This is a genomic window from Pontibacillus marinus BH030004 = DSM 16465 (assembly GCF_000425225.1).
GTDB lineage: Bacteria > Bacillota > Bacilli > Bacillales > BH030062 > Pontibacillus > Pontibacillus marinus.
In genome coordinates this window covers 45707-103377 of sequence record NZ_AULJ01000013.1, presented here as the reverse complement: position 1 = coordinate 103377, position 57671 = coordinate 45707, and the positions used below count along the sequence as shown (strand labels likewise).

General features: G+C 37.5%; 50 protein-coding genes (1 of these 50 cut by a window edge). 16 read left to right on the top strand and 34 right to left on the bottom strand.

Annotated elements, in window-relative coordinates:
- The 3 genes from H514_RS0103595 to H514_RS0103585 form a co-directional block, all read left to right on the top strand.
- Positions 1-807 carry the 3' portion of a heavy metal translocating P-type ATPase gene (locus H514_RS0103595; RefSeq protein WP_027445714.1) on the top strand. The gene continues 1215 nt to the left of window position 1, outside the view, so the window shows 807 of its 2022 coding nt (coding positions 1216-2022); the start codon falls outside the window, past its left edge; its stop codon occupies positions 805-807.
- 147 nt (positions 808-954) lie between these two features.
- Positions 955-1692, top strand: coding sequence for an urease accessory protein UreH domain-containing protein (locus H514_RS0103590; protein ID WP_027445713.1), 738 nt, complete (start codon positions 955-957; stop codon positions 1690-1692).
- Between the two features lie 193 nt (positions 1693-1885).
- The gene (locus tag H514_RS0103585; RefSeq protein WP_027445712.1) at positions 1886-2212 is read left to right on the top strand and encodes a four-helix bundle copper-binding protein; all 327 of its coding nucleotides are present in this window, start codon (positions 1886-1888) and stop codon (positions 2210-2212) included.
- Positions 2213-2266: 54 nt separating this feature from the next.
- On the opposite strand, the gene H514_RS23875 is transcribed toward H514_RS0103585, so the two are convergent.
- Both H514_RS23875 and H514_RS0103575 read right to left on the bottom strand, forming a co-directional pair.
- A complete protein-coding gene (locus H514_RS23875; protein WP_051255017.1) occupies positions 2267-3730 on the bottom strand; it encodes an S-layer homology domain-containing protein in 1464 nt (487 codons plus the stop codon).
- Positions 3731-3914: 184 nt separating this feature from the next.
- A complete protein-coding gene (locus H514_RS0103575; RefSeq protein ID WP_027445711.1) occupies positions 3915-5015 on the bottom strand; it encodes a prephenate dehydrogenase in 1101 nt (366 codons plus the stop codon).
- Between the two features lie 232 nt (positions 5016-5247).
- On the opposite strand from H514_RS0103575, the gene H514_RS0103570 reads away from it, so the two are divergent.
- The 5 genes from H514_RS0103570 to H514_RS0103550 all read left to right on the top strand — a co-directional run bounded on the left by H514_RS0103570 (position 5248) and on the right by H514_RS0103550 (position 11170).
- On the top strand, positions 5248-6339 hold the full coding sequence (locus H514_RS0103570) for a bifunctional 3-deoxy-7-phosphoheptulonate synthase/chorismate mutase (protein ID WP_027445710.1): 1092 nt from the start codon (positions 5248-5250) through the stop codon (positions 6337-6339).
- A 91-nt stretch (positions 6340-6430) separates the two neighbouring features.
- Positions 6431-7279, top strand: coding sequence for a prephenate dehydratase (pheA, locus tag H514_RS0103565; RefSeq protein WP_036841626.1), 849 nt, complete (start codon positions 6431-6433; stop codon positions 7277-7279).
- Positions 7280-7592: 313 nt separating this feature from the next.
- Positions 7593-8834: an NAD-dependent epimerase/dehydratase family protein gene (locus H514_RS0103560; protein ID WP_027445708.1), complete on the top strand. Its 1242-nt coding sequence runs from the start codon at positions 7593-7595 to the stop codon at positions 8832-8834.
- Positions 8835-8983: 149 nt separating this feature from the next.
- On the top strand, positions 8984-10072 hold the full coding sequence (locus H514_RS23870) for an LAGLIDADG family homing endonuclease (RefSeq protein WP_051255016.1): 1089 nt from the start codon (positions 8984-8986) through the stop codon (positions 10070-10072).
- A 351-nt stretch (positions 10073-10423) separates the two neighbouring features.
- Complete coding sequence (locus H514_RS0103550) at positions 10424-11170, top strand: DUF4362 domain-containing protein (RefSeq protein ID WP_027445707.1); 747 nt, start codon at positions 10424-10426, stop codon at positions 11168-11170.
- Positions 11171-11627: 457 nt separating this feature from the next.
- Here the strand turns inward: H514_RS0103550 and H514_RS22435 are convergent, their stop codons facing one another.
- Positions 11628-12755, bottom strand: a complete 1128-nt coding sequence (locus H514_RS22435) for a glycosyltransferase family 4 protein (RefSeq protein ID WP_036841630.1) — start codon at positions 12753-12755, stop codon at positions 11628-11630.
- Between the two features lie 375 nt (positions 12756-13130).
- Positions 13131-14258: an NAD(P)/FAD-dependent oxidoreductase gene (locus H514_RS0103535; RefSeq protein WP_027445706.1), complete on the bottom strand. Its 1128-nt coding sequence runs from the start codon at positions 14256-14258 to the stop codon at positions 13131-13133.
- Between the two features lie 276 nt (positions 14259-14534).
- Here H514_RS0103535 and H514_RS0103530 point away from each other — a divergent pair, with 276 nt between their 5' ends.
- Complete coding sequence (locus H514_RS0103530) at positions 14535-14915, top strand: PadR family transcriptional regulator (RefSeq protein ID WP_027445705.1); 381 nt, start codon at positions 14535-14537, stop codon at positions 14913-14915.
- On the opposite strand, the gene H514_RS0103525 is transcribed toward H514_RS0103530, so the two are convergent.
- Complete coding sequence (locus H514_RS0103525; RefSeq protein WP_036841631.1) at positions 14916-15764, bottom strand: GNAT family N-acetyltransferase; 849 nt, start codon at positions 15762-15764, stop codon at positions 14916-14918. It lies immediately after the preceding gene.
- Between the two features lie 123 nt (positions 15765-15887).
- Here H514_RS0103525 and H514_RS0103520 point away from each other — a divergent pair, with 123 nt between their 5' ends.
- Complete coding sequence (locus tag H514_RS0103520; protein ID WP_027445703.1) at positions 15888-17843, top strand: AMP-binding protein; 1956 nt, start codon at positions 15888-15890, stop codon at positions 17841-17843.
- 151 nt (positions 17844-17994) lie between these two features.
- On the opposite strand, the gene H514_RS0103515 is transcribed toward H514_RS0103520, so the two are convergent.
- The 11 genes from H514_RS0103515 to H514_RS0103465 all read right to left on the bottom strand — a co-directional run bounded on the left by H514_RS0103515 (position 17995) and on the right by H514_RS0103465 (position 29027).
- Positions 17995-18282: a hypothetical protein gene (locus H514_RS0103515; RefSeq protein WP_154657311.1), complete on the bottom strand. Its 288-nt coding sequence runs from the start codon at positions 18280-18282 to the stop codon at positions 17995-17997.
- A gap of 24 nt (positions 18283-18306) precedes the next feature.
- Entirely contained in the window at positions 18307-19761 is a 1455-nt protein-coding gene (locus H514_RS0103510) for a UDP-N-acetylmuramoyl-L-alanyl-D-glutamate--2,6-diaminopimelate ligase (RefSeq protein WP_027445701.1), read from the bottom strand.
- 26 nt (positions 19762-19787) lie between these two features.
- Positions 19788-20564: a class I SAM-dependent methyltransferase gene (locus H514_RS0103505; protein WP_027445700.1), complete on the bottom strand. Its 777-nt coding sequence runs from the start codon at positions 20562-20564 to the stop codon at positions 19788-19790.
- An 88-nt stretch (positions 20565-20652) separates the two neighbouring features.
- Positions 20653-22194, bottom strand: a complete 1542-nt coding sequence (locus H514_RS0103500; RefSeq protein ID WP_027445699.1) for an acyl-CoA carboxylase subunit beta — start codon at positions 22192-22194, stop codon at positions 20653-20655.
- 21 nt (positions 22195-22215) lie between these two features.
- Positions 22216-22998 (bottom strand): enoyl-CoA hydratase, encoded by a 783-nt coding sequence (locus H514_RS0103495; protein ID WP_027445698.1) that lies wholly within the window; start codon positions 22996-22998, stop codon positions 22216-22218.
- Positions 22995-23906, bottom strand: a complete 912-nt coding sequence (locus H514_RS0103490) for a hydroxymethylglutaryl-CoA lyase (protein WP_027445697.1) — start codon at positions 23904-23906, stop codon at positions 22995-22997. The genes H514_RS0103495 and H514_RS0103490 overlap by 4 nt, the downstream gene beginning before the upstream one ends.
- 16 nt (positions 23907-23922) lie before the next feature.
- A complete protein-coding gene (locus H514_RS0103485) occupies positions 23923-24135 on the bottom strand; it encodes an acetyl-CoA carboxylase biotin carboxyl carrier protein subunit (RefSeq protein ID WP_027445696.1) in 213 nt (70 codons plus the stop codon).
- Positions 24132-25481, bottom strand: coding sequence for an acetyl-CoA carboxylase biotin carboxylase subunit (locus tag H514_RS0103480; RefSeq protein ID WP_027445695.1), 1350 nt, complete (start codon positions 25479-25481; stop codon positions 24132-24134). Before H514_RS0103480 ends, H514_RS0103485 begins: the two co-directional genes overlap by 4 nt.
- A 12-nt stretch (positions 25482-25493) precedes the next feature.
- Positions 25494-27131, bottom strand: a complete 1638-nt coding sequence (locus H514_RS0103475) for an AMP-binding protein (RefSeq protein ID WP_027445694.1) — start codon at positions 27129-27131, stop codon at positions 25494-25496.
- Between the two features lie 55 nt (positions 27132-27186).
- Positions 27187-28329, bottom strand: coding sequence for an acyl-CoA dehydrogenase (locus tag H514_RS0103470; protein WP_027445693.1), 1143 nt, complete (start codon positions 28327-28329; stop codon positions 27187-27189).
- 68 nt (positions 28330-28397) lie between these two features.
- Positions 28398-29027, bottom strand: coding sequence for a TetR/AcrR family transcriptional regulator (locus tag H514_RS0103465; protein ID WP_027445692.1), 630 nt, complete (start codon positions 29025-29027; stop codon positions 28398-28400).
- 276 nt (positions 29028-29303) lie between these two features.
- Here H514_RS0103465 and H514_RS0103460 point away from each other — a divergent pair, with 276 nt between their 5' ends.
- A complete protein-coding gene (locus H514_RS0103460) occupies positions 29304-30257 on the top strand; it encodes a nucleoside hydrolase (protein ID WP_027445691.1) in 954 nt (317 codons plus the stop codon).
- Between the two features lie 113 nt (positions 30258-30370).
- Here the strand turns inward: H514_RS0103460 and parC are convergent, their stop codons facing one another.
- From parC to H514_RS0103430, 6 genes are all read right to left on the bottom strand, one after another.
- Positions 30371-32833, bottom strand: coding sequence for a DNA topoisomerase IV subunit A (parC, locus tag H514_RS0103455; RefSeq protein WP_027445690.1), 2463 nt, complete (start codon positions 32831-32833; stop codon positions 30371-30373).
- Positions 32834-32848: 15 nt separating this feature from the next.
- A complete protein-coding gene (gene parE / locus H514_RS0103450) occupies positions 32849-34801 on the bottom strand; it encodes a DNA topoisomerase IV subunit B (protein ID WP_027445689.1) in 1953 nt (650 codons plus the stop codon).
- A gap of 276 nt (positions 34802-35077) precedes the next feature.
- Positions 35078-35497 (bottom strand): CoA-binding protein, encoded by a 420-nt coding sequence (locus H514_RS0103445; RefSeq protein WP_027445688.1) that lies wholly within the window; start codon positions 35495-35497, stop codon positions 35078-35080.
- A gap of 13 nt (positions 35498-35510) precedes the next feature.
- On the bottom strand, positions 35511-37061 hold the full coding sequence (locus tag H514_RS0103440; RefSeq protein ID WP_027445687.1) for an ABC transporter permease/substrate-binding protein: 1551 nt from the start codon (positions 37059-37061) through the stop codon (positions 35511-35513).
- A complete protein-coding gene (locus H514_RS0103435) occupies positions 37058-38125 on the bottom strand; it encodes an ABC transporter ATP-binding protein (RefSeq protein ID WP_027445686.1) in 1068 nt (355 codons plus the stop codon). Before H514_RS0103435 ends, H514_RS0103440 begins: the two co-directional genes overlap by 4 nt.
- A gap of 117 nt (positions 38126-38242) precedes the next feature.
- A complete protein-coding gene (locus tag H514_RS0103430) occupies positions 38243-39985 on the bottom strand; it encodes a glycosyl hydrolase family 18 protein (RefSeq protein ID WP_027445685.1) in 1743 nt (580 codons plus the stop codon).
- A 144-nt stretch (positions 39986-40129) separates the two neighbouring features.
- On the opposite strand from H514_RS0103430, the gene plsY reads away from it, so the two are divergent.
- Positions 40130-40711: a glycerol-3-phosphate 1-O-acyltransferase PlsY gene (gene plsY / locus H514_RS0103425; RefSeq protein WP_027445684.1), complete on the top strand. Its 582-nt coding sequence runs from the start codon at positions 40130-40132 to the stop codon at positions 40709-40711.
- 229 nt (positions 40712-40940) lie between these two features.
- On the opposite strand, the gene H514_RS0103420 is transcribed toward plsY, so the two are convergent.
- Positions 40941-41141, bottom strand: coding sequence for a hypothetical protein (locus H514_RS0103420; RefSeq protein ID WP_027445683.1), 201 nt, complete (start codon positions 41139-41141; stop codon positions 40941-40943).
- Positions 41142-41410: 269 nt separating this feature from the next.
- Here H514_RS0103420 and folE2 point away from each other — a divergent pair, with 269 nt between their 5' ends.
- Positions 41411-42337, top strand: a complete 927-nt coding sequence (gene folE2, locus H514_RS0103415) for a GTP cyclohydrolase FolE2 (RefSeq protein ID WP_027445682.1) — start codon at positions 41411-41413, stop codon at positions 42335-42337.
- An 18-nt stretch (positions 42338-42355) separates the two neighbouring features.
- Positions 42356-42598, top strand: a complete 243-nt coding sequence (gene yidD / locus H514_RS0103410; protein WP_027445681.1) for a membrane protein insertion efficiency factor YidD — start codon at positions 42356-42358, stop codon at positions 42596-42598.
- Between the two features lie 11 nt (positions 42599-42609).
- Here yidD and H514_RS0103405 read toward each other — a convergent pair whose 3' ends face one another.
- The 3 genes from H514_RS0103405 to H514_RS0103395 are packed head-to-tail and all read right to left on the bottom strand — an operon-like array spanning position 42610 to position 46010.
- On the bottom strand, positions 42610-43773 hold the full coding sequence (locus H514_RS0103405; protein WP_027445680.1) for an ABC transporter permease: 1164 nt from the start codon (positions 43771-43773) through the stop codon (positions 42610-42612).
- Complete coding sequence (locus H514_RS0103400) at positions 43770-45059, bottom strand: ABC transporter permease (protein ID WP_027445679.1); 1290 nt, start codon at positions 45057-45059, stop codon at positions 43770-43772. Before H514_RS0103400 ends, H514_RS0103405 begins: the two co-directional genes overlap by 4 nt.
- A gap of 12 nt (positions 45060-45071) precedes the next feature.
- Entirely contained in the window at positions 45072-46010 is a 939-nt protein-coding gene (locus tag H514_RS0103395) for an ABC transporter ATP-binding protein (RefSeq protein ID WP_027445678.1), read from the bottom strand.
- A gap of 150 nt (positions 46011-46160) precedes the next feature.
- Between H514_RS0103395 and H514_RS0103390 the strand changes: the two genes are divergently transcribed.
- Positions 46161-46460 carry a HesB/YadR/YfhF family protein gene (locus tag H514_RS0103390; protein WP_027445677.1) on the top strand — a complete coding sequence of 100 codons (300 nt, stop codon included), beginning with the start codon at positions 46161-46163 and terminating at the stop codon, positions 46458-46460.
- Positions 46461-46714: 254 nt separating this feature from the next.
- On the opposite strand, the gene H514_RS0103385 is transcribed toward H514_RS0103390, so the two are convergent.
- The 7 genes from H514_RS0103385 to citZ form a co-directional block, all read right to left on the bottom strand.
- Positions 46715-47797 carry an MraY family glycosyltransferase gene (locus H514_RS0103385; protein WP_027445676.1) on the bottom strand — a complete coding sequence of 361 codons (1083 nt, stop codon included), beginning with the start codon at positions 47795-47797 and terminating at the stop codon, positions 46715-46717.
- A 923-nt stretch (positions 47798-48720) separates the two neighbouring features.
- Positions 48721-50472, bottom strand: coding sequence for a two-component system histidine kinase PnpS (pnpS, locus tag H514_RS0103380; RefSeq protein WP_027445675.1), 1752 nt, complete (start codon positions 50470-50472; stop codon positions 48721-48723).
- Entirely contained in the window at positions 50459-51175 is a 717-nt protein-coding gene (locus H514_RS0103375) for a response regulator transcription factor (RefSeq protein WP_027445674.1), read from the bottom strand. Before H514_RS0103375 ends, pnpS begins: the two co-directional genes overlap by 14 nt.
- 275 nt (positions 51176-51450) lie before the next feature.
- On the bottom strand, positions 51451-51927 hold the full coding sequence (locus H514_RS0103370) for a MaoC/PaaZ C-terminal domain-containing protein (RefSeq protein WP_027445673.1): 477 nt from the start codon (positions 51925-51927) through the stop codon (positions 51451-51453).
- Positions 51928-52019: 92 nt separating this feature from the next.
- Complete coding sequence (gene mdh / locus H514_RS0103365; RefSeq protein ID WP_027445672.1) at positions 52020-52958, bottom strand: malate dehydrogenase; 939 nt, start codon at positions 52956-52958, stop codon at positions 52020-52022.
- A 30-nt stretch (positions 52959-52988) separates the two neighbouring features.
- Entirely contained in the window at positions 52989-54278 is a 1290-nt protein-coding gene (gene icd, locus H514_RS0103360; RefSeq protein WP_267879767.1) for an NADP-dependent isocitrate dehydrogenase, read from the bottom strand.
- 147 nt (positions 54279-54425) lie between these two features.
- Entirely contained in the window at positions 54426-55541 is a 1116-nt protein-coding gene (gene citZ, locus H514_RS0103355; RefSeq protein WP_027445670.1) for a citrate synthase, read from the bottom strand.
- Between the two features lie 321 nt (positions 55542-55862).
- Between citZ and ytvI the strand changes: the two genes are divergently transcribed.
- A complete protein-coding gene (ytvI, locus tag H514_RS0103350; protein ID WP_027445669.1) occupies positions 55863-56990 on the top strand; it encodes a sporulation integral membrane protein YtvI in 1128 nt (375 codons plus the stop codon).
- A 51-nt stretch (positions 56991-57041) separates the two neighbouring features.
- On the opposite strand, the gene H514_RS0103345 is transcribed toward ytvI, so the two are convergent.
- Positions 57042-57434 carry an FxsA family protein gene (locus H514_RS0103345; protein WP_027445668.1) on the bottom strand — a complete coding sequence of 131 codons (393 nt, stop codon included), beginning with the start codon at positions 57432-57434 and terminating at the stop codon, positions 57042-57044.
- Positions 57435-57671: the final 237 nt, after the last annotated feature.

Below are 57671 nucleotides of genomic sequence, written 5' to 3'. Positions count from 1 at the left end.
GAACATCCTTTAGCCCAAGGGATTATTAAAAAAGCTGAAGAAAACAACCTATCTTTAGAAGATAATGATGAGTTCGAATCTATGACAGGTAAAGGGCTTCGTGGAACAGTGAACGGTAAAGAAGTAAAAGTCGTTAGCCCTGGATTTATGAACGAGCAAAATTATTCATTTAATCAAGAGACATACGACAGTCTATCTGAAGAAGGTAAAACAGTTGTATTCGTATTAGTAGAACAAGAACTAATTGGTATGATTGCATTAGCTGATATGGTCCGAGAAGATGCTAAAGAAGCTATTTCTTCATTAAAAGAACAAGGCATCCATTCCATCATGCTAACAGGTGATAGTGAAAAAGTAGCAAACTGGGTTGCAAAACAATTAGGCATTGATGAGGTATATGCTGAAGTTCTTCCAGATGAAAAAGCGGATCAAGTAAAGAAAATTAAAGAAAAAGGTTGGAACGTAGCTATGACTGGTGATGGAGTAAATGATGCTCCAGCACTCGCTACAGCTGATCTAGGGATTGCAATAGGAACCGGAACAGACGTAGCTATGGAATCAGCTGATATTGTATTAGTGAAGAGTAACCCAAAAGATGTAGTACAGATTATGAGATTATCGAAGAAAACGTATAACAAAATGATCCAAAACCTTTGGTGGGCTGCTGGCTATAATATCATTGCAATTCCTTTAGCAGCAGGAATATTAGCACCAATCGGTATTATTTTAAGTCCAGCAGTTGGAGCTATTCTTATGAGTTTAAGTACGGTAGTCGTTGCTATTAATGCAAAGCTTTTAAAAGCGTAGATCATTTGTTTATCGATAATAACAGAACCTCGTATCTTCTTTTAAGATAGGGAGATACGAGGTTTTTTTGATGACTGCACAAAATCTTCATTATTTTCATGTATAGTAAACTTATATAATTATGAAAATGAAGGGTTAAAGTAAACGATGTATGAATTTTTCAGCAGCATAAGCGGTTATCTGAGTGAACCTTTAATTGAACTTGCATATGGATCAGAAGGAGTTCCATTATTATCTGCGTTGTTATTAGGCTTAGTAGGAGCATTGGCGCCTTGTCAGTTGACAGGAAACTTAGGAGCTATTATGTTTTATGGCAACCAATCTTTACAAAAGAAAACTGCTTGGAAAGAAGTATTTTTCTTCATTTTAGGGAAAATTCTAGTTTTCTCTGGTCTTGGATTCGTTGTTTGGATCTTAGGTCAAGAATTCCAAGGAACGTTAACGACTTATTTTTTCCCTTGGATGAGAAAATTTGTTGGTCCCATTCTAATTCTCATAGGGTTATTTATGCTCGGGATATTTAAGATGAGATGGACATTGTCATTAGGAAAGGTACCTGATCATTTAAAGCAAGGAAAATTAGGTGCCTTATTTATGGGCATTAGCTTTTCACTCGGATTTTGTCCTACTATGTTTATTTTATTTTTTGTTTCACTAATGCCTATCGTACTCTCAACTTCTTATGGAGCGGTATTGCCTAGTATTTTTGCAATTGGAACATCACTTCCTTTAATCCTAGCAGTTTTCTTCATTTGGTATTTCGGAATTGAAGGTAGATTTATGAAAAAAGAAGGTAGAAAGATAGGAAAGTATGTTCAGCAAACAGCAGGGATTATCATGATTGTGTTAGGGATATTAGATACGATTACGTATTGGACTTACTAACTACACAATACAAAAAAACCTAAAATTACTATAAGAAGTAGAAAAAGTTCACTGTTATTCAGTGGACTTTTTTAGAATTATTCGATTTTTCAACCATTCTTTTCTGATTTTTGTAGAAATTGCATAAAATCTGCACATTCTATGGCAACACCTTATATGTAAGTAATATTAACAATTTAAGGAGTGAATTTTAATGTCACACGAAAAGTATCAAGAAGCCATCCAAGCATTACATGAGTGTATGGAAGCATGTAACCATTGTTATGATTCATGTCTTCAGGAAGAAGATTTAAACCCTATGAAAGAATGCATTCGTCTAGACCGCGAATGTGCAGACATTTGTTCTTACTTGGAACAAGCTCTTGTTCGAGGCACACCGTTCGCTTCTGAATTAGCTCAGGTTTGTGCAACGATTTGTGAAAAGTGCGCTGAAGAATGTAAAAAGCACGATCACAAGCATTGCCAAGACTGTGCGGATGCTTGCTACAAATGTGCAGATGCATGCAAAAAGATCGCTTAATATATTAGGAAAATAAAAAGGTCACGGGAATCCGTGACCTTTTTAATGTGCATTTTAATTTTCAGCTCTCCAATATTCATAGGCATGGACAGCATTACCATGATAAGAGCTTGAATCACCAAATTGTTCTCGTACTTTATCAAGTTCCTCTTCCATAACTTGTTTCCCTTCTTCATGGAAGGTAATTTGAGGTGCATTCTTATTTTCTTTCACTTCAACAGATACCGTAAGTTCTTTGTTTAGTTCTTCAGCATATTCCAATTCTTGTTTAGCTACATCAATGATACCATTTGAGCCCTCTGCTGCATCTCTAAACGCCATCACAGTTGTGTGATCTAATGTATCGATAAACCATTTACTAAAGGATACATCAGGTTGTCCAGGTGTTTGATGTTTATCAAGCCAAAATGCTAGATCAGCACTTGTTTCAAGATCAGAGTTCTTTTTAACTTCATTGACAAACAACTCAATATTGGACTTCCAAGTAGCTAATACATTTTCGCTATCTCCATCCCAATTTTTCAGTACATAAGGTTCGATATCAAGGTGGATGCCATCAAATTGCTGCCTCGGTGGAACAACTTTGTTATAACTTGTGACATAGTCCGTGAACATTTTCAGTCGTTCTTCACCTTTCTGAAGTGCCCAGTTTGGGTGGCCACCCATAGCATGAACTTCAATTCCTGCTTCGTGCGCTTTTTCTACAAACTTATTGTAGACGGAGTAATCTTGTGTACGATCTAAGCGAGTGTACAATAGATTAATGTTATTTTCCTTGGCAAACTGGAGAATCTTATCCGACTCATTTATCGCATTTTCTGCATGCCATATGTACGTTCCTCGAATATTTTCATTGTCAACTTCCTCAAAGTTTGGATCAACTTGTGCATTGGATAAATAACTCTTAAACTTATCATCCATAGCACGAGCTAAAAAGATAGAGAACTGAGCACGTGTTGTTGGCTCATTTGGGCGAAAAGTGCCATCAGGAAATCCGACAGAGATACGGTTTGAAGCAACTTCACTTACATATTTACGATGATCATTAACATCATTAAATTCCTTAGAAATCGGTTCATTTTCAAGGTTATAAGCTCTTGTAAGAGTTGCTGCCATCTCAATTCTGCTAATATCTCGATCTGCTTCAAAGTTGCCTTCATCCGTCCCTTGAAAAATACCTGCTTCTACTACTGCTGCAACATAATCATAGTGGGGATGATCCTTAGGTATATCTTTCAAACCAGGGTCTGGGAGATTTTCTGTAGATAGCCCTAACTCTCTTGTTAACATAATCGCTGCTTCCATACGACTCACATTGTCTCCAGGTTTAAAGGAACCATCAGGATAGCCTTGAATAATATTATGATTGGCTAAGTAATGGATTTCCTCATATCCAGTAATATCTTTTGATACATCAGGATAATTCGTTTCACCATGAACTTCCGTAGCATTCCAACTAGATGCCATAAGGAGACCTGTTAGAAAGCTGGTGCTTAGCGTCTTTGTAATTCTGTTCAACCAAATTCCTCCTCACAAAAATATAGCCATGTCTCTGTACAAATTATATAGTCTTAATTTGCTCGGCTAGTTAGAAGTTTCGAAATCAATTTTGATTATGGTGGGGTTGAAAGAGAATACATTTTTTTGAAAATAAAGAAGACTAGTATAAATTAATTTTTATAATAGCCGTATATGCTTGTTATTAAGAAGCAGAATAACATTCAAAACCATTTTTCTCTAATAATACTTTTCCAACTTCAAGTTCTTGGTCATTTCTGAATGATAAACACAACACACCAAACATATCTTCTCTTGTTTCAATAATTCGAATGTTTGTTAAGTTAATATCATCTTTAGCAAGGATAGCTGTTACAGTCGCGATAGCTCCTGGATGGTCTACAACATCTATATAGAGATCATAAAAGGCGGGGAGGGCTCCTTTCTTTTTCTCAGGAAGACCATCCCGATACCTCTTCGCATCATCGAAAAAACTAAATATTTTTTCTTTGGATGAATCGTTAATAATCTCTCTAATGGAAGACATTTCGTTGATCCACTCATCCATCACTTCAATTAAAACTTCGCGATTATGTAGCGTAATATCACGCCACATAGTTGGGTTAGAGGAAGCAATTCTTGTTATATCTCTGAACCCCCCAGCAGCTAATCTTTTCACATCAATATCTTTGCGCTCTCGCTTCTGTAAGAGCTGAACTAAACTTGATGCAATAATGTGTGGAAAATGACTAATGACTCCAACAATTTCATCATGTTCATGAGGAGACATTTCTATAAAATTAGCATTAGTACCATTTAACCAAAACCTTAAATTTTTAACATCTTCATCTGAAACTTGTTCACCTTTTGTAAGGATATAGAAAGCATTCTCAAATAAGTGAGCCTTAGATGCCGAAACTCCACTTTTGTGAGATCCAGCCATAGGATGCCCCCCTATAAAAACGACACCTTTATGAAAGAAACGATGGGCATTCTCCATAATATTTTCCTTTGTACTACCTACATCTGTAATAATAGCTCCTTCTTTCAAGTCACAGGTAAGCAGTAGATTTAAGATATTTTCTGTTTGTAAAACAGGTGTTGCGACAATGATTAAATCTGCGTCCACAACCGCTTTGTGTATATCTAATTCATATTCATCTACTACCAATAAAGACTGTGCCAACTTGAGTTGTTCCTCATTGATATCACAACCAACAATCTTTGCTTGATGTTCTTTTTTGATAGCTAGAGATATTGATCCACCAATTAATCCAAGCCCAATTACAACAACCTTTTGACTCATTTTAGAAAAACTCCTTTAACATCCTTGTTACATAAAATTACCGCTGATATACTAAAAAATTAAAAAATAGTGCAAAAAATTCTGATAACATCTTGATTTTATACTTTCATGCTTTTATGCTTTTATGTAATAAATATAAATATATCATGTGTATTTATCATTTTATAGTCATTTTTTCACTATGTTTTTTTAAATTTGAAATGAAAAAGCACAAAACCAAGGAGGATTTCCCATGTCTAGAAATGAACTGCCAGATTTACGCGAAGAAGTAGATGAAATCAACTTGCAAATCTTATCTTTACTTAATAAGCGAGCTGAGATCGTTCAAGAAATCGGCGAGCAAAAGAAAAAAGGTGTCGGCGTTAACCGCTATGACCCTGTTCGAGAACGTGAATCTCTAGATTTATTAATGAAGCATCATGAAGGTCCTTTTGAAGCATCAACCATTCAACACATTTTCAAAGAAATTTTCAAGGCTAGCTTAGAACTACAAGAAGATGATAACCGCAAGGCTCTACTTGTTTCACGAAAAGCACAACCTGACAATACACTTGTTGATGTAAATGGCGTAAAAGTCGGAGATGGGGAACAACGTTTTATCATGGGTCCTTGTGCAGTTGAGAGTTATGAGCAGGTAAAAGAGGTAGCATTATCCTTGAAAGATCAAGGACTTACGATGTTACGTGGAGGAGCATTTAAGCCTCGTTCCTCTCCGTATGACTTCCAGGGCTTAGGTGAAGAAGGATTAAAAATCTTAAAAGATGTTGCGGACGAAACGGGTATGTCTGTGGTAAGTGAAATCCTCACACCTCAGGACGTAGAGAAAGCTTTAGATTACGTAGATGTAATTCAAATAGGTGCCCGTAACATGCAAAACTTCGAATTACTCAAAGCTGTTGGAAGAGTTAACAAACCAGTGTTATTGAAACGTGGCCTCTCTGCGACAATCGATGAATTTATCAATGCAGCTGAATACATCATGTCTCAAGGTAATGATCAAATCATGTTATGTGAGCGTGGTATCCGAACTTACGAAAAAGCAACAAGAAATACGTTAGACATTTCTGCTGTCCCAATTCTGAAGAAAGAAACGCACTTACCAGTAATTGTTGATGTTACACACTCTACAGGCAGAAAAGATTTACTTGTCCCAACTGCGAAAGCTGCATTAGCAATTGGAGCAGATGCAATCATGGCGGAAGTACACCCAGATCCAGCGGTTGCATTATCGGATTCAGCACAACAAATGAATATCCCTGAGTCACAAGAATTCTTGAAAGAACTAAATCCATCCTTAAATCTAAATCTCGCTAAAAGTATGTAAATGGGGAAGAGGGGACAGTTTATAGATTGTCCCTTTTCCTCTCTTTTTTCAAAAAATTGAATCTAACACTTAGGATTTGGAGAGAAATACATTGTCAAAGATAGGTTATTTAGGCCCAAAAGGAACCTTTACGAACATAGCTGTCAGTCAAGCGTTCCCTAATAATGAACTAGAACCATTTAGCACAATCCCTTCATGTATGGATGCTGTAAAACATGAAGAAATTCAATATGCAGTACTTCCATGGGAAAATGCTATAGAAGGATCTGTTAACTTAACCATTGATTATTTAGTAAACCAAAAGCTAACGATTGTTGGAGAAATCATTGTACCTATAAGACAGCATTTAATGGTACACCCACAAAATAGAGATTGCTGGGAAAGTTTTGAGGCTGTTTATTCTCATTCTCATGCGATTTCACAGTGTCATCAATATTTATATAAGCATTTACCACATATTGAATTCTCTTATAAATCATCGACAAGTGCAGCAGCAAAGCATGTTAAAGAGAACCCTGAACAAAGAATAGCAGCAATAGGAAATGAACTTGCTGCTTCAGAATATGGTTTAGACATTATTAAGCATGATATTCATGACTTTGATAATAACCATACTCGTTTTGTTATCTTGAGTAAGCAAGCAACTGATTTAGAGGTAAAGGATTCAAATTATTTAGGGGATCGCACGACTTTAATGATTACATTGCCTACAGATCACTATGGTGCGCTTCATCAAGTTTTGTCTGCTTTTGCTTGGAGGAAATTAAACTTATCCAAAATAGAATCTCGTCCTATGAAAACAGGGCTGGGCAATTATTTCTTTATTATCGATATAGAAATGAAATATGACCAGGTTTTAATTCCAGGTGCAATAACAGAAATAGAAGCACTAGGATGCAAAGTCACCACCTTAGGAAGTTATCCCTATTACGGTAAGTAAACTTCATAAAATTTTATTTTATATCTATCAAAAATAAGCACCCATTGGGGGTGCTTATTTTTATGATTGAAGAACAAATATTCGAATTTGTTTATTAATTCAATATGAACTATTCGTAAAAGGGTTGCACCACTTTCCCCCTTTAGATATGATGAAAAGTGGTTATTGTAAAATAAATAACTATAATAAACTTCAATAAATGTACATCTAGAATAGGATGAATGAGTAAAAGGGAAAGTCCCTATTTGTTCTTCCCTAAACATACATTTCTAAAATTAAATAAACAGACAAAATTCATAAAGGGTGTTTCAAAATGAATGTAGAAACGAATCATGTACAATCAAAAAAGATATTTGTCTTAGGAGGAGATGGTTTTTGTGGATGGCCTACTAGTCTACATCTATCTAATCTTGGACATGAAGTGACGATCATTGACAATCTATCTCGACGTAATATTGACAATGAACTAGAGGCAGAATCATTAACACCTATACAACCAATGGGTACAAGATTAAATGTATGGGAAGAAATTTCTGGAAGTAAAATTGACTTTCTAAATATTGACTTGGCAGATGAGTATGACCAATTTTTAGATGCCATTAATGAACAGCAACCAGATGTTATTGTTCATTTTGCTGAGCAACGTTCTGCTCCTTACTCAATGAAATCTCCAAAACATAAACGATATACAGTCAATAACAATATGAATGCCACTCATAACGTGCTTTGTGCAATCGCGGATTCAGGATTAGATATCCACTTGGTTCACTTAGGTACAATGGGTGTTTACGGATATGGAACTGCTGGTATGAAAATTCCTGAGGGTTACCTTGATATTGAAGTCAAGACAGAGACAGGGGAAAGAGTAGAACAGCAAATCCTTTATCCAACAAACCCTGGTTCTATTTATCACATGACAAAAACGCAAGACCAATTACTTTTCCATTATTACAATAAGAATGATAGCTTACGCATTACTGACCTTCACCAAGGTATCGTATGGGGTACCAATACGAAAGAAACAAAAATGGATGAACGACTAATTAATCGTTTCGATTACGATGGAGATTACGGTACTGTTTTAAATCGTTTCTTAATGCAAGCTGCTGTAGGTTATCCGATTACTGTACATGGAACTGGTGGACAAACACGTGCGTTTATCCATATCCAGGACACTGTGCGTTGCATTCAGTTAGCGATTGAGAACGCTCCAGGACGTGACGAAAGAGTAATGATCTTCAACCAAATGACAGAGACTCACCGTGTTAATGACCTAGCTAAGTTAGTTAGTGAACTGACTGGTGGAGAGATCGCATATGTATCAAACCCTCGTAAAGAGGCTGCAGAAAATGATCTGCATGTTAAGAATGACTTATTCTTATCAAAAGGATTAAATCCTACTACACTGAGCACAGGCTTATTACAGGAAGTAACGGAAATTGCTGAAAAATATGCGCATCGTGCTGACCATACTAAGATCCCTGCTAAGAGTACTTGGACGAAGGAACAACAGCCAGGAATTCCTGAGGGAGAAGAAGAGGATTTAGTTAATTAATTTTAATTCAAGGTTTATTTAAACTCACTTGTGCTTATACAAGTGAGTTTTTTATATTCATAGTACAAGCAAATATTTTGCGATAGAGAACGTTTGTTCGTATAATAGAATTATAATTTTTATATTTTAAATCAAAGGAGGAGGATTTAATGCCAAGGAACCCAGGTATGACGGATGAAAAGATTATCGAGATCTATAAAAGTGGAATTAATTACAAAGAAATGGAACAAGTAGTTGGTCTTACAAGTACAGCAATTTTAAACATAGTCTATAAGCATGGTGAAAAAGCAAATCATAAGCAATATGCTGGTCAGCCAAGGAAGCATAAAGTGAATGAAGATTTCTTTAAAACCTGGACTCATGAAATGGCATGGGTATTAGGATTATTCATTACTGATGGCTGTGTAACACGATATAACAGCATCACATTTGCACAAAAAGACGAAAGAATATTGCGGTTAATAGCAAAGTATATGGATGCAGATTATGTAATAAATTCTTCTACAAACACTCCAACACTTATTATAAATTCAAAGTGCATAAAAGAAGATCTAAATAAAATGGGTATATTAGCTAACAAGTCTTTAAATGTCCCTTTCCCGGATGTTCCTAAATCTTTTATACCTTCGTTTGTAAGAGGTGTGATAGATGGTGATGGATGGGTAGATAGGGAAGGTTATGTGATGAATGTAACTACAGCAAGCCAAATTTTTGCTAAAGGACTACAGGGAATTTTTCAATCATGGCAGCTTCGAACGAGTATTTCTGAACAAAGTAGTAAGCACGGAAATAAACTTTATCGGATTTGGGTTAAAGGGAACATCGATTTGCTTAAGCTTGAAAAAATTATTTATAACAGAGCTTCTGATAACTATGTTTATTATAAACGCGACAATATGCTTGGAAAATATCGAGGAAACCCTCAATTAAGTAGAGATTCAAGGGTTAAGTTTAGAACAAATGTTAGTCATGCATTACTGTGTCAGATAAGAGAGATTGCAAAGAAACATAATACCTATACAAATTATTTAATCGAGAACGGTTTTAAACTTGTATTGGAAAATGGTTTTGAGAAGAAGATCTCAACAGAAAACAGGCCTGAAGATAGAATTCAATATAAGACAACGTATAAAAAAACATTACTGGAGCAAATAAAATTATTAGCCAAAGAACAAAAAATGAACATTAATGATATTATTGAGTATTGTATAAGGTTAGAGGTAAATAGAAGAAGATAAAGATAGGTATAAAAAAGCTTTATTATTTTTTCATTTTTTCTAGTTTACATAATATATATTATCTGAACTAAAGTTAAAATATAAAAATTCATCTCAAAAACTATGTATACTTAAGATAGTGAGATATCAAATGAAATAAGTTGTGCATTAAATTTTATCCAGCTTACTTTATATTGATTACAAGCAGCAATTTAAAAATTAAAGATATGTCTTTATCTTAAGCAAATAACACTTTAAGATTTCATTTATAGAATTCGATTTCATACAACATGCTCAAATTCATTTAAGAACTCCACATCATTTGCATTTCTGGTATACTTGATAAAAATGTAAATTAAGGGGGTTGTTCTAATGAAACATGTAATAACATTCATAATAACCATAATGATTTTAGTCGCTTGTGGTAATCAAAAACCTATCTCATCCCCCTCTTCAGCATCTGATAACAACCCATTAAATGCTGATGTAACGGCTATGCATAACAGACATGAAGGCCTTGAGTATATGAATGCTTATGTTAAAAACTATAAGACTTTAAAGGATCTACGTCTCATTCGTTATACTATAGAAGGCGATCCAATTATTTATGATGTCTCTTATGATGAAGGTCTCTTCTCTTTAACTGTCGATACAACAAGAGATCAATTTGGAAATGGTAGCGTGGAAACATTTCAGTGCCAAGAAATAAATAAAAATGAATCATTAAATGAAACCAAATATTATTTAACTCAATGTGATAATCATAATGCTAATGGAGATCAATTTGAATTACTGAAAGTATGGCACAACGTACTTGAACAGGATCACTTCGAATTTACGTTACAGATTGATGATCGTGTCATACGTTCTAAGGATTCACATTTCTCTCAAAAGGATCTACAAAAAATTTATAAAACAATGGTCTATAATAATTATTTAGCAAAGAAAAGTTTTGACAAATCATGTTCTTCTGATGCGAATCAAACGACTGTTTTAAAAGTATATATTAATAACGGAGATCGTTATTATGAATGGGATTCCTGTGATCAATCAAGAGATGCTAAACGTATGAATGAAATCAAGCAAACCATCCTAAACCTATATAACGACAGCAAATAAACCTCATATAATTGTTAAAACCGTAAAAAATGTGGTAATATATAAGTAAGAAAAACGTATATTAAAAATGACCGTAGCTGCTACTACGGCCATCAGATAGTCGTTCCTGAAGAGGATCGGCCTCACATAAAAGTAGACCTTTCCATCACTTGGCGTTGAAGGAGGTCTACTTTTTATTTTCCATGATTTCTGAAATGATTTTTACAATCAAACTCAAAAACCCTAAGAAAAATAAACCGGACGTCAACAGAACCATAAATAGTTCATACAAGTCCATTAGGCATCACCCCCTTTCAATCGGAGGATAGCCGACCGCCCTTCAACTGGAACGATATCTGAACCATATTATATCATACTTAATATGGCCATTACAGAACCTCAGTTCCCATTTTCTCGATATTCCGTCTTAAATTATCCATAAAAAAAGACTAAAACCGTAGTTTTAGCCTTCGTCATATTATTGCGCTTGCTTCATGGAAACACCAAGTAATTTTTCGTAAAACTCCAAGAGTTGCTCCGAAGGTTTTGTCCAACTGAATTTTTCAGCTTCCTCCCTCGCATTTTCACGCATGCTTTGTAGCAACTCTGCATCTTCAAGCTTTTCAACAGCTGTTATGAGGCTACTTGTATCCTCATTCTCAAATAGAAGACCTGTACGTTCATCATCCACCTGTTCCATCGTAGGACCACTCTTAGCAGCAATAACAGGTAAACCGGATGCCATAGCTTCTAAAATCACTAAGCCTAATGTCTCTGTGATAGATGGGAAAATAAACGCATCAGCGGATGAGAATGCCTGATTCAGCTCATCTCCGTGTAGAAACCCAGTGAATACGGTGTTCGTTCCCTCAAATTTTTGCTCTAACTGCTCGCGTATAGGACCATCCCCTACAATGGCTAAACGAACATCACTGCGTTCTTCAAGTAACGGCTTCAATTTATGAATTTCTTTTTCCGGAGCCAAACGACCAACAAAAACAAGTAACTTTTTATCTGTTTCACCGTTTGTTAAGCGTGATCGCATTTCTTGATTATAATAAGATGGATTATAGCGATCGATGGCTACACCACGCTTCCAAACATGCACGTTATTGAATCCATGCTCGTCCAGTTCATTTTTAACGGCCTGTGAAGTACATAAATTTAGTTCAGCTTGGTTGTGTAGTCGTTTAAAGTACCACCAAAGTATTGGTTTGAATGGGTATAAATTATAATAGTCCATATACTTCGGTACATGAGTGTGATAAGAAGCAAGTAATGGGAAGTTAAGTTTTGAGGCATACTTAACCCCTGATACACCTAACATTGCTGGGTTCACAACATGCACAAGATCTGGTTGATGTTTTTCTAAGAGATCTTTTACCCTTTTATTCGGTAGTGCGAACGGACGTGAACGATAAAATGGTAATTTGGAGGCTTTGACACCTTCAATAATTGCACCTTCAAATTCAGTCGTTCCTAAATCAGGGCAAATGACAATGACCTCATGATTGTGCTTTCTCAAGTATTTTATTGCTTCTGTTAACCTAGTGACGACTCCATCTGTTGACGGGAGAAATGTCTCGGTAATAATAGCGATCTTCAAGATACATACTCCTTTGTCTCCTATTAATTCTTAAGTATTCCACTAGATACATGAAATTACACCATTTCAGAATGGATCCATGTTTCAAAACAAAAGCTGAAGCAAAAAAAGATGTGCTTCAGCTTTTGTTAAAGAATCTACTAGCGAAAAAGGCGATCTTTAATCTTAGCATACTAATCTTAACAATAAATTTTCTTTATGAACATTCATATACCATTGATTTTTCTTAAGAATATGTAAGAATTTTAAAATTCCGTAAAGATTACAGAGATATTTTATCACAATAATACAAAATATCCAGTATTTAAAGTTTTATATGTTTGTCTTCAGGCGACTGAACGAATTATACATGCTCAGCCACCATTAGACAATCCTTTATGCTTTATCTGAATCAAATGCTGTGGAGACATCATAATCATTTAAGTCGAGTTCAGTTTCTTGCCCCATAACGTGTTGAGCTAACTGTGCGCCTAAGTATGGTCCACTTGTTAAGCCGGATGCACCAAGGCCATTTGCGACGTAAAGACCTTTTGTTTCGGGTACAGCACCTACAATTGGTAAAAAGCCTGGTGTAAATGGTCTAAATCCCACCTTCGTTTCTACATAGGTACTTTCAGCTAAACCAGGAGCCACTTTAAAGGCTTTATCCAAGATTTCATGAATGGCTTCAGCTGTTACTCGGTTATCGAACCCTGCTTCATCCTCATGTGTAGCACCAACTACAACTTTTCCGTCATTAAACGTAAGCATGTATTTGTTATAAGGTGGCATGAGCACAGGCCAATGACTCGTATCGGTGTTTGGCATCTGTAAATGAACGATTTGTGCTTTCTGTGGTCGAACCTGAAAGTTCATTCCCATAGGTTCTAAAAGCTCTTTAGACCAAGCTCCTCCTGTTACGATGACTTGATCAGCAAAGTGATCTTCCCCATTGATCTTCACACCAGTTACGGTAGAGCCTTCAAAAATGAGTGAAGTATCTTGTTCTATAAAAGTAGCACCGTTCTTTTTAGCACCACGGATGAGAGCATCTCGTAATTCCCTTCCGTTCACTCGTGCACCACCACTTATATGAACAGCACCGTACTCATCAGATAATACAGGAAATAACTTTTTCGTTTCTTCTGCAGAAAGCTTTGTTACTTCCCCCATTTCAGGAGCCGTTTCAAGTCTCTGACGTGCAATTTCCATCTTCTTTTCTAGTTTTTCATCAGTATCAAATATATTAATGGCACCAACGCGAGCATATCCGGTTTCAGTCTCTCCTTGATCCTCTAACTCTTGGATTAAGGTTGGATAATATTTCGCTCCGCCTTTTACTAAGCGATACCATGGTTTGTTGCGTCGCTGGGTAAGCCATGGACATACGATTCCAGCAGCAGCTTCTGTAGCTTGGCCTGTATCTTTTCGATCTACTAATGTCACGTTTACACCCTCTTTGGCTAAGTGATAAGCAGTAGATGCACCAAGAATTCCAGCGCCTATAACGATCGTTGATTGCATATTCAAAAACACCTTTTCTATTCAGTTTTGCTTCCGTAGCTATTCTACAAGATCATAAAGATTGACTCAATTATTGTTTCCGTATTTTTATTATTCCTAAAAAGCTGTCCTTTAAGCTTTATAATAAATGCTTCCAACGAACAACAGAACATTTGTTCTCGACCCCGTATTTTTGGCATTTTATCCTTTCAAAAAGGCTTTCTGAGTTACTACTAAGTTCAAATGTGATAGAATTGGTAATTGAAAGAATATATACCAATGCGAGGTGAACTTTCCATGTCTCATAAAAACAATCCGAAAAAGTTTGCTCTGAATATGTCTGCGGCTCAATTTACAAAGTTTTATATTCTTCACCTGCTTCATAAGCGCAACTCTATGATTAGCGAGCACTTTAAAGAAGAATTTAGTAAGCTCACAGGAAACTGGCAGCCTGCACCTTCTACTCTTCTTGATACGCTTCATGATATGCATGAGGAAGGTCTGCTTCACCGTACTGAGGATTACAAATCTCATGAAAAGAAACGCCAGAAAGTGTATTGGTATCGTGTTACGCCTAAAGGTGAAGAAGAATTTGAAGTTCTGAAGAAACATTACAAAATGCTTTTCGATGAACAGATTCATATTTTGAATAAAATTATGAAAGAAGTCTATCAATAGTCAATCTATCGGTATTAACTTTGCTCCACAAGCTCGTTCATAATATTCTATTGGACCTGCCTCTCCTAGAATGGCATACTCGTAGCCTTTCTGTTTCATTTCTTCTAGGCAAGTATGTAAAAGTGCGTAGCCCACTCCTTTTGTACGTACTTTAGGAGAGGTTCCCATTGGTCCATATACCCCCTTCTGATGACGTACAGAATCATAGCAAGCAAATCCGATTAGTTCTTCTTCTTTCCTTGCAATATAAAGTGGTGGATGATCCTCTTCTAATGCGATCTGTATAGTCTTCACCCACGGATCTCCAAACCCTTCTGATATAAATCGTACCAACTCTTCCCGATCTTTTACTGTTGCTCTCATAATTGTAATTCCATCTTCCAACATTACTTTAGGCATTTCATAGTGACGTAGATTTACAGTCATATCCCTTGGAACGCTTGTAAAAGAACGAATATCTTCTCGTAAAGATGCTGGAATTAACTTAGCTACAATTGGGTCCTTTGTTAACATGGCATGGAATATGTGGCCCTCGGTAATAAAACTTTGATTATACCGCTTCCTCCTTTTATCCGCTTCTGACAAAACCATTTTCATCGATTCTGAAACGGTCAATTCCCCCATACTATAAGCCGCTTCTTCTTCACGTAACTGATCACCAGATTCTTTGAAATAATACATTTTTTCCTTACCAAGATGCTGAATCATATAAATAAGCACTTCGACACATACACCAGTAGGTTCATATAGCAAGTTAGCAAAAAGCTGATACGGATAAATAGGCCCCTGTTCAATGTTTTGTAAGACATCCAGTTGCTTTTGAATTTTAGGTGTGAAATGATACTCCATTTTGTTCATCTCTCCTTATCCTTTTATTCTAGTCACTATAATTTTTGAAGCGCTTTCACATAAATTGTATAATAGGATGTAGAACATTCTGAAAATTTATGTACTTTTATGGGAGGTCTTTCAATGTCACAGCAAGCAGTTTGGTATCCATCGCAATCTTATATTGATTCTACACGACTTTATCAATGGATGAAATCACTAGGTTTCTCAGACTATGATAGGTTCCACGAAAAGTCTATTGATGATTTAGAATGGTTTTGGGATAAAGCCGTTGAAGAACTTGGGATCGAATGGTTTCAAGACTATGATAAAACCCTGGATTTGTCCAAAGGTGTAAAATATCCAAATTGGTTTGTTAACGGTAAAATGAATGTTACACATAATGCAGTAGACAAATGGGCTAAGCGAAATGATAAGGCTAATAAAACAGCCCTTATTTGGGAAAGTGATGATGGTGAAACACGAACTTTCACCTATAAAGAGCTCCAAGATGAAGTGAATCAAACAGCAGCAGGATTTCAGCAATTAGGAATTCAACAAGGTGATATTATTACAATTTATATGCCGATGTTACCTGAAACGTTATTTGCTATGCTAGCCGCTTCAAAAATAGGAGCAATCTTCTCCCCTGCTTTCTCAGGTTATAAAGCAGATGCCGTGGCTACACGTATTAACGCTGCTGAGTCCAAATACCTTATTACAGCAGACGGTTTTCACCGCAAAGGTAAAACAATACCTATGAAGGAAGAAGCAGATAAAGCCGCTTCTAAATCCTCCTCTATTGAAAAAGTCATCGTAGTTAAACGAACAGGGCGAGATATTGCATGGAATAACGAACGTGATGTAGATTGGGACCACATTCGCAAGCCTATAAATGACCTTAAAACACTTGAAACGAATGCTGATGATCCCTTTATGATTATTTATACATCAGGTACGACAGGTAAACCAAAAGGAACCCTTCATACGCATGCAGGCTTTCCGATTAAATCTGCCTTTGATGCTGGCGTCATGATGGATGTGAAACAGGAAGATACCCTTTTTTGGTACACAGATATGGGTTGGATGATGGGTCCCTTCCTTGTATATGGTGGATTAGTAAACGGTTCAAGTATCGTCATGTTTGAAGGAACCCCTGACTATCCTAACCCGGATCGCTTATGGCAATTAGTAGAACAACACCAAGTAACGCATTTAGGAATTGCTCCAACCCTTGTTCGCACTCTTATGAAGCATGGATCATCTTGGGTAAATAAGCATGATATCTCTTCATTAAAAGCCTTTGGTTCTTCAGGTGAACCATGGAACCATGAGCCATGGATGTGGTTGTTTGAAGATGTAGGGAACTCACAAATTCCAATTATTAATTATTCAGGCGGAACTGAAATCTCTGGTGGGATATTTACGAATGTATTAACAAAACCAATTAGTCCTGTAACCTTTAATGCTGCTATTCCTGGTATGGATGTACACGTATATGATAAACAGGCAACATCCATTAAAAATGAAGTGGGAGAGTTAGTCATTACAAAGCCATGGGTAGGAATGACAAATGGCTTTTACAAAGAAAATGAGCGTTATGAAAACACATACTGGAATCGTTGGCCAGATACTTGGGTTCATGGAGATTGGGTGATCCATGATGACGAAGGTTATTATACGATTACAGGTCGTTCTGATGATACGTTAAATGTAGCTGGGAAACGAACTGGGCCAGCTGAAATTGAATCCGTACTTGTCGATCATGACGCAGTCATTGAAGCTGGGGTAATTGGTATCCCTCATGATGTAAAAGGTGAAACACCAGTTGGTTTTGTCGTTTTAAAACCTAATTATACCGCTTCAGAAGAATTAAAGTCCTCCATTCTTAAGCATGCTGTAGATGTATTGGGTAAAGCTTTAGCATTAAAACATTTACACTTTGTGGAGGATCTACCTAAAACCCGAAATGCTAAAGTTATGAGACGTGTCATTCGTTCCGCGTACCTAAATGAAGATGCAGGAGATTTATCTGCATTAGAAAATCCAGAGACAGTTGATAAAATACGAGAATTAGGAAAACAAGAACAACATAATTAAAAAAGAAGCCAGGGCCTGTATTTAAGCCCTGGCTATTTTCTAATTATTAAATATATAATCTTACAATGAAAGTAATCCATTTTATCTATAAAGATTAACAGGCAAAATAAAAAAAGCAGATCTAACTACAGATTCTGCTTTTTATTACGTATTAAGATGTACTTTCCCTATATGGTTCATGCTTTAATGTCTTCCGCTTCTTATACATTAGAATGATTGGAATGATAATACATAGAAACCCTACTCCAATAAGAAGTGCGGCGATTAGGGGAACGGTTTGTTTGGTCAGTTGATCTGTGATGGTAAATACTAAGAAACGAAAAGATTCTGTTTTTCCTTCCATTGAATCATACAATTGAATCAAATCAAAGCCTCTCATGGCGAAATAAACGCCTATGAATACCGAGAGTCCAACAAAGATCATTTGCCTTGAGTTCACGTTACGCGTTCCCTCCTAAATAGCTTACAGATTTTCTTTTACCACTTGAACATCACTGAAAGGTAGCTTTTCCTCCCCAACAATTTGGTAGGTTTCATTTCCTTTACCAGCGATGAGAATGATATCTTCTTTCTCTGCATTCTTCATGGCATATTGAATGGCTTTTTCGCGGTCTTCGATGATATCGTATTCTTTGATCATCCCTATGCCCTTTTCAATATCTTTTATAATCGACATCGGTTCTTCTTTTCTTGGATTATCTGAGGTCAAAATAATGTGGTCACACCATTTACTTGCGATTTCACCCATACGTGGACGTTTAGCTTCATCTCTGTCGCCACCACAACCGAAAACCAGAATCAGTTTTCCTGCTGTATAAGGTTTCAGATTTGATAATACATTGTCTAGTGCATCAGGAGTATGAGCATAATCCACCATAATGGTATATCCCTCAGGAGATTGAATGGTTTGCAAGCGACCATCTGGACCCTTTATTTCTTTTAACGCATCAAGAATCGTTTGAAGCGGAACATCAAGAGATAGGCAAGTGCTTATAGCAGCTAAAGCATTGTACACAGTAAAGCGACCTGGTATAGGAATAGTGACTTCTGTATGAACATCATGCCCAACAAGGGTAAACGTTACACCATTCACTTGAACAGAAACGTCTTTTGCAACCCAATCAGCATCAAGGTTGTCAATGCCATAGGTTTGACAATCTCCTTTAGAAGCCTGAATAAAATCCTCCGCATGTGCGTCATCCGCATTGATAACTGAATGTGGAGCTAGTGAAAAGAGCTTTAGTTTGGCTTCTTTATATCGTTCGAATGTAACATGGTCGTCTAGATGTTCAGGAGATAGATTGGTAAAGATCCCAACCGTGAAGTCACAGCTATCCACACGATGAAGTTCAAGTCCCATTGAAGAGACCTCCATTACCACATCTGTCACACCTCGATCTCTCATATGGCCAAAGACTTGTTGTAAATCAAAGGCCTCTGGTGTTGTAGGTGTGGTCCTTGTGGTATCAATTACTTCTTGATTCATCTGATCTCCGAGAGTTCCAATACTCCCTACATGTCGATCTGCGTAGCTTAGAATAAAAGAGATCATGTGTGTGACGGATGTTTTACCATTTGTACCTGTAACACCTACTAGATTGAAAGACTCTGAAGGATTATCATAAAAACGGCTAGCTATGAACGGTAAGAGTTTACGGGTATTATTTACTTGCACGACTGTACAACCCTTTGGAATAAACTCTAAGGCTACTTTTTTCTCCACGATTATAGCTCTACTACCTTTCATGACTGCTTGAGCAATATAATCGTGGCCGTCATGCTTAGACCCTTCTACACAAACAAACAGAGAGTCTTGTTTCATTTTGTCTGAGTGATAAGAAATACAATCAATTGGCACTTCAATATCTCCCCATACCACTTCATATTCAATGTCACCTAATATATCGCTTAGTTTCATGTGTGTACACCTGCCTGTTTAGTTCGTTACGTTGTTGGTAATTTCTCGCATAACACCATCCATTCATCAATGGAGAATGCTTCGATGTCTTCTGGTGTTTCTTTTATTTGAAAATAATCTTTCATTGTAGGGTCAGCATCTCTCAAGTAAGAAGATACCTTCTGTTTCGTAGATTCATCCTCTACTGTACGATTCACCCAATCATGAAAATCAAACGTCTTTTTCCGTGTTCGACTTTTTAACACATGCAAATGATACTTCTTACAAAGCTTTTGCCATTCAGAAACGGGTAAACATCGAACATGACTTGTATCCCTCATATTTTCTAATGTGTTCATAAAGTCTGCTAGTTCTGTTTCTTCAGGAGCAACGTTATCGATCATAATAAATTTACCGTCTTGTTTCAATACACGACTTACTTCGCGTATAAAACTTTTTGGATTCGGAAAATGATGTGATGCTATTCGACATGTTATAAGGTCAAAAGATTGATCTGAAAAAGGAAGCTGTTCTGCATCCGCTACTTCATAAGAAATATTCTTGTATTCTCCTAAGTGAGAAGCTGTGTTTTCAAGCATTTCTTTTGTTAGATCACTTGCTACTACTTTGTTTACGTGTGGAGAAAAGGTCTTGGCAACATGGCCGCCTCCAGTAGCAATGTCTAAAGATATCCAGTCGCTGTTAGGTTCAGACCATTCAACCATTAAGGCTAAATCTTTTCCTTTCGCATGGGTATTACTTGTCACATATTTCTCTGCATTTTTGCTGAATGTCTCTTGAACCCGTTGTTTGGCATCTGTCATTCTGTTTCCCCCTATCTCTTCCTCGTGCTTTCTTTTTAACGTGGAAAACCCGCATGGATAAGCACACGGGTTTTTCTACTTGATGTTGTTATACCGGATAGACACCATGCTTCCGCTCAGTGAATGTAAGATTTTTCGATTCATACATTTCGTAACGTTTGATGAGTTGATCACGTAATTGAGCTGGTTCGACAATATCATCCACAATCATTTCAGATGCTAAACGATAGATATCGATATTTTCTTTATATTCTTCTTGCTTCTCTTTTATGAATTGTGGACGCTCTTCCTCAGGTAATTCAGCAATTTTATTCGCATAAACAGCGTTTACAGCTGCTTCTGGACCCATTACTGCAATTTGCGCACTTGGGAGGGCTATACAGCAATCTGGTTCAAATGCCGGACCTGCCATAGCATATAGACCTGCACCATAGGCTTTACGTACAACAACGGAGATCTTAGGTACTGATGCTTCACTCATAGCGGAGATCATTTTGGCTCCGTGACGAATAATGCCTGCTTTTTCCACACGCGTACCGATCATGAATCCTGGTATATCAGCAAGGAATAGAAGCGGAATATGGAAAGCATCACATAGATTGATAAACTTCGCTGCCTTATCCGCAGAGTCGTGGAATAATACGCCACCTTTTTGTTTTGGCTGATTAGCGATAATTCCAACAGGTTTACCATTTATACGTGCTAACCCTGTGATCAATTCTTTTGCAAAACGTCGTTTAATTTCACAAAAGGAATCTTCGTCAATTAAACGATCAATAAAGTCATACATGTTGAAAGGAGCGTTTTGGTTCTCTGGAATCAGCTCTTCAATCGATTTATCATGAGGTTTGATTGGATGAGCTTCATAGGTTTTTGGCTTTTCTTTATAGTTTTGAGGGAAGTAGGTTAAGTATTTACGAGCATACTCAATCGCTTCCTCTTCTGACTTCGCTAGTACGTCTCCACAACCTGATTCAGAGCAATGCATCCTTGCTCCACCCATTTCTTCAAGGCTTACTTTTTCCCCAATAACTTTCTCAGCCATACGAGGGGATCCAAGATACATCGATGCGTTTCCATCCACCATGACTACAATGTCACAGAAGGCTGGGATGTAAGCACCACCCGCTGCAGATGGACCAAATAGGAGACAAATTTGAGGTACGCGACCAGATAGTTTGACTTGATTATAGAAAATGCGTCCTGCACCACGGCGGTTAGGGAACATTTCAATTTGATCTGTAATACGTGCACCTGCAGAGTCGACAAGATAAAGCATGGGTACCTCAAGTTTGAGAGCGGTTTCTTGAATACGAATAATTTTTTCTACAGTTCTTGCTCCCCAGGAACCTGCTTTTACTGTAGAGTCGTTGGCCATAACACAGACCGTTTCACCATTAATTTTCCCCATACCTGTTACAACACCATCAGCAGGTAGACCTTCTGCTTGGTTATTGGCAAAGAAGGCATCTTCAATTTCAACGCCATCATCAAAAAGAAGCTCAAGGCGTTTACGTGCGAAAAGTTTACCCTTTTCTTCATTCTTTTTATGGTATTTTTCACCGCCGCCTCTTTTAATTTTTTCAACGCGTTCTTTAAATGCTTGTTCTAACGTTTGATCAACTGACATCCTAATACCTCCTTTAAATCTTTACTGACCTTTATATTCCGGCTTTCGCTTTTCTTTAAATGCTTTTAAGCCTTCTAAACGATCTTCAGTAGGGATCGTAACGGCATAACTCATAGATTCAATTTGTAGACCTGTTTCCAAATCGACATGAAAGCCTTTGTTAATCGCTTGCTTGGCTTGTCGTAAGGCAACTGGCGCATTTGATGCGATCGAACGTGCTAATTCTAGTGCTTCATCTAATAGGGATTGTGATGAGGCAATACGTTCAACTAAGCCTATAGTGAACGCGTCTTCGGCATTCACTCGCTTAGCGGCGTATATCATTTCTTTGGCTTTGCCGAGTCCTATTAATCTAGGGAGACGTTGTGTTCCTCCTGCGCCTGGAATGATTCCTAATGAGGTTTCAGTAAGTCCAAATTTAGCATGATCAGCGGCTACTCGAAGGTCACATGCTAGAGCAAGCTCTAATCCACCTCCAAATGCTACACCATTAAGTGCACAAATGACTGGGCTTTTAATGTTTTCAACCGCATGTACCGTTTGACCAATCTTATGTACGGTTTGTACCACTTCATCATCCGTCATGCCAGCACGTTCTTTTAAATCTGCACCAGCACAGAAAGCTTTATCTCCAGAAGCGGTAATGATTGTTGCGCGTATATCCTTTTGTTTATTTACATGTTCCACTACACTTGTTAAATCATCTAACAATTGTAGGGAAAAGGCGTTCGCTGCTTCTGGACGGTCTAAGGTGATTAGAGCTATTTTTTCTTCGATTAATTGATACTGTACGGTTTCAGTCATGTCACATCGCCTCCTCTGTAAGCAATTTGCATGTGGTGACTTGGTAAAGGTTTATCCATCTTCTTCTGTATAAAAGCACCTGCTTGCATTAATTTATCCTGATTAATACCGGTTTTAATGTTCATTTCCTTTAACATATAAAGTAGGTCATCCGTTGCTAGGTTACCTGATGCACCTTTAGCGTATGGGCATCCGCCTAGTCCTCCTAGAGCACTATCAAACGTAGTAAAGCCTAGTTGTAAAGAAGTAAGAACGTTAGCAAGTGCTGTTCCTCTTGTATTGTGAAAGTGTAAGGCTAATTGATCTTTGGGAAAGTCCTTACTCAACGTTTCGAGAACATGTTGTACCTGAAGCGGATTTGCTACACCGATTGTGTCACCAATAGAAAGCTCATCAATCCCCATCGAAAATAACTGATCACAGACCTTTTGAACATTTTCTATAGGTACCTGGCCATCATATGGGCATCCAAATACAGTAGAGATATAACCACGGACTGATTTATTCTCTGCTTTAGCACCCTCGACAACTTCCTGTAAAACAGGGAATGTTTCATCAATGGACTTATTAATATTCTTTTTGTTATGAGACTCAGAAGCGGACATGAAAATCGAAACTTCATCAACATCTGCCTCAAGCGCTCGTTCCAAACCTTTCAAGTTTGGAACAAGCGTGGCATAGGTTACTTCAGGATTTCGCTTAATACCTTTTGCTACCTCTAGGGCATCTCCTAATTGAGGGATCCACTTAGGGTGAACAAAAGATGAAATTTCAATATAAGATAAACCCGTTTTAGATAAATGATTAATCCATTCAATTTTATCTTCAGTTGGTATCATTTCTTTTTCATTTTGAAGACCGTCGCGTGGTCCGACTTCTTTTATCGTTACGTTGTGTGGTAGTTGCATGTGATCCCTCCTAAGACTATTCTAAGATCGCTACAACGTCTCCTTCGTTTACGAAATCGCCTTCCTGCACTTTTAATTCTTTAACAGTACCATCATCTTCCGTTGCAATTGGAATTTCCATTTTCATAGATTCTAAGATAAGGAGATCTTGACCATCCTCTACCTCTTCTCCTTCTTTAACAACAATTTTCCATACACTGCCTGCCATGTTTGCTTTTACTTCGATCATTTTGCTTCCTCCTTCAAGTAAGACTGAATAAAGTGTGTGTTTGTATTACCTTGTTTAAATGCATCATGTTTTAGGACATCGAGGAGCATCGGAATATTCGTCTTGATGCCTTCAATTGTATAGTTTTCAAGAGCATAAATCATGTTTTCAATAGCTTCATCTCTAGTTTCTGCCCACGTAATACACTTTGCGATCATAGGGTCATAGAAAGGAGAAACCATTGATTCTTTATGAACGCCAACTTCATGACGAATAGAATCGCCTTGCGGAAGTTCTAAATTTGTCATTTGGCCTGGAGCGGGATAGAACGTTTTTGGATCCTCAGCATAAACACGTACTTCAATAGCGTGACCATGCATGGTAAGTTCTTCTTGCTTATAGCGTAAAGAATCTCCATTGGCAATACGAAGTTGCTCATGTACAAGATCAAATCCCGTGATTTCCTCTGTTACAGGATGCTCTACTTGAAGTCTAGTGTTCATTTCTAGGAAATAGAAGTTTTGGCCTTCGTCAACCAAAAACTCAATGGTTCCTGCGTTTTTGTAACCAATAGCTTTAGCTGCCTTAACAGCTGCATTCCCCATCTTGTTTCGAGTCTCTTCAGAAATAAAAGGAGACGGTGCTTCTTCAACAACTTTTTGGTGGCGGCGTTGAATAGAACACTCGCGTTCAAACAAGTGAATCGTATTGCCTTCTTGATCAGCTAATACCTGAATTTCAACGTGATGCGGATCGACAATTTTCTTTTCTAAGAACATGGTTCCATCACCGAAAAACATTTGAGCTCGCTTCGAGTTACTTTCAAATGCCTTAGCTAACTCTTCATCATCATGCACAATTTGCATACCGATTCCCCCGCCACCAGATGATGCTTTAAGCATGACGGGATAACCAATCTCCTCAGCAGCTTTTTTGGCTTCATCCACATCAGCTACAGCGGATTCAGTCCCTGGAATAACAGGTACACCTGCATCTTTCATCGTTTGACGGGCCTCTACCTTACTTCCCATTTTGGACATAACCTCAGGGGAAGGACCAATAAAGGTAATCCCCACTTGTTCTATTCGGTTAGCGAAATCTCCATTTTCACTTAAAAGACCGTATCCTGGGTGAATGGCTTCAACTCCAGCTTCTTTAGCAATTTCTAGGATCTTATCGATGTTTAAATAGCTCTCATGAACACGAGTGCCTCCAAGAGGGTAGCTTTCATCGGCTTCACTCACAAAGGGGCTATCCGCATCAGGTTCTGAATAGACTGCTACAGATTGAATGCCAAGTTTTTTGCAAGTACGAATAATACGTGATGCAATTTCACCTCTATTAGCAATCAAGATCTTGTTAAACATAACAAACGCTCCTTATTTCGATTGAATCGTATTTTTTGCATCTTCTCGTAATTTGAACTTCTGGATTTTCCCACTAGCTGTCATTGGGTACTCATCCGTAAACCGAATATAGCGTGGAATCTTGTGATGAGATATTTGTCCTTTACAAAATGCAAAAACATCTTCCTCTGTTATTGAAGACGTATCTTTTGGAATGATCCAAGCCATGAGCTCTTCCCCGTACTTTTCATCTGGGACTCCTACGACTTGAACATCCAAAATATCCTCATGCTGATACAAAAACTCTTCTACTTCGCGTGGATAGATATTTTCCCCTCCACGAATAACCATATCTTTCATACGACCTGTGATTTCAATATAACCTTGTTCATCCATCATTGCGATGTCACCTGTATGAAGCCACCCTTCTTCATCAATGGCTGTGTAAGTAGCTTCTTTATTTTTATAATAGCCTTCCATTACAAGATAACCTCTTGTACAAAGCTCACCTGGATCACCCGTAGGTACTTCTTCATTTGTAGCAGGGTCAATGACTTTCACCTCTACATTTGGATGGGCTTTACCTACTGAGCTAACACGTAGCTCAATTGGATCATCTGTTCTTGTTTGGGTAATAACTGGTGAAGATTCAGTCTGTCCATAGGCAATAGTGATCTCCTCAGCACCCATTTTATCTATGACGTTTTTCATAACCTCCATCGGGCAAGTAGAACCCGCCATGATTCCTGTTCGCAGATGAGGATACCCATTTTCTTTGAACTCAGGATGATTTAGTTCTGCAATAAACATGGTAGGTACACCATGCAGTCCTGTGCAGTTTTCTTGTTCAACTGCATGAAGGACTTTCCCAGGATCAAACTGTTCAAGTATGACCATCGTTGCCCCTTTGGAAACTGCAGCCATCGTACCTAATACACATCCGAAACAATGGAAGAATGGAACTGGAATACATAAGCGATCTTCGTTTGTAAGCTCCATACAATCAGCAACCTGATTTCCATTATTAACAATGTTGTAATGGGATAGCATGACTCCCTTAGGAAACCCTGTTGTACCAGAAGTATATTGCATATTAATAACGTCTTTATAATTAAGTTCTTGATGACGTTGTTTTAGCTGATCATCACTTATTGATTCACCTTGATTGATGACCTCTTGCCAGGAATACATATTTTCATATTCCTCGTCGCTCAATACGATAATATTTTTTAAATATGGTAGATTTTGAACCTCAAGTTTCCCTTTACTATGGGAGTCAATCTCTGGACAAACTTCACGCAGAACCTCAATGTAAGAGGTTTGTTTAAAACTTTCGGCTAAAATTAACGTTGTAGCATCAGATTGCTTTAATAGATACTCAAGTTCTTTTGCCTGATAGTTGGTATTCACTGTGACCAATACGGCCCCCATTTTCCCTGTTGCAAATTGAGAGATAAGCCATTCAGGTTTGTTATCTGACCAAATCGCTACATGCTCTCCTTTTTCAATTCCTAAAGCCATAAATCCTTTTGCAGCTTCATTTACCATGTCATCAAATTCCTGATACGTCTTACGTAACCCTAGTTCTGGATAGACAAACGCTTCTTGATCTGGATATAAACGCACTTTCTCTTCCAATAACTCTCCAACGGTTAACTGTAACAGTGACATCGGCACCCTCCTAAGGAATCTTATAAAATGGACTTTTAACTAACGAGAAAAAATTCTAGCAACCTAGTTGGCGGCTAATCACAAGGCGTTGAATTTCTGACGTACCCTCACCAATTTCAAGTAGTTTAGCATCTCTAAGGTAACGCTCAACTTCATATTCACGCATGTATCCATACCCACCATGAATTTGAATTGCTTGGTTCGCCGAACGGAAAGCGGTTTCAGATGCGAATAACTTTGCATAAGCAGATTCTTTAGAGAAATTCTTTCCTTGGTCTTTTAACCATGCAGCTTTAAGTACCATATTACGAGCAAGTTCGACTTCCATTGCCATATCTGCAAGCTTAAACTGGATAGCCTGGAAATTTGAAATCGATTTACCAAATTGCTTACGTTCTTTCGCATAAGCAAGTGCTTTATCAAGAGATGCTTGAGCAATACCAACGGCTAGCGCGCCAATTGAGATACGTCCACCATCTAATGTGTAAAGGAACTGATTAAAGCCTTTTTTCTCGTCCCCTAAAATATTCTCTTTTGGTACCCGAACATCCTCCAATATAATTTCACAAGTATTCGATGCACGTACACCCATCTTGTCATAATTACTGTTTATGGTGAGTCCTGGAGTATCCTTAGGCACGATAAATGCTGAGATAATATTTTTACCTTTTTCATTTTTTCCTGTTACTGCTGTCACTGTAATGGAACGGGAGTATTCTGCATTTGTGATCCAGCACTTTTCACCATTAATGACGTATTCGTCTCCGTCAAGAACGGCTTTCGTTTGAGTTCCCCCTGCATCAGAGCCAGCGTTTGGTTCTGTTAAACCGAATGCAGCCAGCCCTTCACCTTTTGCCAGTGGAACTAGCCATTCTTGTTTTTGTTCCTCAGTACCAAAGTAGTAAATAGGACTAGAACCTAATGAAACAGCGGCTGCATAACTAAGCCCTGTACCACCACAAACGCGACCTATTTCCTCAACAGCGAGTGCGTAAGTTACGGTGTCACCACCAGAGCCACCATATTCCTCTGGGAACGGAATACCTAAAAGTCCTAATTTACCCATCTCATCGAAAATATCCTTTGGAAATTCAGAGTTAATATCCATTTCTACAGCACGCGGAGCAATCTTCTCCTGAGCAAAATCTCTTACCATCTTTCTTGTCATTTCTTGTTCCTTAGTTAAAGAAAAATCCATATCGTTTCTCTCCTTTATATTGTAGATACCGACTGGTTGGTCGGTGCTAACCAAATAAAAAATACTTCTTAACTATTCATTTTTGTTTGAAGAAAGAAATCAGTATAACGATCTTGTTGTAAGGTTTCTCCAGTAAGGACAGAATGAAGAATTAAATCAACAAAAACATGAGAGATTTCCTCGATATCTTTCTCTCCATTTTTCCGATACCATTTATACGTCCAGTTCACCATGCCTAGAACAGCCATACCTGTAATTTCGACTGGTAGTATGGAACGAAATTCTCCTTTGTCTTGCCCTTCTTGTAGTACTTCAAATATGTTTTGTTTAAATTGATCTCGTTTCTTCTTAATCAGTTCTTCATAGTCAGGCTTTAGATATGTGCTTTCTTGATAGAATACAGAAATGTGTGGTTTGTATAAGTCAAATACTTTTACAAAGGATTCTATGATGGCTTGTAGTTTCTCAGTTGGATTGTTGTAGGTTTGTTTTGCTTGATTGGCTTTCTCTAATACATATGTAATAAACGTATCATGTATCACATATAAGAGTTCATCTTTAGAGTGAAAATAGTGATAAAAACCTCCTTTAGATGCTCCACAGTGTTCTACAATTTGATTAATTGATACACCATGGTATCCGTGTTTCTCAAATAACTCTAAGGATGATTGAATGATTCGTTCTTTTAGATCAGTCATACATCATCTCCTCATTATGTGACAGCGCTTTCACCAATTTGTAAATAATTTTATCATAAATTTCTGAAAATACAAATGATTCATAGAAATATAGATTTATTGGATCATAGGCTGTAGGATTTAATCTTTTTGTTCTTTTTTTAATTTATATTCGGAGTTGCTACTAAGTTTTAGTGAGAACATAGGTTTATTTTAGTAATTTGAGCAGCATATGTATATTGGAAAAGAAATGTAAATAGACTAAGAGCATATGTCTTTGGTTAAAGGAGATTGTGTATGCCTAAAAAGGTGTTGTTTTTTGGAGACTTTGGGGTGGATGATGTATTTGCTTTACTCTACGCAAATTTCAAGGAAGAAATTGAGGTTTTAGGTGTAGTGACAGGTTATGGGAATATTCCGAGAAAAAATGCTGAACAAAACGCATTATTCCTTCGTGCGCTGACACAAGCTGAAGGGAAACTTGCCATTATTCAAGGAGCTTATCACCCTTATACTGGAGTATATCCTGAATACTTCCCTCAGATTCATGGGGAATACGGTCTTGGTCCTTGGGAACCTGATACACAGTCCATTAAAGACTTTACCATCGACAGTAACGAAAAAGCAATTGATTTAATCTTAGAAAATAAAAATGATATAACCATCGTTAATGTTGGTCGATTATCTTCATTAGCAACTCTCTTTGTTATCTATCCTGATGTTAGTGATCTTGTGAACGATATCTTTATTATGGGTGGTGCCTTTTTTTATCCTGGTAATGTAACGCCTGTTGCTGAGGCAAATATATACGGAGATCCCTATGCAGCTAATCTTGTACTTACATTAGCAGACAACGTTAAGTTATTCCCTTTAAATGTTACGAACCAAGCATTGTTTACAAGATCTATGATTGAATATATGGGTGAAAACTGTAAAAACGAAGCGATAGGGAACATTTTATCACCTATGTTTGAATATTATTTTGCTTTTTATCAGAAAAAATCTTCTGTCCCTATAAAGGGTGTACCCATTCATGATTTACTCCCCTTTTGGGCTATGATCAATGGGAATAAAGTTGTTTATCAAAAAGCTCCTTTAAAAGTAGTAACAGATGAAGGAGTTGCATTCGGACAAAGTATTGCAGATTTTCGTCAACTTAAAGAAAAAGAAGATTACCCAATACACAGCATTGCGAATCAATTCGATTATTCTGCTTATGCACAAGATGTAATAGATACGTTTTCTTGTTAAAGCTTTTTAATATGAAGTACGAATAGTATTCCTGACAAAAACCAAGCCCAGAGCATAATGTAGAGCCCTGGGCTTTTCATAGTTGCAACACCATTTTAGTTTACATAATAATATTATTGTTGCTCTTCGGCTTGTCCATCATCAAACACTTTCTCATAATCTTTCGCCTTCCAAACCTTTATGACTTCACCAGTTTCATCCGTATCAATCACAAACGATCCATTACTGTACCGATCGCTAGGTTTCAGCTTTAGTGGCATAAATTCATCAACTGTACCATTATCTGTTTCAAAATAAAGTATATCTTCATCATGAACAATTTCTATGCCTGCGACACTATGAGGATTTCGTTTTAACTCTCTGAGCATGACTACGCCTTTCTTCGCTCGAGTAGATTTCTCAAACTCTTTCAGCTTCATTCGTTTGACCGCTCCACGCTGTGTAATTAACACAATGGATGGGTCAGTTAAATCACCAAATACTTTTCCGCCTACGATCCATTCATCATCTTTCAACTGCATAGCTTTTACTCCAGCAGCTCGCTGACCAATCGGTTTAACTTCAGATTCGTGATACCACAATCCATACCCCTTATTAGAAGCAAGGAACACATCACAGTGGCCATCAGTTAAATGAACATCAACCAATTCGTCTTCTCCCTTAAGGTTTATACCTACTAGAGGCTTAGAATAACGTTGAGCTTGATATAAGCCTAATTCGCTTCGTTTAATCATACCGTTTTTCGTAACAAACATGAGGAACTTCTCTTCAGAGAAATCGCGAATTGGAATAGCACGTATGAGATGCTCATCTTTATCGATTGTTATGATATTTGCCACATGCTGTCCGAGGTCTTTCCAACGGATATCTGGCAACTCGTGAACAGGTAAGAATAAGTAATTCCCTTTATTCGTGAATAAAAGAAGCGTATCTGTTGTATTGATTTCAAATAAGCCTAATAAATGGTCTCCCTCTTTCATTGCGAAGTCAGCACCACTTGAAGCTGCATATGAACGAAGACTCGTTCGTTTTGTGTACCCTTCCTTCGTAACCGAAACCAATACATCTTCACTAGGTACTGTAACCTCTAGATTAATCTTAAGCTCTTCCACCTTCTCTTCAACCTTCGTTTTACGAGGTGTTGAGTACTGTTTCTTAATTGAGCGAAGGTCTTTTTTGATTACATTTAAAAGTTTATTTTCGTTATTTAAGATGGTTTCAAGCTCCTCAATTTTCTGCTTTAACTCTCCAGACTCTTTTTCAAGAGATGTAATGTCTGTGTTCGTTAAACGATACAATTGAAGATTTACAATGGCTTCTGCTTGAGCTTCTGTAAAGTCAAATGCGTTCATGATTTGTTTCTTCGCATCTTGCTTATCTTTAGAAGCTCGGATTGTAGAAATAACATCATCTAAGATAGATATGGCTTTCATAAGACCTTCAACAATATGCGCACGTTCTTTTGCTTTACGTAAGTCATACTGGGATTGACGTGTGACAACTTCACGCTGGTGTGAAATATAAGAATCTAAAATAGATTGTAGACTTAACAGCTTAGGTGTCTTATCTTGTATGGCTACCATATTGAAGTTGTAATTAATCTGTAAGTCTGTAGCTTTGTATAAGAAGTTTAGCACGCCTTCACTATCAGCATTTTTCTTAAGCTCAACCACGATTCGAAGGCCTGTGCGATCTGTCTCATCACGCACTTCTGCAATACCTTCTACTTTTTTATCTAAGCGTAACTCATCCATTTTCTTTACGAGTGTCGCTTTATTAACTTCAAATGGAATCTCGTCAATCACTATTTGCTGGCGATTCCCTTTTATATCTTCAATTGCGGCACGTGCACGAACAAATATTTTACCTTTTCCTGTTTCATAAGCTTGCTTAATTCCTTCGACACCTTGAATAATGCCGCCCGTTGGAAAATCGGGTCCTTTAATTGCTGTCATTAAGTCATCAACCGTTACATTAGGCTTATCAATTTTCATGATGACAGCATCAATGACTTCCTCAAGGTTATGAGGTGGAATTTCAGTAGCATAACCTGCAGAAATACCTGTAGACCCGTTCACTAAGAGATTTGGAAACTTTGCGGGAAGTACTACAGGTTCTTGGATCGTATCATCAAAGTTTGGAATGAAATCTACGGTCTCTTTATCAATATCTCGTAGTAATTGTGATGAAATACTCGATAGTCTTGCTTCAGTATAACGCATGGCAGCCGGGGGATCTCCATCGACACTACCATTGTTTCCGTGCATTTCTACTAAACCATTACGTACCTTCCAATCCTGACTTAGCCGGACCATGGCATCATATACAGATGTATCACCGTGGGGGTGATAGTTACCAATAACCGTACCAACAGTCTTAGCAGATTTACGGTAAGGTTTATCATGTGTGTTTCGTTCCTGATCCATTGCATAAAGAATTCTGCGTTGTACAGGTTTAAGACCGTCTCTTACATCAGGAAGAGCACGGTCTTGAATAATATATTTACTATAACGTCCAAAACGATCGCCTAATACTTCTTCTAAAGGCAGATCCATATATTTTTCTGTTTCAGCCAAAAGTATATCCCCCTCTTACGATTGTAGCTTGTCGTTCTCTAGTATATTTGTTTGTTCCTCAAGTCCAAAGGCAACATGAGATTCAATCCACTTACGTCGTGGCTCAACTTTACCTCCCATAAGGGTAGTCACTCTTCGCTCTGCTTGCGCCATATCATCAACTGTCACACGAATCAATGTACGCGTTTCTGGGCTCATCGTGGTCTCCCAAAGTTGTTCGGCGTTCATCTCACCTAAACCTTTGTAGCGTTGAATGGTATAACCATTCTTAAACTCCTTCAGAATTTCCTGAAGCTCATCTTCTTCCCACGCATACTTGATTTGTTCTTTTTTGCCTTTCCCTTTTGAAACTTTATAAAGCGGTGGTAATGCAATATAAACTTTTCCTTCTTTAATTAGTTCTTGCATATATCTATAAAAGAACGTTAATAAAAGAACTTGAATGTGAGCCCCATCCGTATCCGCATCAGTCATGATAACGATCTTATCGTATTGTACATCTTCTAAATTGAAATCTGCACCAACTCCAGCTCCAATTGTATGAATGATTGTTGAGATTTCTTCATTCTTCAAAATATCTTGAAGCTTTGCTTTTTCAGTATTAATAACCTTACCTCGGAGTGGTAGTACAGCTTGGAAACGTCGGTCTCTTCCTTGTTTAGCTGATCCTCCTGCTGAGTCACCCTCGACAAGATATAATTCATTCTTTTGCGGGTTTTTGGATTGTGCAGGAGTTAACTTCCCGCTAAGCATCGTTTCTTTTCGTTTCTTTTTCTTGCCTGATCGTGCATCTTCACGTGCTTTTCTTGCTGCTTCACGTGCTTCTTTCGCTTTAATCGCTTTTTTAATGAGCATTGTTGCTGAATCAGGGTTCTCTTCTAAGAAATAAGAGAGTTTTTCAGAAACGATTGAATCTACTGCTGAACGTGCTTCAGATGTACCTAATTTACTTTTCGTTTGACCTTCAAACTGGAGCTTTTCCTCTGGAATTCGAACGGACACAACAGCCGTGAATCCCTCTCGTATATCATTTCCATCAAGGTTTTTATCTTTCTCTTTTAACAACCCTGTTTTACGCGCATGGTCATTGAAGCTTCTCGTAATAGCGGTTTTAGCACCTGATTCGTGTGTACCTCCATCTTTTGTTCGTACGTTGTTTACGAACGAAAGCATACTCTCAGCGTAGCCATCGTTAAATTGGAAAGCAAAGTCTACTTCAATGTTCTCAACTTCTCCTTCAAAAGCAACTACAGGATGAAGCGTATCTTTTTCTTCGTTCAAATAAGAAACAAATGATTCCAGCCCATCTGGATACTTATAGCTCTCTTCCATGTCATGACGCTTATCAACTAGTACAATTTCCAGTCCTTTTAGTAAGAAAGCCGCTTCACGTAAACGTTCCGATAAGGTTTCAAAATGATATGTTGTGGTAGAGAACATTTCTGGATCTGGTTTGAATTGAATTAATGTTCCACTTTTTCTCGTATTTCCTTTTCGTTCTAACGAAGTTACAGGCTTACCGCCTTTTTCAAAACGTTGATAGTAGGTTTGACCATCGCGATAAATGGTAACCTCTAACCATTCTGATAGAGCATTTACTACAGAAGCACCTACACCGTGTAGACCACCAGATGTTTTATATCCACCTTGTCCAAATTTACCTCCTGCGTGGAGCACGGTTAGTATGACTTCAGGGGTGGGTTTTCCTGAGCTATGCATCCCTGTAGGCATACCACGTCCTTCATCACGTACAGAAATACTGTGATCTTTATGTATTGTTACTGTTATACGCTCGCCGAAGCCAGCCAATGCTTCATCTACTGCGTTATCTACTATTTCATAAACGAGGTGATGTAAGCCACGATGATCTGTACTACCTATGTACATACCAGGTCGTTTACGTACAGCTTCTAACCCCTCTAAAACTTGAATTGAATCATCATTGTATTGTGTCGAATTCGTAACCAATCTATTTGTACTCCTTTCAATGCCCTTTTTACAATAATAGAACGAATGTTCGTTTTTGTAAATAAGAGCTCCTCCCTTGAGCCTGTATCTTATTTTAGCCTTTTTTTGTCCATTCGCAAATAGGTAAGTTGAAAGCAGCTTATGAAAGGCCTATTTGCATTGAATAACAATAAGGTATTTCCTACACAGTTATTCACGCATCAATATCCTATTATAACTTATACATCAAATAAAAAAATCCCTGCCTTGACAGGGATTTCTTTAACAATTGATTCTCTAAACACCTAATGTAGCAGAATGAACGACTTTAATACAAGTATCCATAATCGTTGTTACACCACGTTGAGTTAAATATTCGTAAGCATCCTCATGCTCTACTCCAAGTTGAGCCCAGAAAGCTTTCGGATCTACTTCGAATGCTTCTTTTGCAATTTCAGGTAAAAATTCAGAGCGACGGAACACATTCACGATATCAATCTGCTCTTCTATTTGATCAAGAGAATCAACAGCTTTAACCCCAAGAGACTCTTCAATTGTTGGGTTAACAGGGATAATCTTATATCCCGCTTCCTGCATCGCTTTTGAAACTTGATAGGATGTACGTGACGGATTATCGGATAATCCTACAACGGCAATTGTTTTTGCATCCAATAAAATTTCCTTCATTTCTTGTTTGCCTGGATTTTTGATTCCCATTACGTATCCTCCTTTAGTCAATCAAACCTTGCTCCTGCAAATAATTTTTCGCAACATCTTCAGGGTCTTTGTTTTGGAAATCAACCTTGTGATTCATTTCCTGCATTTGTTTCTTGGTTATTTTACCACCAAGTTGATTTAAAATGCTCTCTAACTCAGGATATTTTTCTAATGTTTCCTGACGCATTAATGGAGCGCCTTGATATGGAGGGAATAGATTTTTCGGATCATCAAGTACTTTCAAGTTATATTCGATCATATAACCAGCTGTAGCATATGCATCAATAACATCTACTTCCCCACTCGTGATCGCTTTTTGACGAACACCAGGTTCCATGGATTTCACATTAGCTAAATCTAAATTATAGAGCTTTTGCATACCTTTATACCCGTCCTCACGATCAATAAACTCAAGTGTAAATCCAGCTGTAACTTGATTTTCAATATTTTTCAGATCACCAATTGATTTCAGGTTATTTTCTTCAGCAAAATCTTGTTGCACAGCTACTGCATACGTGTTGTTAAACTGCATCGGTTCAAGGAATGCCATGTTAAATTGTTGCTGCATTCCTTCTTTCGCTTGCTGATACACTTCATTTCGCTTATTACTGTTTGCTTGTTGTTCTAAAAGGGTTACAAGAGCAGTACCTGTAAATTCAGGATAGATATCAATATCTCCCACTTTCAATGCATTGAACACAAACGCTGTCTTACCAAACCGAGGCTTCAACTCAACATTTAGATCTGTTTCTTCCTCAATAAGAAGTTTGTACATATTGATTAAAATCTCAGGCTCTGCACCAAGCTTAGCTCCTATCACAAGGTCTGTCTCTTGTACTTCTTCTTCCCCTTGTGTATCAATTACAAATGGGGTTGCAACGATCAGGGCCGCAATAATGATGAAAATAAGCAAGGATTTAAATCCTGATTTTGCACGTTCTGCTACTTTTTCAAATCCTCGGAGAATCACATCTAAGAAAATAGCTAATAAAGCAGCTGGTATAGCTCCTAGTAAAATCAGGTTCACCTCTGCACCTCGATTAATTCCTAAAAGAATTAAGTTACCTAATCCACCAGCACCGATTAGTGCCGCAATTGTAGCAGTACCCACAATTAATACCATAGAAGTACGAATACCCGCTATGATTACTGGCATTGCTATTGGTAGTTCTATACGAGATAAACGTCTTAATGAGCTCATTCCCATTCCTTCAGCTGCTTCCTTTAAAGCAGGATCTACTTCTTTGATCCCCGTGTAGGTGTTACGGAGGATTGGAAGTAATGCATAGAGAGTAAGAGCGATAATGGCATTGTCTGTTCCTGTACCAATGGCTGGTATCGGTATTAAAAAAGCTAAAATCGCTAAACTTGGAATGGTTTGTAATACAGCTGTTACACCAATGATGGGCTCTGCCAATCGTTTGGTACGTGTAAGGGCAAGCCCAAGTGGTACAGCGATAAGAATAGCAAGTAAAAGGGCAATTAAAGATAACTGCAAATGCTCCCAAATTAACTGCATTAATTCCTCTTGTCGACTTTCGAAAACGGACATGAATTGACTCATTGTTGAATCACCCCGTTTTCCATCGTGGTTTGCTTCTGAAGGTACTGAACAATGTCTTTATAAGATAACGTTCCAATAAACTTATTCTCTTTTACAACAGGAAGTACGGATACACCTTGTGCTTCGAATTCTTCTGTTGCTTTTCTAAGGTGCATTCCATTTGGAAGTGCTCTTAGATCTAATTTCTTTCCATTTTGTATAGCACCTTTATAATCATTCTTAGAATCTACAATCATATAAAGCGTTGAATCCTCGCTATTCAAGGTATTCACTTCTGACTCTTGAATAGCATTCGATTGACTTCTGTCTGCCATAACATCGACAGCAGTTTGCCATGGAGATTTTCGTTCACCCACGAAGCTTTTTACAAAGTCTGTTTGCGGATTAAGAATAAGCTCTTGTGGAGTTGATAACTGCTCAATCTTGCCATCCTTCATTAAGCAAACCCGATCTCCTAACGCAAGTGCTTCATCAATATCGTGTGTTACAAATACTATGGTTTTCTGGATTTCTTGTTGTAATTGCTGGATATCTTGTTGCAGCTGTTCGCGGCTAATTGGATCAAGCGCTGAAAAGGGCTCGTCCATTAGTATAATGTCCGGATCTGCAGCTAAAGCACGGATTACTCCAACACGCTGTTGCTGACCTCCAGATAATTCGCTCGGCTTACGTTTTTTATATGTACCAGGTTCTAAACCAACCATATCCATAAGCTCTTCGATACGTTTAGAGAGCTTATTTTTCTTCCACTTTTTCATTTCTGGAACGATCGCGATGTTTTCTTCAATCGTCATGTGTGGAAATAAAGCAATTTCTTGAAGTACATATCCGATATTCCACCTAAGTTCATCGATTTTATATTCTCTAATATCTTTATCGTTAATGATGATGTTCCCTGATGTAGGTTCGATGAGGCGATTAATCATTTTCATGGACGTTGTTTTCCCGCAGCCACTAGGTCCAATAAGCGTAAGCAGTTCCCCTTTATTTACTGTTAAATCGATATCTTTAACAGCTTCTGTTCCGTCAGGGAAAGTCTTGCTTACCGACTGAAATTCTATCATGGTTTACCTCCTTGAATGTCTTGCGCTTCAATTCCGACCAAATTGATCAGTGAAGCTTAACTATTATGATATAAAAAATAGGCATAGATGCATAGCATCTTGCCTATTTCAGTGTGCTCATTCTGATTTTTGTACAATTTTTCTATGCGAAAGCTCTTGATCGAGCGTTTTCCAAGCCTCATCATCAGCGAAATATTTGCTCCAAGTTGCTATCCCGGCTAATTGGAATTGATGTACGAGTTGTGCTCGTTTTGCTAATGAAGTTTCATTTTCGAGCCACATTTTATAGGTGATCGGTTTATCTGGTACTTGATATTCTACATAATCTTGCCCAGTACTCTTATCATATTGAGGTTCTAAGTCTCGTTCTTTCATCCACTTTTCCGCTTCTTCCATAGTAAATGATTCAGAACTTACCTTTTCACCATTTTCCCCCTGTTCAATTTTCCATAGTCTTGTATATAACGGCACTCCTAAAATGAGACGATCATGAGGTACAACTTGTAGCAACTGATTTAAATTCCGCTTCACCCACGGCAAACTACTTACACTACCAGCAACTTGAGAACTACTCCAATGCTCATCATAAGCCATAACCATGAGATAATCTACAGCATCTGCTAGCTCTTTACGCTCATAAAATTTAGACCACATCGCACTCTCTGAAATGAATGTAATATCCATCGAAACAACTAACCCTGCTTCATGGGCGAGAGGAGTTAGTTCTCGTGCAAATTGGGTTAGCTTTGGGCCATCTTGTTCATACACATTTTCAAAATCAAGATTTAACCCATCCAAGTTATAGATTTCAGCATATTGGAGTAATTGTTTAATCATCTTTTGACGAGATTCGTAGGTTGATAGAGCTTTTTGAGTCCAATCAGGTTCAAACGCATTCGAGAATAGCGCCCAAACTCTGTATCCTTTTTCATGAGCTTGTTCAACATAGGGTTTAGATGCAATATTGCGAATATCACCTTCCCCATTTTGCAACTCAAACCATGTAGGAGATAATACTTTCACACCTTCAAGATCAGGTTGTGATGTTGGGTTAGCACTTGCTTGGTAAATCCCATCCCAAGTCACATGGACAGGCCATTCTATGCTTGGCTTAAATGGTATTTTGTTGGCCTGGACTTCTGCCTTAATTCGATCTGTACCGTTAAGCTGAACCACAGATTTTTTTAAATAACCCGCAACACCATTCTCTGTCCGAACTTTAAAATACTCCTTGGTGTCCTCCTCGATAAATAACTCAACACCTTCTGATATTTCTGCCACATAAGGTGACGTTAATGTTGGAGCGGTTCGCATTCTTCTTAAATCCTCATCTTCAGTGGCTCTCATTGTTGCCTTTTGAAGAATTTGATCGTGCTCAAGAATTTGAATAGATTTTGTATCTTTGAAATGACGTATTTCTATTGGATATACCTTTTGAAGCCACTCACTAGCTAAGTAAAGGCTACCATTTTCCTGTTTAAGCGCAGGAAATGAAAGCTTCTGCTCGCTATTATTTATATAGTAGTTTAATGAATCACTTGGCATCTGATAAACCTTTTGATCCGTGGTAATGATAACGGATGATGAATCTTCATCAAATTCAATTGAAGAATCTATTTGTTGTTTGATGAAGGTATATGGTATATAAAGTTGATCTTTAAGCACCGCTTGATCATTGAATATACCCTCTTCATATATCATTGTATAGTCTTCTGTAAAGTACGGTACTTTTTCATCTGAAGGAAATGGATATACGATCCAAAACCCAATCGATGATAAAATAAACAAAAAAGCAAGTGAAAAAACTATTAGGGACGTTGTTCGATTCTTTTTCTTTTTATACACTTCTGTTCTAGCCATAGTTGTTCTCCTCCCCCTCTATTATGGTATAAAATTCTGTCAAATTTTGAAATAGTTTTTAGAAAAATTGATTTCATGTTCTTTCAATGGATGGTTTTTGATAGAATATAGAAAGCATATAGCCGAAGGTAAAGGAGTTTTTAGATGAGTTATGTAATTTTTGCACTTATTGCGTATGTTATTGGATCGATCCCGTTTGGATTGATTGTAGGAAAGCTAGGTTATAAAATTGATATTCGTGAACACGGAAGCGGAAATTTAGGTGGTACAAACACATTTCGAGTACTAGGAGTCAAAGCTGGTCTGATCGTTACAATTGGAGATATTTTAAAAGGAACTTTTGCCTCCCTGCTACCATGGTTAATGGGTCTTGATATTAACATATTAATTATCGGGATCTTTGCTGTTATCGGCCATATGTACCCAATCTTTGCGAAGTTCAAAGGTGGAAAAGCCGTTGCAACATCTGGTGGTGTAATATTAGCAGTTGAACCAGTTCTTTTTGTCATTATGCTTGCTACGTTCTTTTTAATGTTATATCTAACCAAATACGTTTCACTATCCTCAATGGTAACAGGAGTAGTTACAGTCATTTCAGCTATCATTCTGCAAAACATTGGTTTAATAATTGTTACAAGTATCCTTACATTATTTGTGATCTATCGCCATAGAACAAATATAAAACGAATTAAGGATAAAACTGAGCCGAAAATTAAATGGATGTAACAGAGTGAACGAGGAGGCTCGATCGTTCGTCCGAGGAAAGCAGCCCGTTTCCCAGCCCGCCGCACTCCATAAAAGCAACGGAACCATACGCACTTTATCTCGAAACCAAGTCTGCAACAATAGGGGGCTATAGTTAAAGAAGTCCTAACTACCATAGATAAGTTTATAGAGTAATCAATAAAATACAGCCATGAGATCCCGCTTCCCATGGCTGTTTTTTGGTTCTATATTAGTAACCGTAAGTCCAGTCGATATCTGCATCAAAAAAGCTAACTGGCCATACACGCTCTATGATTTCTCCTACACGTTCACACTTCTTAGTACGTGTAAATCCACCTTTATCTTTCATGTCATCAAATGTTTGACGATCTATATCTTCAAGCACAATTACATTTTGACGATCTGTGCTGAACAATGCTGTTCCTTTCATAGCTGTTTCTCACCTTCCCAAATCATTGTTGATGCATCTATAATATGCAACGTAAAACCTATTGCCAACCCATTTTTCCTAATTTGAAATTTTAAGATAATCGAAAACGTTTACTTTAAAGGAATTCAGAATATCCTATAAGATTTCTACAAAATCTAGATATATTCAAATAGGTGGAGTACAATGGGTAGGTATAAAAATTGAACAATAGACTAAGTATCATGTATACTTTTGAGTAGCTTTAGAAGAAGCTGAAAGGAGTCATCACTATGAATCAGACGAACATTAACGCAAATAAACAACTCCCTCCTAAACATGAGCGTCATAAAATGTTCGGTTCAGTTCCAGCCGGACCTCGCACAAAACCAGTTGAGAAGGAACAAATGGTGGATTTACAGAATACAAAGAAAGATTTCCTATTTGACTTAGACGCAGTAGGCATTACGAATGTGAAGCACCCCATTAAGATAAATAGTTCCATGAAGCCAGAAATTCAAACAACGATTGGTACATTCCGCTTCTCATCCAGTATTGGAAAAGGAAGCAAAGGAACAAATATGAGTCGTTTTACTGAACAACTTGACCAATATCACAATGAAGGTTTTGCCATTGACCTAGAAACCTTAAAACGATTCACTAAAGAACTAGCAGCTCGTCTAAAACAAAAGGATGCTGAAGTAGAAGTTACTTATCCTTGGTTTTTCGAACGTAAGGGGCCATTTTCTGATCTTGCTGGCATGAACCATGCAGATGCGACAATGAAAGTTCAATATCATGAAGATACAGGCTATGATGTAGAGGTGAGTCTCAAAGGAACAATTACTACACTTTGCCCTTGCTCGAAAGAGATCAGTGAATATTCAGCTCATAACCAACGTGGACAAGTTACCATGTCTGTAAAGCTTACTGACGATTTTGATGAAAATCAGACAGACTGGAAAGCTGCTCTTTTAGAAGCATCTGAATCGAATGCAAGCGCACGGATTCACCCGGTCCTAAAACGCCCTGATGAAAAAGCTGTTACCGAGCAAGCATATGAAAATCCACGATTTGTTGAAGATATTGTACGACTAGTGGCAGCTGATCTGTATGAACTTCCTTACGTGGAGAAATTTTATGTTTCTTGTCAAAATGAAGAGTCTATTCACCTTCATGATGCAATTGCAGAAGTTACCTACGACAAAACACAAGAGTAAATGAAGGATGAGACTACTATGAAGCATGTATTTTTATGGCTAATACGCTTTTATCAAAAAATCATATCTCCTATCAAGCCTCCTACATGCCGTTTTTATCCAACATGCTCACAATATGGAGTTGAAGCAATTCAACGCTTTGGAGCTATCAAGGGTGGCTATTTAACCATTAAACGAATACTAAAATGCCAACCATTTCACCCAGGTGGAATTGATCCTGTACCAGAAAAAAAAGAAAAGAGGAAATCACATTCATCGTGATTTCCTCTTTTTTATGTTTTTGATTGTTTTTTAAATAATAGGATTCCTATAACAATTAAGATTAGGGTCATGCCCAACAAACTGAATGACTCAGTTAAAATTGCAGTTACTCCATGATCATATAATACAAGTGATTTCAATGCATTCATGGCATGATAAATAGGGGTTATATGGGCTAACTTTAATAAAATTTCATTTGATACAATCTCAATTGGCCAATATGCGCCCCCGATCATTGCAAAACTAACAGCAACGATTGGTGTTAAAGCATTAAGTTGTTGCATGTTTTTTGAGAAGCCGCATAACAACATGCCAATCGCCATCGTAGCCATCACATAAAAGGCGAGTACAGTGAATAAAAGAGTTAAGTGATCTCCCCAATCCATATTCATAACATACTTACCAAATAAGATCAGGATGAAAATTTGGGAATACCCAACAAGAAAACTATAAATAAAATTCGCCATAAACCATTTTGTTGTAGACACAGGTGCAATCGTAATACGTGCTAAAATGTTTTTGGAGCGATCCTCTAAGATCTCTCCTAGGGTGAAAATGATCGTATAGATTGTAAAGAACAATGTAAACCCTACAAGCGCCTGGAATTGTGGGTCATATTTCACTTCCGTCTCGCTCTCAAGAGTAGATGCTTGAACAGTAACTGGTAATTCTTCTTGATAAGCATTTTGTACAAGTTGGCTTACGTTCCTTAATGAGAGATTTCCTTCTACCTCGGCTATTATCGTTTTGGATAACTGTTGTTGGTTAACTACTCGATTAACTGCCTTCATAATAGCTTGCTCAATTAATTCTAAGCTCGCACCATCTTTCGTACGATACATCACCAAATCAATTGGGCCTATACCTTGTTCTATTTTGTTTAAAGCTTTTTCATCAAAATAAATTCCGGCTTCATATCCCCCATTTACAATACCTTCTTCCATTTCACTACTAGAAACATTTTCAAGTTGTAATGTTTCCTCTTTTTTCAACTCATCTAGTAACTTTTCCTGAACAGCTACATCATGATCAAAAACTATGGAAACTTTATACTTGCTTTGGTCACCCATCATTGAAAAGAAATAGGTGAAAACGATAGGCAGTATAAGCATAATTAAATAGAGAACCCATTGTTTTCGAAATCCTTTTAACCTTCCCCATAATAGTGCTCTCATCGAAACACCTCTTTCCTTCTAAATATAATGAGGCCACTTAATACAAGGAAGATAAGACCGTTAATTAGAAGAGCTAGGATCGGTCCAAACAGCTCTGAGAAAGAGTAACCTTGCATTACATATGTAAAACCTTGTAATGCAGCTCCATTTATGACATTGTGACCAAACATCTGAATAGGTTCTGGCATCATCGAAATTGAAATAAAACTTCCACCAACCATGGCTAGAAAAGGAATAATCACACTTTGAAAGAGCTCATTTAAACGCGTTTCTTGATTCACAACTGTAATCGTAGTTAACAGAATAGATAAACAAGAAACAGATAAAGCTGTGATAACAATCATAAGCAAGAGTAAGTATATGTTTGTAAATTCCATACCAAAAACGAGTTTTTCAAACATAAATAAAAATATAATTTGCAAAAAGACTAATAGAGCAGTAGATATAAATTTCCCACCAGCCAAGTGCCAAAATGACATTCCTGTAGAACGTAATCGGTTATACGTTCCACTGCGTATTTCATCTCTTACATAAATTGCACTATATCCACCAACATACAACATGAACATGACTGCCATACCAGCTGTAAAATACTGCATACCTGATAACGACTCAATGTCACCAAATGGCTCGCGCATAACAGAAATGTTTGGCCGGTTTGTTTCATTCACCTTTTGAATGACTTCCCCCATGGAACTTGTAATCTCTTGTTGAAGCTTTGGCTCCTTCATCATAAGTGTAACCATGGTATTTTGCGCAATCACACTTTTCGACAATTGGTTTGTATAAGATTCCACGACTCCTTTAATAACTTCATTATGTAATGATTCATCAGGGTTCTGATAAAGTGTTACCTCCACTTGTTTTGAGGAAGGCTGATTCATTACATTCAAAACTTCTTGATTATAAGACTTTGGAAAAAAGATAACTGTGGAAAGTTTTCCATTCTCTAATTTTTGTAATGCCCTCTCTTTTGATAATTGTTCATAGGATATTACATCTTGCAGGTCCTCGCTTGCTAATATATTTTCAATAAAAATTTCCGCAAAATCCACGGGTGTATCTGAAGTTTCTCCAGACTGAATGTTGTTTTTAAAACTCGCGACTTCACTTTGGTTCACAACTGCGATTGGAATGGTTTCTAGCTTTGTATTGCCATTCATCATATTTCCGATTGAGAGCCCTAAGATTGCTGTTAAAATAGTTGGCATAAGGACTGTTATCATTAAGGCTTTACGATCTCTTAGCATCCTTTTTATATCTTTCCATGCGTGAGTAACAATCATCCTTTTACACCTCTATTCATCTCTTAATGACCTCCCTGTTAAATGAAGGAATACATCCTCAAGCCTAGGTGATTGGATATCAATCCCCTGAATACGAATCCCGTATTCATGTGCCAATGTAAACAACTCAGGCAGAATTTCAGCTTGCTGTTTTAATCCGATTTTGTATCTGAAATCTTCTCGTTCCATAAATAGGACCTCATCAATTTCTTTTACTGCTTGTTCAAAGCCTGCAACCTGTTGTTCTACAGAAACATACAGTAAATCTTGATCTTGAACCATTCCAATCAAATCCTGCTTTTTACCCTCAGCAATAATAGACCCATGATCCATAATCGCAATTCGATCACATAATGTTTCTACTTCCTCCATGTAATGAGATGTATACAATATAGACATCCCTTTTGTATTCAATTGTTTAACCATTTCAAGTATGTGATTTCTCGATTGTGGATCAATTCCTACAGTTGGCTCATCCATAATCAGTAGTTTTGGTTTATGCAAAAGCGCACAGGCGATATTCAGTCTACGCTTCATTCCTCCAGAATACTTTTCTACCTTATCAGATGCACGATCTGATAAGCCCACAATAGATAATACTTCAGCAATTCGTTCCGCCCTTTCTTTTTTTGGGACTTTATAAAGCCGAGCAAAAAACATTAAGTTTTCTTTACCTGTGAATTCTGGATACAAAGCAATTTCTTGAGGTACAAGTCCGAGTTCTTTACGAATGATTTCGGATTTCTTTAATACGGATTTTCCTTTGTACAGAATCTCTCCTCTACTTGGCTCCAGCAACGATGCAATCATTGATATGGTCGTTGACTTACCAGCTCCATTTGGTCCAAGCAAGCCTAGAACTTCACCTTCTCTAATTGTAATATGTAAATCATCAACTGCTTTATGCTTTTGAAAAGTCTTCGATAATTCTATTGCTTCTAATAAAGCCAAATGATTTCCCCCCTATTTTTCATCCTTTATTAGTAGTACGAATGAATCATATCCTTTGTTTCATCCTAATAAATAAATCCCTATGTTTGAAACCCCTCTTTTAGTGTAATACGATATAGGAGCACATAATCCCTACTAGGAGTTGAAGATATGCAATTAAAAGTAGCAGAAGAAGCAGCACAATGGTATAAAGATGAATTAGAATTAAGTGACAACGACTCTCTTCGATTCTTTGTTCGATATGGAGGTGTTGGCGGATTAAAACCAGGATTCTCCCTTGGAGTTCGCCCTGACACGCCACAAGAACCCATTGCAGAGACTACCGTTGATGGAGTACACTTTTATATCGAACAAGATGACGCTTGGTATTTTGATAATCACAGTGTGAAAGTAACCTATGATTCCAAAATGCAAGAACCTGATTTTGAATATGAAGAAGAGCAAGAATAAATGGTTTCATGAAGAAAATCCCTGTCTAGTTGAAACAGGGATTTTCTTCTGTTCTCTTTTATTGTTTAATTTGTTTATGTTTTTGCATTATTTTTTAAATGTGTTCGGAGTTGCTACTAAGTATTTTTAAAAAATCGGTACACAGTTTTTTCTTTTTTTGCATAGTCCCCTTGGAGTTACTACTTAGTTTTATTGAGAGCATCTTTAAAGTCAAAAAAAAGCCTTGCCATAAAGACAAGGCTCATTAGTTAATTTTATTTTTGACGCTCCATTGCCCTGATAAATTTGAAAAGAAATGATGTCAGAGGCTTGAACTGATCGGAAAAAATCCCAATAAATTCCGCAAATAAATGAACAAGTACCAACACAATTCCAACTACGAACAACGAAAGCAAAATATTTGTATATAACACTAGAACAGCAAAGCAAGAAAAAACAAATGAAATGGCATAGATTATCAATACGGTTGTCCGATGTGAAAACCCTAAATGCAGAAAGCGATGATGCAGATGATCTTTATCAGGTGATGAGATCGGCACACCTTTTAATTTTCTTCTTATCATTGCATAAAACGTATCCATCAAAGGGATCCCTAAAATAATAATCGGTACTAAAAAGGACACTAGTGTTACCTGTTTTAGCTCAAGTAATGATAGAACCGCAAGTGTATAACCGAGAAACAGAGAGCCAGAATCCCCCATAAAGATGCGAGCTGGGTAAAAGTTATACGGTAAGAACCCTAGCAGTGCGCCAATTAATAAGATTGATGTAAAAGCTAACATCATGTTCCCAAGCAATAACGAAACCACAAATAAAGCACCAAATGAAATGGCAGATACACCCGAGGCAAGTCCATCTAACCCATCTATAAAATTCACCGCATTCGTCATTCCAACGATCCAAATGAATGTTATAGCGATACCAAACCAGCCAACATACAATCCGTCTTCTATGAATGGCAAGGATATAACATTAATACTCAGGCCATAATAAATCGGGATCAGTGCAGCAATCATTTGACCAACTAATTTATGTATAGGTCGAATATCAACTGCATCATCAATGCTACCTGTAATGACGATGATGAGGCCACCAATTAAGATGGAATTACCTATAGTGGTGGATTCAAAAGTCGTAAAATGATCTGCAATTAAATAACTAAGTGAAAAGGATATGTATATGGCTATACCACCCAAATAAGGCATCACTTTTTGATGAACTTTCCGGTGACTATTCGGTTGATCAACGATATTCAAGCGAAAAGCCAGCTTTCTTACAAATGGTGTTATGATAAGGCTTATGATGATCGGTATAATAAGAGTTAAGACATAATTCATTAATGCTTACACCTCTGTATTCTTTAATAAAAAGAGACATAAAAAGATTTTAGTCTCTTTAATGTTCTTAGATAACACCTTTATTATACCTTCCATTACTAGATAAAGATACGACCTATAGAAAAAAATGTATAATTTATTACCATTTTGATGAAATTTAACCGAATGATCACGTAACTTCAAACTATGCGTTTATTCAAGTATAGCCCCCTATTGTTGAAGACTTGGTTTCGAGATAAAGTGCGTATGGCTCCGTTGCTTTTGTACAGATCGGCGGGCTGTGGAACGGGTTGCTTTCCTCGGAAGACCGATCGAGCTTCCTCGTCACTTCGTTCCTGCGGGATCTCGCTCGCCCTTTCTACCGGAGGAGTCAACCCGTTCCACAGCCCGCCTTAGCCGAATGGAGATTAACGGAACCGCCGTAATTCTGGGATGAGGTTTTCTGTTTCCAGGTAGTATAAGCCTATCATGACAAGGCTCTGAACAACTTCTCTGAATATGATTTCCAACCAACATGAGGTGGGATAGCCAAATTATGGTCCGTTAGTTTCCATAATCGCGTGGAGGGAAGGAAACGGCAAACTGTCGTGGTAACAAAGGCAAGACGAGACCCCGCAAGGAGCGTAGCGTATGAGGAGGCTCGGCTTTTCTTCCACAACAGGCTTGCCGTTTCACTGACCGCAACAAACTATTCAACAGCAACGGAACCTCTCAGTTTCAAGTCTTCAACATAACTGCCATTTAACTGAATAAATTCTATACGATCATACTACGTAGTGATTTTTGTGAAAACCATTTTTACATCCGATAAATTAAAAAGGACGGAAGCGCTGTGCGCTTCCGCCAAACAAAGAAAACACCTTGGATGAAAGGGTTTCATAGTAAATATACCAATGGAGTATAAAGGGACATTAAACAGAATATTAAGTTTTTGTAAACTTTTTCGGCAAGTAGATATGAAAAGCAGTACCTTTTTGGTATTCACTCTCTACTTCAATCCAACCTTCATGTGCTTCAACAATATGTTTTACAATGGCTAAACCAAGGCCTGTTCCACCGGAGTTTCGACTTCTCGCTTTATCCACACGATAAAAACGTTCAAAAATCCGCGGAATATCCTCTTCTGGAATACCAATCCCTGTATCTTTTATGATAATCTCCATATAGTTATCATTACTATGGAGTTCAATCCCCACCTCGCCTTGCTGAGGTGTATAATTGATTGCATTTGTCAGCATATTCATGACAACCTGTTTCAGTCTTGCTGAATCTGCACGGATCGTTTCACCTTCATAAATGTTTTGGTTCATCGTAATGTCTTTTTCTTTAGCTTGTTGTTCAACGATTGGAACGATATCCTCAATTAATTGTTTTAAAGAAACAGATTCAATATTTAAATGGAATCCTTCTTTTTCTAACTTTGACAATTCGAGTAAATCATGAATGAGTGATTGCAGACGTTCACTTTCTTTAAGAATGATGTTAATAAATTGTTCTCGAAGAGCTTCGTCTTCCATAGCTCCTTGAAGCAACGTTTCAGAAAAACCTCTAATGGACGTGATCGGTGTTTTCAACTCATGAGAAACATTAGCTACAAAGTCTTTTCTCATCTGTTCAAGATGCTTTAACTCTGTTATATCATGGAAAACAAGTACTACACCTTTCCACTCTTTTTCATGATTAATAATTGGAGCACCCAACACTTCCAAAAATCTTCTCTCAATTTGAAGAGGAAGAATAAATGAATTCCTAACGGTCTCCTCCGTCATAAAGACTTCTTTTACAGCCTTGTGGATTTCCTCTTCTTCTACCGCTTCATAGTATAAGTACCCTAAATAATCAGATGAACTTCCACCAAAGCTTTCTAAGAATGCGCGGTTTACTAAATGAATATAACCTTTTTCATCAATTAACATAAGTCCATTACCCATATTGCTGATAACAGCTTCTAGACGATCTTTTTGCATTTGCTTTTGCATCGTCATTTCTTGTAAGTTTCTAGCTAATACGTTAATTGAGGTTGTTAGCTTCTCCGCTTCTCCAAAGTTCCCTTCATATGTCCGGGCTCGGTAATTCCCTTTAGCAAGCTCATCAGCAACTCCAGCAGCTGATCGAATCGGTTTAATGTACTTTTCAAATATATTACGCCCCAATGTCGCCATCACTAAAATACCAATAAACATTGTTATGCCAATGATTAGCCAAATATTAGATGTTATATTAACTAGCGAGCTGATTTTTAACACGAGAATTAAAGAACCATCTAAGCTACTCGCATTTGTCTGAATTGGATAGAAAAACATATGCTCGCGCAAGTATCCCTTTTGATAATCAGAGAAGTTACCATCGCTATCTTTAATAAAATGTTGTACAGTAGCCATCTCTTTATTGGATAAATGAAGAATATCCTCTGTATTATTCAAAAGAACTTCTTTTTCTTGCGTAACATAAATCATTCCTATATTTAATTGACGGCTTGACTCATCCAATTGCTGTAGATCAGAAGCATCATTCACAAATTCAGATAAATATTGTGCTTCGTTTTTTACTCGCTCTTCAATGACATCAGCTACGAAGTTTTTCGTTAATTGAGCTAAAACTAACCCAAGTCCTAACATAAGCAAAATAGCGATAATAGAATAGGTTAGAAACGGACGAGAATCATACTTTTGCATCTCGAGAAGGATCCTCCATTTTGTATCCAAGTCCTCTGATAGTTTTAATATAAACAGGTTTCTTCGTATCTGGTTCAATCTTCTCTCTTAAATGGCTGATATGAACATCAACGATACGTGTATCACCCACAAAATCATAATTCCATACCGCACTTAACAGTTGATCTCGGGATAGGACACGTCCTTTATTTCTGCTTAAGTAAAGGAGAAGCTCGAATTCCTTCGGCGTCAATACCATGGACTCTTCTTTAATTGTTGCTTCATACTGTTCTGGGTACACAACTAAATCTGCAATTTGAATACTAGGCCCATCAGATTCGTCTTCTATTGGTGTGTATGTCATTCGACGTAAAATTGCTTTAATTCTTGCTACCACTTCCCTTGGGCTAAAGGGTTTAGTTAAATAATCATCTGCACCTAACTCTAACCCGAGAACTTTATCAAATTCGTCATCCTTAGCAGTAAGCATGAGTATAGGTGTTTGTATTTGTTTTTGTCTGAGCTGTTTACACACTTCCATACCATCCATTTCAGGAAGCATGACATCTAGTACAATTAAATCAAACGTGTGTTCATTTGCTTGATTCAATGCTTCTTGTCCAGTATAAGCTACTTCAGTATCAAAACCAGCTTGTTCGATATTATATTTTAGCAAGGTTACAATAGATTCTTCATCATCAACAATAAGTATTTTTTGAGACATATACTAACACCTCAGTTCTATAATGTACTTCCATCATACAATGAAGCACTCTTTACTAAAAGAACTTTAAACCTTTACAAGAGAAACTTTACAGAGAGTTTACAAAGAAAAATTACCGATTGACAAGTCTTTTAAAAGGCAGACAGAGATTTAGTTGCAACTTGTACTTCAGACTTTCAAAATTTTCACTACGTAGATTTGCTTCATCGATAAAATTTTATACTTCTTAACGTGCAAAAAAAGATTCCCTCAGTAAGGGAATCTTTTACAAGTTATTAATAAAAGTTTTCAAGAGAGCGAGCATTCATAGACTCAGGCTCATAAGCAGGTGATACTTCAACTGTACCTGTTATAACTACTTGTTGATCTTCGTCTAATCCCGTAACTTTCACCGATACGACATGGTCTTCCTGTTTAACATCTATTACCTCTAATGTAATGGTCACTTCAGAATAATGATAGACTGGTTTTGGGTAACGGATATGCTCTTCCATAATGTGGCAACCAGGGCCAGGAAGCTGCATGGATACTGCAGATGTTACCAACCCATTTAACATCACAGGTGGAACAAGAGGCTGTTTAAAAGGTGTCTGAGATGCATAATCATGTTGGATGTAAAGTGGATTCGCATCATCCGTAATACCTAAATAGAGTAAAAGATCTTTGTCTTCAATTTTTGAAGTGGTTGTGTAAGAATCTCCGACATTAATGTCTTTCAACTTTTTCCCAAGTGTTCGTTTTTTACCTAACATTTTGTGCACCCCCTAAAATGTAAGCGTTTTCCTTAGGTTGATAAGAAAAGCCCGGCACTAAACCGAGCTTTCCCAAGTGAAAACATCGAGTATTATTCGATTACATTCATAACGTGTTTGACAGAGTCTGCTGATTTATCTAATGCAGCCTTCTCATCATCAGTAAGGTCTAGTTCAATAATATCCTCTAAACCATTACCGCCTAAAATTGTAGGTACACCTAAATAAATATCTTTATAGCCATACTCACCTTCAAGATAAGCGATAGCTGGTAACACACGACGTTGGTCTTTAAGAATCGCTTCAGCCATCTCAGTTAGTGATGCAGCTGGGGCATAATATGCACTCCCATTACCAAGAAGTCCTACAATTTCTCCTCCACCTTTACGGGTACGCTCAACAATTTCATCAAGACGCTCTGGAGAAATTAGCTTATCTAGAGGAATACCTCCAGCGTAAGAGTAACGGATCAGTGGCACCATATCATCACCATGACCACCAAGAACAAAACCAGTAATATCTTTTACAGATAGGTTAAGCTCCTGTGCGATGAATGTACGGAAGCGTGCAGTATCTAGCACACCACTTTGACCAATGACACGGTGTTTAGGGAATCCAGACTCCTTGAATACTGAGTATGTCATTGCATCAACAGGATTTGTTAATACAACGATTGTTGTTTCAGGAGAATATTTTACGATTTGCTGAGTTACACTCTTCATAATTTTAGAGTTGGTTGCAACTAGGTCATCACGGCTCATACCAGGCTTACGAGCAATACCTGCAGTGATAATAACTAGGTCAGAATCCGCAGTATCCTCGTAGTTTGCTGTACCTGTGATATTTGAATCAAATCCTTGTACAGGGCTTGCTTCAAGCATATCTAAGGCTTTACCTTGTGTAGGTTTTTCCTGATCAGGAATGTCTACTAGTACAACATCAGCAAGTTCTTTTTGTGCAATCATTAAGGCTGTTGTAGCACCAGTAAAACCAGCGCCAATAACAGATACTTTTCTTCTTTGGATAGCCATATTAATCTCCTTTCTTTCTAACAACAACAATTAGCCCATATTTTTGATAAGTGCATCGCCGAACTCAGAGCACTTCACTTCAGTAGCACCGTCCATCATACGAGCGAAGTCATATGTTACGGTCTTATTACCAATTGTCTTATCCATGGAATTTGTAATTAGATTAGCCGCTTCTCTCCAGCCTAGGTGTTCTAACATTAGAACGCCAGAAAGGATTACAGAAGAAGGGTTTACTTTATCTTGACCAGCATATTTTGGAGCAGTACCGTGTGTAGCTTCAAAGATTGCATGACCTGTTTCAAAGTTAATATTCGCACCTGGTGCAATTCCGATTCCGCCTACTTGAGCAGCAAGGGCATCAGAGATGTAATCTCCGTTAAGGTTCATCGTTGCAACAACATCAAACTCTTTTGGACGCGTTAAGATCTGCTGCAGGAAGATATCTGCGATCGCATCTTTAACTACGATCTTACCTTCTGCTACTGCTTCATCTTCAGCTTTATTTGCTGCTTCTTTACCTTCTTTTTCTACGATCTCATCATACTGTCTCCATGTGAATACTTTGTCACCGTATTCTTGTTCAGCTACATCGTAACCCCATGCTTTGAATGCACCCTCAGTAAACTTCATAATGTTACCTTTGTGTACAAGTGTAACGTTCTTACGTCCTTCATTTAGTGCATATTCAATTGCAGAGCGCACAAGACGTTTTGTTCCTTCTTCAGATACAGGTTTGATTCCGATTCCAGATGTTTCAGGGAAACGAATGTTATGTACACCCATTTCGTCTTGTAAGAAGTTGATAACTTTTTTCACTTCAGGAGAACCTTCTTGCCACTCAATACCAGCATAGATATCTTCTGTGTTTTCACGGAAGATTGCCATGTCTGTATCTTCTGGATGTTTTACAGGAGATGGTACACCTTCAAACCAACGTACAGGACGTAGGCAAGTGAATAAATCAAGTTCTTGACGAAGTGCTACGTTTAGAGAGCGAATTCCTCCACCAATTGGTGTTGTTAAAGGCCCTTTAATTGCAATCTTGTAATCACGAATCGTTTCTAATGTAGCGTCAGGGAGCCACTCACCAGTTTTGTCATATGCTTTTTGACCAGCATATACTTCTTTCCATTCAATACTCTTCGTGTCACCATAAGCTTTTTGTACAGCAGCTTCGATAACTTTACTTGCTGCAGCCCAAATGTCCGGACCAATACCGTCACCCTCAATAAAAGGAATGATCGCATGATCTGGTACGTTCATATGTCCATTTTCTACAGTAATTTTTTCAGCCATTGTAAATCCCTCCAAATGTTTCATAAATAGGTCACTCTAAAAACCAAAAACGTTTTTTTGAATGACAACTAAAATATCGTACATCTATTATCATACGATAAGTAAAAACGGAAAAGCAAAGAAGGAATAACAGCCATGTTATCCCATGCTCTTCGCTTGCTTCAAAATAGTCTAGCGTTCCTCAATAGGTGTGTACTTTTGTCCTTTTGGTCCAACATAATCAGCACGTGGACGAATTAGACGGTTATTATCATATTGTTCAAGTACGTGAGCTAACCAACCTGACACACGACTAACTGCGAATAGTGGTGTGAATAGATCGTGGTCAATACCTAGACTGTGGTAAACAGAAGCGGAATAGAAGTCTACGTTTGCAGGAAGACCTTTATTCTCTTTAATATAATCTTCAATTTTCACAGACATGTTATACCACTTAGAGTTGCCCGTGATCTTTGTTAGTTCACGAGACATTTCTCGTAGGTGTTTAGCGCGTGGGTCACCTTTTTCATATACACGGTGTCCCATACCCATGATTTTTTCTTTGTTCTCTAGCTTCTCTTTAATGTAATCAATAGCACGGTCTTCTTCACCAATTTCAGATAACATCGCCATAACACGTTCGTTCGCTCCACCGTGTAATGGTCCTTTTAAAGCTCCGATTGCAGCAGTGATACCGCTGTAAATGTCGGAAAGTGTCGCTACACAAACACGTGCAGTGAATGTAGAAGCATTTAATTCGTGGTCGGCATGAAGTACGAGCGCTTTATTAATCGCTTCAACCTCAAGGTCCTTCGGCTCTTCACCATTAAGCATGTACAAGAAATTTGCCGCAAAGCTGAAATCTTCACGCGGAGATACAGGCTCTTGACCTTTACGAATACGTCCAAAAGCTGTCACGATTGTTGACATTTTAGCCTGTAAACGTACGGCTTTACGCTTGTTAGCCTCTTCTTCCATAACATCAGATTCTTCATCATATAGGCCTAACATGGACACCGCTGTACGCAGTGCTGCCATAGGGTGAACCGATTCCAGATTGTAAGATTTAAGATGGTCAATAATCTCATCTGGAATGGCCATGTTTTGAGCCAAATCCTTTTTAAATTCATTTAACTCATTAAGCGTTGGAAGCTTTTTATTCCATAGAAGATAAATAACTTCTTCAAAACTTGAATTTTGAGCTAAATCATCAATGTCATAACCTACATAGGTTAATTGGTCATCGATAATGGAACTAATAGAAGATTCAGTTGCTACGATTCCTTCTAGTCCTCTTGTGACTGCCATAAATCCCTCTCCTTTAACAATATAATTTCCCCATGAGCGTTTTCCGAAAACTACAAGAAAACGCTTAACTTTTTCATTAAAATTTTTCGGGATGAAATCCCCACGTACAATTATAAACAAATAACATATTTTTGTGAATTGAAACCGTTTAATTATCATAATATTTTGTTGAAATTCGATATATTATAACAAAATATTACATTTATACAATGTCCGAGTCATATGTAACTTAAACATAAAATAGCTTATTAAGTATAGATAGACATTCCTAATCATATATTTGCATAAGAACAAACCTGTGAGAGGAGGTTGATTTATGCAATGGACATGCATCATTTTTGGGTGAATTTTTGGCGTGTAGCACGTTTTTTATTCGTTGCCTTTATTATTATCACCGGATGCATTACGGTTTATTACACTGCCCAATACACGTATCCTTTTATAATTGCAATTGGGATCGCCTTTTTAATGAATCCGCTTGTAAATTTATTGGAGAATAAAGCAAAATTACCTCGCCCATTATCAGTATTTCTTACGATCTTACTTATATTAGCCGCAATTATAGGTGTTATCGTTCTCCTCGTCGTTGAGTTAATTGATGGTTTTAATAATCTAGCCAATATCATACCTAGTCATTTTAAAGATTTAGTGAGTTATGTACAAGGTGTTATAACAGCACAAGTCATTCCTTTTTATCAAAGGTTAACAACTATAATCAATACTTTAGATCCCACACAACAAGAGAAAGTTTTAGAACAAATTCAAACAATCGGAACTAAAGTCGCTGAAAGTGGTGCGACATGGTTAAAAATCTTGTTAAATAGCATCCCAAGTCAATTAGGTAAGCTACCCAATCTAGCTACCATTATCATTTTCTCTTTGTTAGGGACGTTTTTCATTAGTAAGGACTGGTATAAATTAAAGGAGAAAATTCTTCAGTTTGCTCCTGAACCCTTAACCGTATCAAGTGGGAACGTCTTAAAAGGATTACAAAAAGCCTTATTTGGATTCATGAAAGCACAATTTACTCTTATATCAATTACAGCTTTTATTGTTTTAGCTGGATTATTACTATTAAGAGTTGACTATGCTGTGACCATTGCGATGATTACTGGCGCTGTGGATTTGCTACCTTATTTAGGTACAGGGTTCATCTTTATTCCATGGATCATTTATATGTTTTTTACTGGTAATTATTTCATGACAATAGGTCTTTCTATTTTGTATATTATTGTGATTGTGCAAAGGCAAATGATGGAGCCTAAAGTGTTATCTACGAATATCGGTCTTGATCCTCTAGCCACACTTATAGCTTTATTTGTTGGGTTTAAGATGTTTAGTTTCCTAGGGCTTATTATTGGTCCTGTTACACTAGTTATTCTAAATACACTCTATCGATCAGGAGTATTTCATGATACTTGGAAATATATTTTAGGACACTCACAATAAAAAGAGAGTAAAAAAAGCTGACTCCATTATGTTGGAGTCAGCTTTTATGTTTTATCTTCTAAATACCGTAATGGTGCCGTTATCCATCATCTTTCTTACGGTACGTTTTAATACAGATTTTATTGGAGCTCGTGTAGTTGGAAATAGCAATGTGAATCCGATCGCATCTGTAATAAAACCTGGAGTTAATAGAACAACAGCTCCGATTAATATGCAGATCCCATCAAATATTTCGTCATGAGGAATCATTCCTCTATATACAGCTTCACGTGCGTTGTTCAGGGTTTCCATACCTTGTTGTTTGGCAAGGTATGCTCCTAAGATTCCGGTAGATATGATTAGGAGTATGACCCACCATGGACCGATTAAGTTACCAGCCCAAACAAGTACACCTATTTCTAAAGCTGGAACAACTAATATAAATAACAATAACCAGCGAAACAAGACCATCTTCCTTTCAGAGAAAATCTTTTCACCTATTATAACATGTCAGACATGCCTCGTGTTCTATTGGAATTATTGTCTTCTACTTATTCCAGTAAAGCCCCATTATCTTGAAGACTTGAAATCGAGATAACTAGTGAGGTGGAGGTCCGTTGCTGGAAAAAGAGTAAGGGGTTCGTTGAAACGGCAATACTCCTGCTGCCCCACACGACGTGGGGTAGGTCGACGTTGCCACAC

Coding starts and splice junctions, on each gene's coding strand:
- H514_RS0103590 (WP_027445713.1), top strand. CDS start 955: ATGTATGAATTTTTCAGCAGCATAAGCGGTTATCTGAGTGAACCTTTA.
- H514_RS0103585 (WP_027445712.1), top strand. CDS start 1,886: ATGTCACACGAAAAGTATCAAGAAGCCATCCAAGCATTACATGAGTGT.
- H514_RS0103575 (WP_027445711.1), bottom strand. CDS start 5,015: ATGAGTCAAAAGGTTGTTGTAATTGGGCTTGGATTAATTGGTGGATCA.
- H514_RS0103570 (WP_027445710.1), top strand. CDS start 5,248: ATGTCTAGAAATGAACTGCCAGATTTACGCGAAGAAGTAGATGAAATC.
- H514_RS0103560 (WP_027445708.1), top strand. CDS start 7,593: ATGAATGTAGAAACGAATCATGTACAATCAAAAAAGATATTTGTCTTA.
- H514_RS23870 (WP_051255016.1), top strand. CDS start 8,984: ATGCCAAGGAACCCAGGTATGACGGATGAAAAGATTATCGAGATCTAT.
- H514_RS0103550 (WP_027445707.1), top strand. CDS start 10,424: ATGAAACATGTAATAACATTCATAATAACCATAATGATTTTAGTCGCT.
- H514_RS0103535 (WP_027445706.1), bottom strand. CDS start 14,258: ATGCAATCAACGATCGTTATAGGCGCTGGAATTCTTGGTGCATCTACT.
- H514_RS0103530 (WP_027445705.1), top strand. CDS start 14,535: ATGTCTCATAAAAACAATCCGAAAAAGTTTGCTCTGAATATGTCTGCG.
- H514_RS0103525 (WP_036841631.1), bottom strand. CDS start 15,764: ATGGAGTATCATTTCACACCTAAAATTCAAAAGCAACTGGATGTCTTA.
- H514_RS0103520 (WP_027445703.1), top strand. CDS start 15,888: ATGTCACAGCAAGCAGTTTGGTATCCATCGCAATCTTATATTGATTCT.
- H514_RS0103510 (WP_027445701.1), bottom strand. CDS start 19,761: ATGAAACTAAGCGATATATTAGGTGACATTGAATATGAAGTGGTATGG.
- H514_RS0103505 (WP_027445700.1), bottom strand. CDS start 20,564: ATGACAGATGCCAAACAACGGGTTCAAGAGACATTCAGCAAAAATGCA.
- H514_RS0103500 (WP_027445699.1), bottom strand. CDS start 22,194: ATGTCAGTTGATCAAACGTTAGAACAAGCATTTAAAGAACGCGTTGAA.
- H514_RS0103495 (WP_027445698.1), bottom strand. CDS start 22,998: ATGACTGAAACCGTACAGTATCAATTAATCGAAGAAAAAATAGCTCTA.
- H514_RS0103490 (WP_027445697.1), bottom strand. CDS start 23,906: ATGCAACTACCACACAACGTAACGATAAAAGAAGTCGGACCACGCGAC.
- H514_RS0103485 (WP_027445696.1), bottom strand. CDS start 24,135: ATGATCGAAGTAAAAGCAAACATGGCAGGCAGTGTATGGAAAATTGTT.
- H514_RS0103480 (WP_027445695.1), bottom strand. CDS start 25,481: ATGTTTAACAAGATCTTGATTGCTAATAGAGGTGAAATTGCATCACGT.
- H514_RS0103475 (WP_027445694.1), bottom strand. CDS start 27,131: ATGTCACTGTTACAGTTAACCGTTGGAGAGTTATTGGAAGAGAAAGTG.
- H514_RS0103470 (WP_027445693.1), bottom strand. CDS start 28,329: ATGGATTTTTCTTTAACTAAGGAACAAGAAATGACAAGAAAGATGGTA.
- H514_RS0103465 (WP_027445692.1), bottom strand. CDS start 29,027: ATGACTGATCTAAAAGAACGAATCATTCAATCATCCTTAGAGTTATTT.
- H514_RS0103460 (WP_027445691.1), top strand. CDS start 29,304: ATGCCTAAAAAGGTGTTGTTTTTTGGAGACTTTGGGGTGGATGATGTA.
- H514_RS0103445 (WP_027445688.1), bottom strand. CDS start 35,497: ATGGGAATCAAAAATCCAGGCAAACAAGAAATGAAGGAAATTTTATTG.
- H514_RS0103440 (WP_027445687.1), bottom strand. CDS start 37,061: ATGAGTCAATTCATGTCCGTTTTCGAAAGTCGACAAGAGGAATTAATG.
- H514_RS0103435 (WP_027445686.1), bottom strand. CDS start 38,125: ATGATAGAATTTCAGTCGGTAAGCAAGACTTTCCCTGACGGAACAGAA.
- H514_RS0103430 (WP_027445685.1), bottom strand. CDS start 39,985: ATGGCTAGAACAGAAGTGTATAAAAAGAAAAAGAATCGAACAACGTCC.
- plsY (WP_027445684.1), top strand. CDS start 40,130: ATGAGTTATGTAATTTTTGCACTTATTGCGTATGTTATTGGATCGATC.
- H514_RS0103420 (WP_027445683.1), bottom strand. CDS start 41,141: ATGAAAGGAACAGCATTGTTCAGCACAGATCGTCAAAATGTAATTGTG.
- folE2 (WP_027445682.1), top strand. CDS start 41,411: ATGAATCAGACGAACATTAACGCAAATAAACAACTCCCTCCTAAACAT.
- yidD (WP_027445681.1), top strand. CDS start 42,356: ATGAAGCATGTATTTTTATGGCTAATACGCTTTTATCAAAAAATCATA.
- H514_RS0103405 (WP_027445680.1), bottom strand. CDS start 43,773: ATGAGAGCACTATTATGGGGAAGGTTAAAAGGATTTCGAAAACAATGG.
- H514_RS0103400 (WP_027445679.1), bottom strand. CDS start 45,059: ATGATTGTTACTCACGCATGGAAAGATATAAAAAGGATGCTAAGAGAT.
- H514_RS0103390 (WP_027445677.1), top strand. CDS start 46,161: ATGCAATTAAAAGTAGCAGAAGAAGCAGCACAATGGTATAAAGATGAA.
- H514_RS0103385 (WP_027445676.1), bottom strand. CDS start 47,797: ATGAATTATGTCTTAACTCTTATTATACCGATCATCATAAGCCTTATC.
- pnpS (WP_027445675.1), bottom strand. CDS start 50,472: ATGCAAAAGTATGATTCTCGTCCGTTTCTAACCTATTCTATTATCGCT.
- H514_RS0103375 (WP_027445674.1), bottom strand. CDS start 51,175: ATGTCTCAAAAAATACTTATTGTTGATGATGAAGAATCTATTGTAACC.
- H514_RS0103370 (WP_027445673.1), bottom strand. CDS start 51,927: ATGTTAGGTAAAAAACGAACACTTGGGAAAAAGTTGAAAGACATTAAT.
- mdh (WP_027445672.1), bottom strand. CDS start 52,958: ATGGCTATCCAAAGAAGAAAAGTATCTGTTATTGGCGCTGGTTTTACT.
- icd (WP_267879767.1), bottom strand. CDS start 54,278: ATGAAACATTTGGAGGGATTTACAATGGCTGAAAAAATTACTGTAGAA.
- citZ (WP_027445670.1), bottom strand. CDS start 55,541: ATGGCAGTCACAAGAGGACTAGAAGGAATCGTAGCAACTGAATCTTCT.
- ytvI (WP_027445669.1), top strand. CDS start 55,863: ATGGACATGCATCATTTTTGGGTGAATTTTTGGCGTGTAGCACGTTTT.